Genomic DNA, 57199 nt, shown 5'->3' with positions numbered 1-57199 from the left:
AGGCAAAACCACGCAGGCGGCGTTCACCCAGTCGCAGCGCCGTGGCTTGCCGCGCAGCAGCCGGCGCCGCAGCAGGCTCAGCGGCGTCGTCAGCTCGCGCCGGCTGTCTTGCTCGACACCGGCGGCATCGACCTGCACCGGGTAGGCAATGCCCGCGCCGGCGCCGGCCGCAGCCCGGCACAGCGCGGCCATCGCATCGCCCTCCCCGGGCAGCAACTGCACGTCGGGGTTGAGCACGCAGACGAAGCGCTCCGGCGCGCCGGCCAGCGCGCGGTTGTGGTTGGCGCCGAAGCCCAGGGGCGCGGCATTGCGCACCAGCTGCAGCGCAAACGGCCACCCTCCGGGCGGCGGCGCAAGCAGCAGGTCCGGCTCGGGGATGTTCAGGGTCAGCACCACGCGCGACACGCTGGCGCCGCAGCAGTCGGCCAGCTGGCGCAGCAGGCCCGCAACATGCTGCGCATGCCCGTGGCTGACGATGGAAACCACCAGGCCGTCCATGGCCCGGGGGCTGTCAGTGGGCGTGCTCACCATACGCCCTGCAGGAGAGCGGCCAGGCGGCCATGGTGCCGGCCTGCGCGGCTGCGGTTCATGCGAACACTTCGGCCTGCGCGAAGCCAGGCGCCACCGCATCCTTGGCGGACAGGCTGGGCGCGGCGTCGAGCGGCCAGTCGATGGCCAGCTGCGGATCGTTCCAGATGATGCTGCGCTCGGACGCCGGCGCGTAGTAGTTCGTGGTCTTGTACAGGAACTGCGCGCTGTCGCTGAGCACCACGAAGCCATGCGCGAACCCTGGCGGCACCCACAGCTGGTGGTGGTTCTCGGCGCTCAGGTGCGCACCCACCCACTGCCCGAAGGTCGGCGAGCTCCTGCGGATGTCCACGGCCACATCGAACACCGCGCCCTCCACCACGCGCACCAGCTTGCCCTGCGCATGCGGCGGCAGCTGGTAATGCAGGCCGCGCAGCACGCCGCGGCTGCTGCGGCTGTGGTTGTCCTGCACGAAATCGTAGTGCCCGCCCACGGCTTCATCGAAGCGCTGCTGGCTGAAGCTTTCGAAGAAGAAGCCGCGCTCGTCGCCGAACACCCTGGGCTCGAACAGGATGACTTCGGGAATCGCCAAGGGAGTTGCCTTCATGCGCCCACCTTTTCCTTGAGCAGGCGCAGCAGGTACTGCCCGTAGCCGTTCTTGGCCATGGCCCGGCCCAGGCTTTCGAGCTGCTGCGCGTCGATCCAGCCCTGGCGGTACGCCAGCTCTTCCGGGCAGGCCACCTTCAGGCCCTGGCGGTTTTCCAGCGTGGCGATGAACTGGCCGGCCTCCAGCAGGCTCTCGTGCGTGCCGGTATCGAGCCAGGCATAGCCGCGGCCCATGATCTCCACCTGCAGCCGGCCCTGTTCCAGGTACATGCGGTTGAGGTCGGTGATCTCCAGCTCGCCGCGCGCCGAGGGCGCCAGGCGCTTGGCCATCTCGACCACCTGCCCGTCGTAGAAATACAGCCCCGTGACCGCATAGTTGCTCTTCGGGGCCGCCGGCTTCTCCTCGAGCGACAGCACCTTGCCCGAGGCGTCGAACTCGGCCACGCCGTAGCGTTCGGGGTCGTGCACGTGGTAGGCAAAGACGCTCGCGCCTTCCTGGCGGTCGCGGGCCCGCGTCAGCAGGTGCTGGAAATCGTGGCCGTAGAAGATGTTGTCGCCCAGCACCAGCGCGCTGGGGGCGCCGTCCAGGAACTGCTCGCCGATCAGGAAGGCCTGGGCCAGCCCGTCGGGGCTGGGTTGCACCGCGTACTCCAGGCGCAGCCCCCACTGGCTGCCGTCGCCCAGCAACTGTTCGAAACGCGGCGTGTCCTGCGGCGTGCTGATGATCAGGATCTCGCGGATGCCGGCGAGCATCAGCGTGCTCAGCGGGTAATAGATCATCGGCTTGTCATAGACCGGCAGCAATTGCTTGCTGATGGCCAGTGTCGCCGGATGCAGCCGGGTGCCCGAGCCGCCGGCCAGGATGATGCCTTTGCGTTGTGTCATGGGATTTTCTAGAGAGTTTCTTGGAGCATGCGGACCACCCCCTGCCACCAGTCGGGCAGTTGCAGGCCGAAGCGCGACTGCAGCCGGGTGGTGTCCAGGCGCGAGTTCAGCGGGCGCCGGGCCGGGGTCGGGAAGGCGCTGGTCGGCACGGGCGCGATCTCCGTGGCGCGGATCGGCAGTTCGGGGCGCAGGCCGCGCGCGGTCTCGATCACGAACTGGGCGTAGGCATGCCAGCAGGTCTCGCCGGACGCCACCAGGTGGTACAGGCCCAGGTCCTGCGGCGCCTGGCCCACATGCCGGATGGCATGCGCCGTGACATCGGCAATCAGGTCGGCGCCCGTCGGTGCGCCCCATTGGTCGTCGATCACCGTGAGGCGCTCGCGCTCCTGCGCCAGGCGCAGCATGGTCTTGGCGAAGTTGCCGCCACGCGCCGCGTAGACCCAGCTGGTGCGGAAGATCAGATGCCTGCACCCGCTTTCGGCGATGGCATGTTCGCCCTCAAGCTTGGTGCGGCCATAGACCGACAGCGGCGCCGTGGCTGCATCTTCCGCGCGCGCGGCGCTGCCGCTGCCGTCGAACACGTAGTCGGTGCTGTAGTGCACCAGCAGCGCGCCCAGCGCGGAGGCTTCGCGCGCCAGCAGCGCGGGCGTGGCGGCGTTGAGCAGCCGCGCGCGTTCGGGTTCGGCCTCGGCCTTGTCCACTGCCGTGTGCGCGGCGGCATTGACGATGACATCCGGGCGCAGCGCGCGCACGCTGCGCGCCACGCCTTCGGGGTCGTTGAAATCGGCGGCCTCGCGGCCCAGGGGAACGACCTCGCCCAGCACCGCCAGGCTGCGCTGCAGCTCCCAGCCGACCTGGCCCGTGGGGCCCAGCAGAGCGATCCTCATGCGCTGGCGTATTGGGTCTGCACCCAATCCCGGTAAGCGCCGCTTTGCACCTGGGCCACCCACTCCGGGTTCTCCAGATACCACTGCACGGTCTTGCGAATTCCCGTCTCGAAGCTTTCGGCGGGCTTCCAGCCCAGCTCGCGCTCGAGCTTGCGCGCGTCGATGGCGTAGCGGCGGTCGTGGCCCGGGCGGTCCTTCACATAGGTGATCTGCCGCGCGTAGCTCTGGCCGTCGGCGCGCGGGCGCAGCTCGTCGAGCAGGTTGCAGACCGTGTTGACGATCTCGACATTGGGCTTCTCGTTCCAGCCGCCGACGTTGTAGGTCTCGCCGAGCTGGCCGGCTTCGAGCACGCGGCGGATGGCGCTGCAGTGGTCCTTGACATAGAGCCAGTCGCGCACCTGCATGCCGTCGCCGTAGATCGGCAGCGGCTTGCCGGCCAGCGCGTTGACGATCATCAGCGGAATGAGCTTCTCGGGGAAATGCAGCGGGCCGTAGTTGTTGCTGCAGTTGGTGGTCAGCACCGGCAGCCCGTAGGTGTGGTGCCAGGCGCGCACCAGGTGATCGCTGGCGGCCTTGCTGGCGGAATAGGGGCTGTTGGGTTCGTAGAGATGGTCTTCGGTGAAGGCCGGCGCCTGCGCGTCGAGCGAACCGTAGACCTCGTCGGTGGAGACATGCAGGAAGCGAAAGCCCTGCTTGTCTTCGGCCGGCAATGCATTCCAGTAGCCACGCACGGCCTCGAGCAGGCGGAAGGTGCCGACGACATTGGTCTGGATGAAATCCTCGGGCCCGTGGATCGACCGGTCGACATGGCTTTCGGCCGCGAAATTGAGCACCGCGCGCGGACGGTGCTGCTCCAGCAGCTGCGACAGCAGCGCGCTGTCGCCGATGTCCCCCTGCACGAACACATGGCGCGCATCGCCTTCGAGGCTGGCGAGGTTGTGCAGGTTGCCGGCATAGGTCAGCTTGTCGAGATTGACGACGGGCTCGTCGTGGGCCGCAAGCCAGTCGAGTACGAAATTGGCACCGATAAAGCCTGCGCCGCCTGTGACCAGAATCATGGGAAATGTAATTGATGCCTTGCGGCGGAGCCGGAAATTATCGCATCCACCCTTGCGCTGAAGTTACAAGAGCGGTCACGGACGGTAATGTGTGCAGCGCAATGCATCGCCATTGGGCAACGCCACCGTGGACGATGATCCGGTGGCAGGACTGCGGAAAACACAATCAATTACATTCTGGCGCAACCAGGAGTTACCGGATGTCGGCAAAACGCTGAAATGTATCGGTTTGCGCCGGATTGTCCGCGCCTTCAGGCGCGCCAGCGCTGGCCGGCAATGACCAGCAGGCCATCGAAGATCAGGTTGTCGATCAACTCGAACGGCCGCGTCATGCTGGGCGCCATCTTCCAGCCCGCGCCGCCGGCCATGATGCAGGCCGGCGCCTCGCCGCAGCGTGCATCGAGGTGCTGGTAGATGCGCTCGACGGCGCCGGCAATCGCATAGGTGCCGCCGCTGGTCAGCGCATCGCTGGTGTTGGTCGGGAACAGCGTGACCTCGCCGGTCGGCACGTGCAGCCCGGCGGTGCCGGTTTCCAGCGCGCGCAGCATGATGCCGTGGCCCGGCAGGATCAGGCCGCCGAGAAAATGGCCGCTGGCGTCCAGCGCGTCGACGGTCACCGCGGTGCCGACCATGACCACCACCAGCGGCCGGGGCCGGCCCTGGCGCAGCACCTGGTGACGCGCGCCGATCATCGCCACCCAGCGGTCGGCGCCCAGGCGCGTGGGGTGGTCGTAGCCATTGGTCACACCGGCCTCGCCGGCCGAAGGCACCACCCACTGCGCCGCGACATCCCAGTGCGCCATCTGCTCGATCTGCTGCTGCACGCGGCGCATGACGGCATCGCCCGCGACCACGCAGCCCAGCATGCGATCGGGCGCGGGCAGGCCCGCCCAGCCGGTTTCCGCCAGCTGGTCAATGTGCTCCAGGAATTCGGCGCCATGCGCCAGCAGGGTGGCGCCAGGGTGCGCCGCGTCGTACATCGCCCACTTGAGACGGGTGTTGCCAACGTCGATGGCCAGGAATGTCATCCGCCGAATTATCCGGGTTTCCTCGCTGCCTGCGGGCGATATGTTGCGCTCGCGGGGCATATGCGGACAGGTTGTTATCCGACGCGGAGCTTCAGGAAGCGGGGCTAGAGTGAAGGTTCTTTGCTTTTACAGGAGTCATCCATGGGTCTTTTCAACTTCATCAAGGAAGCCGGCGAGAAACTTTTTGGCGGCAAGGAAGCCCAGGCGGCAGCGCCGGCCGCAGGCGCCGCGCCCACTCCGGGCGCATCGCAGCAGGACCTGAACCTCAAGGCGGCCAGCGCCATCGAAGCCTACATCGCCACCCAGAAGCTGGGCGCCAGCAACCTCAAGGTGACTTTCGACGGCACCCAGGGCAAGGTCACCGTCACGGGCGACGCCCCGAACCAGGCCGCCAAGGAAAAGATCACGCTGTGCTGCGGCAACGTCGCCAACGTGACCTCGGTCGACAACCAGATGAACGTGACCAACCCCGAACCCGAAGCGCAATACCACGACGTGGTGCGCGGCGATACGCTGTCGGCCATTGCCAAGAAATATTATGGCGACGCCAACAAGTACCCCGTGATCTTCGAGGCCAACAAGCCGATGCTGACGCATCCGGACAAGATCTACCCGGGCCAGAAGCTGCGCATTCCTGCACAATAAACTTCGGTATGCATTGAAAAACGGGCCTCGGGGCCCGTTTTCACGTCGTGTCGCTCATTGCCGCCAGGGCAGCCCCGCGCGGCGCCAGCCCCCCAGCTTGCCGCGCTGGCCGTTCTCGTCGGCATCGCCCTCGAAACCTTCCAGGATGTTGTAGGCCTCCAGGCCCAGCGCCGCCGCGCGCTGTGCCGCCGCCACCGAGCGCACGCCGCTGCGGCACAGCAGCACCACCTTCATGCCCTCGGGCACCGCCGCACGCAGCTGCGCGTCGAAATCGGCATTCGCCGCCATGCCCGGCCATTGCTTCCAGGCCACGGGCACCGCGCCCGGCACCCGCCCCACCCATTCGCGCTCGGCATCGGTGCGCACGTCGACCAGCACCGCCTGGCCCTGCTGCACCCATTGCCAGGCCAGCGGCGCGGGCAGATCGCCGGCATAGCCCTGGGCGGGGCGCACGGCGCCGGCCGTCGAAGAATCGGAAATCTTTGGATCAGTCATGGTGCCAAGTCTCGCAGAACCCGGCCCGGGCCGCCAGCCAGGCCCCACGCGCCGTCATTCATCGCCATCGTCCCAGGCCGGGGCCGCCTGATCGCGCAGCCGCTGGCGCAGCGCGCGGTAGTCGGGCAGCACGCTGCCCACCGTGGCCCAGAAGCGCGGGCTGTGGTCCATGTGCCGCAGGTGCGACAGCTCGTGCACCACGACGTAATCGATGATCTCGGGCGCGTAGTGCAGCAGGCGCCAGTTCAGCCGGATGGAGCCGTCGCTGCGCGCGCTGCCCCAGCGCGTGCGCGCGCTCGACAGGCCCAGGCTGCGCCACTGCACGCCGAGCAGCGGCGCGAAATGTTCCAGGCGCGCGGTGAAGTCCCGGCGTGCCTCCTGCAGCCACCAGGCATGCACGCGGCGGCGGATCTGCCCGGGCGGCGCATCGGCGGCCAGCGCCAGCTGCAGCACGCCATCGGGCCGCAGCTGCGCCGCGGTGCGCGCCGGCAGCGGCGCCGCCAGCTGCAGCGCCAGCGAGGCGCCCAGATAGGGCAGCGCGGTCTGCGCCCCCCACTGCAGGCGCGCGCCCTGCTGCTCCAGCCCGCGCTGGCGCTGCTCGGCCAGCTTGCGCAGGATCCAGTCCGCCTTGCCCTGCAGCACCTGCTGCACCGCGGCCAGGCTGGTGCCCAGCGGCGCGCGCACCTGCAGGCCCTCGATGCGCACCGTCATGCCGATGCTGCGCCGGCGGCTGCGTTCGAGCCGGTAACCGACGGGAATGCCCGACAGCAGCAGGTGCTGATTGGCCAGGGGATGCACGAATGCGGGCGGCGCCACCGGCTCCACCGGTGCGCGCGGCGGCTCCAGCAGCAGCGCCAAGGGTACGGATGCGGGTGCCGGCACCGGAGCGGCCGGCGCGCGGCGCCCGCGCTTGACGAGCCGGCCGTCGACCAGCGGCACCTCGGGCGGCGCCAGCCACTCCCAGGCACGCTGCAGCACGCCGGTCATGTGCAGCTCAACGCGCGTAGGCCTCGGGATCGAGGCGCTGCATCTCGCCCTCGATCCAGGCTTCGACTTCGAGCATCAGCTCGTCGTGCTTGCGGCCGGTGGTCGCGATCTGCGGGCCCACGCTCACGTCAACCACCCCCGGGCGCTTGATGAAGGCCTTGCGCGGCCAGCATTTGGCCGAGGTCACGGCCACCGGCACCACCGGCACGCCGGCCATGATCGCCAGGCGCGTCGCACCGGACTTGTAGCTGCCCTTCTCGCCGCGCGGCACGCGCGTGCCCTCGGGGAACATGATGACCCAGGTGCCCTGGGCCAGCAGGCGCTTGCCCTGCTCCACCACCTTGTGGAAGGCGCGCGAGCCATCGGAGCGGTTGATGTGGATCATGTCCAGGCTGCCGATGGACCAGCCGAAGAACGGCACCCGCAGCAGCTCCTTCTTGAACACATAGGCCAGCGGGCGCGGCATGATGGCCGGCATCAGGAAGGTCTCGTAAGTGGACTGGTGCTTGACCAGCAGCACCACGCCCTGCCGCGGATCGGCCGGCAGATGCTCCATGCCCTGCACCCGGTAGCGCACGCCCATGAACCAGCCGGCGCTGTCCACGCTCAGCTTGAGCCAGGCACGCGCGATGCGGTAGCGCGTGCGCGCCGAGGCGCCGAACAGCCGCGCCACGAGGATGGTCAGCGTGTACGGAATGCAGGTCACAGCCATCCAGAGCATGTGAATCACGGAGCGGATCAGTGGCATGGCGAAATCGGTTCCAACAATGAAAGGACGGTGCGCGGCATCAGGCCGGCGGCGGCAGGTCGTCCTGCGGCAGCAGGCTGGCGACGAGTTGCCCGAGGCTCGCATGCGCGCGCACCTGCGGCGGGAATTCGGCGGGCAGCGGCTGGCCGGCCTGCAGCGTGGCCGCGGTCTGCTCGCACACCAGATGCAGATGGGCGCCCAGCTGCGCGCCGGCCTGCAGATGGTCGGCACTGCTGCCGATCACCCAGGTTTCATGCGGCTCGGCCCCATAGCGCTCGCCGATCTGCCGCAGCAGCCCGGGCGCGGGCTGGCGGCAGCCGCAGCCTTCCTCCGGCCCATGCGGGCAGTAGAACACCGCCTCGATGCGCGCGCCGACCGCGCCCAGCGCGCGGTGCATGCTGGCGTGCAGCGCATTGAGCTCGGCCATGCCCAGCTCGCCCAGCGCCAGCCCGGGCTGGTTGGTGGCCAGCACCACATGCCAGCCCGCGCGGTTGAGCCGCGCCACGGCTTCCAGCGCGCCGGGCAGCGCGGCCCAGCCAGCGTCCGCGGGGCCCGCCGTGCCCAGCGTGCCGTCACGGTCGAGAATGGCAAGCTTCATGCGCGGGGGCTCAGCTGGCGAGGCGCGACAGGTCGGCCACGCGGTTCATGGCTTCGTGCAGCGTCGCCAGCAGGCCCAGGCGGTTGGCCTTGAGCGCCGGGTCGTCGGCATTGACCATGACCTGGTCGAAGAAGGCATCGACGGGCGCGCGCAGCACCGCCAGCGTCTGCAGGCTGGCGGTGTAGTCGCCCTCGGCGAACTGCGCATCGGCGCGCGGCACGCTGGTCTGCAGCGCCTGGTACAGGTCCTTTTCCACGGTTTCAAGCAGGCGGCCGGCATCGACCTGCGCCTGCACCGCGCCTTCGGCCTTCTTCAGGATGTTGCCCACGCGCTTGTTGGCCGCGGCCAGCGCCGGCGCCTCGGGCAGCGCGGCAAACGCGCGCACCGCGTCGAGGCGCTTTTGCACTTCCGCCAGGCGCTGCGGGCGCAGCGCCAGCACCGCATCGACCTGCTGGGCGCTGAAGCCCTGCTCGCGCAGATTGCCGGCCAGGCGGTCGTAGATGAAGTCGGCCAGCGCCGGCGTGGCGTCGGCGATCCTGTCGCCGAACGCCGGGGTGGCGCTCACCAGCAGGGTCTCGAGGTCCAGCGGCAGGTCCTTCTCGACCAGCATGCGCACCACGCCCAGCGCATGGCGGCGCAGCGCGAAGGGATCGCGGTCGCCGGTGGGCAGGTTGCCGATGCCGAACATGCCGACCAGTGTCTCCAGCTTGTCGGCCAGCGCCACGACCACGCCGACGTCATTGCGCGGCAGCTCGTCGCCGGCGAAGCGCGGCTTGTAATGGTCTTCGATCGCGTCGGCCACCGCCTGGTCCAGACCATCGTTGAGCGCGTAGTAGCGGCCCATGGTGCCCTGGAGTTCGGGGAATTCGCCGACCATGTCGGTCACCAGATCGGTCTTCGCCAGCTGCGCCGCCAGGTCCGCCTGGCGCGCCAGGGCGCTGTCGCCCAGCTGCTGGGCAATGGACTTGGCAATGGCGCGCACGCGCTCGACGCGCTCGCCCTGGGTGCCGAGCTTGTTGTGGTAGACCACCTTGCCCAGGCCCTCGACGCGCGAGGCCAGGGTCTTCTTGCGGTCCTGGTCGAAGAAGAACTTGGCATCGGCCAGGCGCGGGCGCACGACGCGCTCGTTACCGCCAATGACGGCGCTGGCATCGGCCGGGCTGATGTTGCTCACCACCAGGAACTGGTGCGTCAGCCTGCCGTCGGCGGCCAGCAGCGGGAAGTACTTCTGGTTGGCCTTCATGGTCAGGATCAGGCACTCCTGCGGCACGCCCAGGAATTCCTGTTCGAACTCGCAGATCAGCACATGCGGGCGCTCGACCAAAGCCGTGACTTCGTCGAGCAGCGCCTCGTCTTCGATCGGGCGCACGCCGCCGCCGACCAGCGCGGCCGCGGCCTGCAGCTGGCGCGCGATCTCGGCGCGGCGCTCGGCGAAGCTGGCAATGACCGCGCCCTGCTCGGCCAGTTGCTGCGCATAGCTGTCGGCGCTCTCGACGACCACCGGGTCGACGCTGGCCTCGAAGCGGTGGCCGTGGGTGGCGGCGCCGGCCGTCAGGCCCAGCGCCTTGACGCCGACCAGCACCTGCGTGCCGTGCAGCGCGACCAGCCCGTGGGCCGGGCGCACGAAGTGCACGCTGCTCCAGCCGTCCTGCAGCTGGTAGCGCATGACCTTGGGGATGGGCAGTTTGGCAATGGCTTCGTCCAGCGCCTTCTGCAGGCCGTCCGTGAGCTGCGCGCCGCGCGCCGTGCTCTCGAAATACAGCACCTCGGCCTTGCCGTCATGCACGCGCTGCAGGCCGGACACGGCCGCGGCGTCGGCGCCCAGCGCCGCGAGCTTCTTGAGCAGTGCGGGCGTGGCCTGGCCGTCGGCCGTCAGGCCCACGGTGGCGGGCATGAGCTTTTGCGACACGGCCTTGTCGGCCGCCTGCGGGGCGACCTCGGTGATGTGCGCGGCCAGGCGGCGCGGCGAGGCGTAAGCCGTCAGGCGCGAGCCAGCGCTGGTCAGGCCCTGGGCCGCCAACTGCTCGAACAGCACGCCGGCAAAGGCGTCGCCGAGCTTTTGCAGCACCTTCGGGGGCAGTTCTTCGACAAACAGTTCAACGAGAAGATTCGGATGGTTCATGGTGATGTCTCTGTCGCAACGCCTCAGGCGGCCTTCTTGCCGGCGGATTGCTCGGCCTTGGCCAGCTCGGCCAGCACTTCCTCGGCCCAGGCCCTGGGCGCCATCGGGAAGCCCAGGCGCGCGCGGCTGTCGAGGTAGGCCTTGGCGACGGCACGCGCCAGGTTGCGGATGCGGCCGATATAGGCCGCGCGCTCGGTCACGGAGATCGCGCCGCGCGCATCCAGCAGGTTGAAGCTGTGCGCGGCCTTGAGCACCTGCTCGTAGGCCGGCAGCGGCAGCGACTGGGTCATCAGGTGCTGGGCCTGCTTTTCATGCGCGGCAAAGGCGGTGAACAGGAAGTCGGCGTCGGCATGCTCGAAGTTGTAGGTCGACTGTTCGACCTCGTTCTGGTGGTAGACATCGCCATAGGTCAGCGTGTCGGTCCACTGCAGGTTGTAGACGTTGTCCACGCCCTGCAGGTACATCGCCAGGCGCTCCAGGCCATAGGTGATCTCGCCGGTCGCGGGCTTGCAGTCGATGCCGCCGACCTGCTGGAAATAGGTGAACTGCGTCACTTCCATGCCGTTGAGCCAGACTTCCCAGCCCAGGCCCCAGGCGCCGAGCGTCGGATTCTCCCAATCGTCCTCGACGAAGCGGATGTCGTTCTTCTTCAGATCGAAGCCCAGCGCTTCGAGCGAGCCCAGGTAGAGCTCGAGGATGTTGTCGGGCGCGGGCTTGAGCACCACCTGGTACTGGTAGTAGTGCTGCAGGCGGTTCGGGTTCTCGCCGTAGCGGCCGTCCTTGGGGCGGCGGCTGGGCTGGACATAGGCCGCCTTCCAGGGCTCGGGGCCCAGGGCGCGCAGGAAAGTCGCGGTATGCGAGGTGCCCGCGCCCACTTCCATGTCATAGGGCTGCAACAGGGCGCAGCCCTGGGCGTCCCAGTACGACTGCAGTTTCAGGATGATTTGTTGGAATGTCAGCATGACTTCTAGAGCTTGCGGCAGGCCGTCCTGCGCTTACGTTAGGTGCGCGCGCAATGCGCGTAAACCGTGATTTTATGCCGGCCCCCGCATCAAGCGCCTGGCCTGGCCCCCATGGGCATGCGCGCCAGGCGGCCAAAACCTACGCCGAGGACGCCGGACCGGCCCCTACAATGGACCGAAGGTTTGAAACTCCAGGGCGATCCATGAGTCTGCTGAACATCATCACCAAGCAACTGATCGAAGTCATCGAATGGACCGATGACTCGCGCGACACGCTGTCCTACCGCTGGCCCGACCAGGACAAGGAAATCAAGAACGGCGCGCAGCTGATCGTGCGCGAGTCGCAGCAGGTGCAGTTCGTCTCGGAAGGCCAGTTCGCCGACCTGTTCCAGCCCGGCCGGCACACGCTCACCACGCAGAACGTGCCGATCCTGTCGACGCTGCAGGGCTGGAAGTACGGCTTCCAGTCGCCCTTCAAGTGCGACATCTACTACCTCAACACGCGGCTGTTCACGGGCAACAAGTGGGGCACGGCCAACCCGGTGATGCTGCGCGACAAGGACTTCGGCGTGGTGCGCATCCGCGCCTTCGGCTCCTATGACTTCCGCATCGTCGAGGCGCCGAAATTCCTCAGGGAGGTCGCCGGCACCGACCAGAACTTCCGGCTCGACGAGTTCGCCGACACCATGCGCTCGCGCATCGTCAGCGTGTTCACCGAGGCCCTGGCCAAGGCCCACGTGCCGGTGCTCGACGTGGCCACGCGCTACGGCGACCTGGGCGAGGCGCTGCTGCAGCTGATCAACCCGGCCATGCGCGAGAAGTACGGCCTGGAGATCAGCAGCTTCATTCTCGAGAACGTGTCGGTGCCGCCCGAAGTCGAGCAGGCCATCGACAAGCGCTCGAGCATGGGCGCCATCGGCAACCTCAACGACTATGTGAAATACCAGATGGGCCAGGCCATGGGCGCCGGCGGCGAAGGCGCCGCCGCGGCCACCATGCCCGCGACCATGGCCATGGGCTTCGGCATGGCGCAGGAGATGATGCGCGGCATGCAGTCCCAGCCCGCGGGCACTGGCGCTCCGGGCACGGGCACGGCTTCGGCGCCGGACCCATTCTCGCCAGCCGCCGCCCAGGCTGCCCAGGCCCCTGCGGCTCCGGCTGCCGCGGCTTCGGCCGGCGCGGCATCGGCCGCCGCGCTTCAGGTGCTCACGCCCGAGCAGGTGGCACAGCTGCTGGGCGTGGGCCTGCCCGATGTGATGGCCGAAATCGAGTCCGGCCAGCTCAAGGCGCGCAGGATCGGCAGCAGCTGGCGCATCGCGCAAGGCGCCCTCGACGAATACCTGCGCGGCTGACTTCCTGCAGATCGACCGGCGCCGCCCTGGTGCCCAGATGCCATGGCCGTGAATCCAGAACCCTCCCGCTCCTCCGATGCCGGCTTCACGGCAGCGCCCGACGCGCCCCGCCCCGCGCTGGTCGGCAGGCATCCCTGCCCCGAATGCGGCGCCAACCTCGAATGGAGCCCCAAGGCCCAGTCGCTGCGGTGCCCCTACTGCGGCACGCTGGTGCCCTGGACCGAGGCGCAGCGCGAGGAGCTGGGCAACGCCGTGGTCGAGCAGGACCTCGCGGCCGCGCTGCGGCATCCGCAATCCGGCCGCGGGTGGGGTGCCGAGCGCCAGGAAGTGCAGTGCCAGAACTGCCGCGCGATCTCGGTGTTCATCGACGGGCGCACGGCCCAGCGCTGCGATTTCTGCGGCTCGCCGGCGATCGTCGCGCACGAGGAGCGCAACGACGCGATCACGCCGCAAAGCATCCTGCCGTTCAAGATCAGCGAGCCCCAGGTGCGCGACGCGATCCGCAAGTGGTATGGCTCGCGCTGGTTCGCGCCCGGCAAGCTCAAGAATGCCGCGCTGACCGACACCCTCAAGGGCCTGTACCTGCCCTACTGGACCTTCGACGCCCATGTGCAGGCCGCCTGGGAGGCCGAGGCGGGCTTTTTCTACTACACCACCGAGACCTACCGCGACGCCAACGGCAACCTGCAGACCCGCCAGGTCCAGCATGTGCGCTGGGAGCCCGCCGCGGGGAATCTCGCGCATTTCTTCGATGACGCGCTGGTGCCGGGCACGGTGGGCGTGCATGCCGCGCTGCTGCGCAGGATCGAGCCCTTCCCGACCACCACCGACCTCAAGCCCTACACGCCCGAATTCGTGCGCGGCTGGACCGTCGAGCGCTACCAGGTCGACCTGGGCCAGGCGGCCGGGATCAACCAGCAGGAGATGGACGCCGCGGTGCGCCAGCTGTGCGCGCAGCAGGTGCCCGGCGACACCCAGCGCAACCTGCGCGTGCAGGCCCGCTACCAGGGCCGGACCTTCAAGCACACGCTGATGCCGGTCTGGCTCGTGGGCTACACCTATGGCAGCAAGAGCTACCAGATCGTGGCCAACGGCTATACCGGGCAGATCGCCGGCGAGCAGCCTTACAGCTGGGTGAAGATCGCGCTGGTCGTGCTTTTCGCGCTGCTGATCGGTCTGCTGCTGCTGTCGGCGAACCAATAGCCGGCATTTGCAGAGCTTGCGCGTGATGTGTATGCACCGGCCGCACTACCAACGAGCCATGCATGTGCTTTGCATGTTTGCCCTGTGCCGGTATTGTCGGCCTGCAAAGGCATTCAAGTAAGATTCGCAGCAGCCTCGTAACTTCTGGAAACAGCGTTGTATTCGCTTGATGAATGGCGGGGCTCACCCTTTCCATTTCGAGGTTGCAGGCCTCCTGTTCCAGGCAATAGGTCGGAACCTACTATTCATATGCAGCAAGCCATCGCCGTCATCATCCCCAGTTACAAGGTGCGCGCACATATTCTGGGTGTCATCGATGCCATAGGCCCCGAGGTGAGCCGAATCTATGTGGTGGACGACTGTTGTCCTGAAAGTTCCGGCAGCCATGTCGAAACCCACTGCAGGGATGAGCGCGTCACCGTCATTCGCCACAGCATGAACCAGGGTGTTGGCGGCGCCGTGATGACCGGCTACCGGGCAGCCCTCACGGACGATATGGATATTCTGGTCAAGATCGATGGTGACGGCCAGATGGATCCGGAACTGATCATGGAATTCGCAGCCCCTATTGCAGCCGGAGAAGCAGACTACACCAAAGGCAATAGATTTTTCAATCTTGAAAAAATTCGTTCCATGCCTGCCATGCGCTTGTTCGGCAACGCGGTATTGTCTTTGATGTGCAAATTATCCTCAGGCTACTGGAATCTTTTCGACCCGACCAATGGCTTCACCGCCATTCACGCGAATACTGCGCACCACTTGCCTTTCGACAAGATAAGTCGCCGCTATTTTTTCGAGACGGACATGCTTTTCAGATTGAACAACATGCGTGCCGTGGTCGTCGACATTCCGATGGACGCAAAATATGGGGATGAAAAAAGCAATCTGAAGATCAGCAGGGTAGCAGGGGAATTTTTTATAAAGCACTTGAAGAATTCTTTCAAGCGAATTTTCTATAACTATTACCTGCGCGATATGTCGCTGGCATCCATGGAACTGCCACTGGGCCTTGCCCTGCTGGGTTTCGGCATAAGCTATGGTGGTTACCATTGGCTCAACTCCTTCCATCAGGGGATCTCCACTCCCGCCGGGACGGTAATGCTCGCAGCAATGCCGACATTGATGGGACTGCAGTTGATTCTTTCCTTTATTTCCTACGACATAGCTTCTGTCCCGCGTCGACCCATTTCTCCGTATCTATCCTCTGCACGCCGCGGCAAATGACGACATGCGCCAGTTCATGACTTATATGGCAATTGGCGTTTTCTGCGCGCTGCTCGACATCGGGCTGATGCAGCTGCTCATCCTGTCGGAAACGAACTATATTCTCGCCACAACGGCAGGCTTTGCGGCAAGTCTGTGCGTCAATTTCCTTCTGCACATGAATCTGACTTTCAAGGCCATTTACTCGCACGGGTCGCTCGTGCGCTACCTTTGCGTGGTCTTGGCCAACTACTGTCTCACGCTCCTGACTGTTTCAATTTTCCATGCCTGGCTCGACATGGCTATCCTGGGAAAGATCCTGTCCTTGCCATTGGTTGCCATCAATGGTTATTTTTTCAGCAAGCACTGGATCTACAGGAACCCGGCCAACAATACATGAAGACACTGACGGCATTGCAAACGCTCCGCCTGTCAGCCTCATGCCTATTGGAACTAAGGCTGGCACCGTGACAGCAGGGATTCCTGATGCACCCTGTAAATTGAAAATTGAGGCTGCACTTCGGATTTCTTCATCAACTGTAAAGCTTCCGGGCACATTTGAGAGAGAGCTTGAAAATTTGCAGAAAACGACCCGTAATCCCAATCACCCGCAGTGAATACATAGGCCGATCGAGAAGTCAGAAGATGGCTTCTGAGCGTCTGCACCGAAACATTTTTCTCTTTCGCATCCAAGCGGAACAACGGAGTCCGGTTGAAGAATATTCCATATTGATAGTTACTGAATGCGAAAACATGGCTCTGGCTGCCAACGATTCCGTCGAAAACCTCCGCAGCATCAGAACCGAATTGGGAAATGAAGATCGCTCTATTGCCATCCTTCAACGCATCGGCATTGCGGTGATATGCCAAAAACATGCTCAGGATGACGAGAAGGAACGAAACACAAGCCATCCAGTGACGCTCGATCATCCCGCTACCTTGCTGCGCAGAAGCAGGGTTTTCAACCAAGGGATACTGCGATGTCAACGCATGCATGACCAGCAAGACAGACATCAATATCACATGCATTCCGTGACGCAGTTCATATGAACCGAGCGCGAACCAGATGATCAGATAAGGAAATACAAAAAACAGCCAAGAAAACCGAAGAGGCTTGCTCCTGAAAGCAAGCAAAACTGGAAGGATCAGTATGAATCCTATGCCTGGACTTGCTAGAACGTATGTCTTCACCGACTTGAAGACCGAATCGACGATGCCTCCGTTTTTCGTGACAATGTCCATCACACCTTGGTTGCTGGCAAACGAAGGGGCCAGAAAAACCGGCCAGATGGCAGCCAGGGCCATTGCTGCAATGCAGGGAGCGAGCACCTCCTTCTTCCAGCCCAAGCGCCAGACTCCATAGGCCGCCATGGCCGGCAGTGAAGCAAAACACCATACCAATCCAGGCTGCTTGGTCAGCGCCGCCATCAACGCGCAGGCGCTTGCTAATACCATCAGGCGCAACTCACGGCGCCTTGCATATTGCAGGATCAATGCGAGACTGGTGATCAACAAGGCGCTTGCCAACGGATCTGCATATGCCCAGTACAACAGGTTGGCAATACTGGCGATGGCGCCAATGGATAGCAGCAACGTAAGCCAGTTGACCCAGCTGCGCTGGCTTTTCGCCACGAAATCACCCAGCACGATGATGATCAACAGGCTGGGCAAACCAGCAATCAATTTGGCGAAAAAATGTGAAAAGTGAGTGCCTTGCGCGAGGAAAACGGAAGCGATCTCGTATGAGAAGAATTGTGGGTATGCGGCACCCGTATAGTACAGGTCGGGCTGCTTTCCCAATGCATGCTGCACTCCCCACATGCCCCAGCTGTAAATTTCATCGTGCCTGGAAAATCCTGTGGAAGTGGGTTTAAGTGCTGATATAAAAATCGCAATCAGCAAAAAACCAACGAACAATTTCGCAGGCAGGTTTTTACTCTGCCAAGCATTGCCCATCGAGCGGGCTAGCGCCAGCGAGAGCAGCACCACGACCAGGCACCAGCAAGCGAGGAATACCGCCTGCGGCAGCGGAAAATACTTGTTGAGGAGTGTGGCGACTGCCGCAGATGCAACCGCCATCAAAGTAAGGGCCGCATATTCCGCCACCGATAATTTTCGGGCATCGAACGCAGTGAGCATTTGCATGGAGAAGAAGCAAAAAGACGGAATTGGCATCAAGTGTAACACTCTGTAGACGAACCGGGCGTACATGGTGCATGTCACTGCGATGGCTTCTCTGGCCAAGCGTGCGCATTGGCCCAGACCCCTGCGGAGACTTGCAAGCGGTCCAGGCTTCAGTGACCACGTCACGCCTGCGGGTGCAAGACCTGCTTCGCCAATGGAACGTTCAAGCGCGGCTCCTACATAATCATCGGATTTTCACATGCTTGCAGGGAATTACCCCATCCTTTGCAACTGCGATAATCACCCGAAGCATTCGAGGCCATGAATTCGGCCGCATTATTTCGATTTGACCAATTTGACCTTGCAGAGCAACAACGTATTGAAAATCGAAGATTACAGCACTGCCGCATATTCCTAAGCAATATTTCACCGTGCGAATCTACAGAAAAACCATAGAAATCGGAGAACGAGCTTCCTAATAATCCACGAAGGCTTCTGACGAGCAAGTCCTTCAGCCGCGCCTGTCCTTCCAAGGAATCGAAATGCCCGAGAAAAAGAGTGTTTTATGTGTGGTAGGCACACGTCCGGAAGCCATAAAAATGGCGCCTGTCATTCTGGCTATGAAGAATGAGCCTTGGGCGCAGGTCCGGGTGCTGGCCACAGCCCAGCATCGCAACATGCTTGACCAGGTGCTGAACTTCTTCGGTATCAAGCCCGATATCGATCTGGACATCATGCTTCCCAATCAGGCATTGACCACTTTAACCGGCCGCCTGCTGCTCGAGGTGAATCAGATACTGGAAAAAGAGAATCCCGATGTGACCTTGGTACAGGGAGATACCACCACCGTGATGACGGTGGCACTGGCTTGTTTCTATCATCATATTCCCGTCGGCCATGTGGAAGCGGGGCTGCGCACCTGGAACATGCACAACCCCTTTCCCGAGGAGGCCAACCGGGTGATTGCCGGCAAGCTCGCGCACTGGCATTTCGCGCCCACCGAGGGCTCGCGCCAGAACCTGCTGCGCGAAGGCGTGGCGGACCGGAACCTGCTGGTCACCGGCAATACCGTGATCGATGCCTTGCTGATGGCTGCCGCCAGGGAACTGCGGATCGGCATCGACATCGATGCGCGAAAGCGCCTGGTGCTCGTCACCTCGCACCGGCGCGAGAACTTCGGCGCACCGCTGCGCGAGATCTGCCGCGCGCTGCGCACGCTGGCCACCGCCAACCCCGAGGTGCAGTTCCTCTATCCGGTGCATCCGAATCCGAACGTCAGGGATGTGGCCCACGAGCTGCTGGGCGGCTGCCCCAACATCCGCCTGTGCGATCCGCTGGACTACGCGCCCTTCGTGGCGGCCATGAAGCAGGCCTACCTGATCATCAGCGATTCCGGCGGCGTGCAGGAGGAGGCGCCGGCGCTGGGCAAGCCAGTGCTGGTGCTGCGCGACGAGACCGAACGCCCCGAGGCCGTGGACCAGGGGGTGGTCAAGCTGGTGGGGCCGAACCACGACCGCATCGTCAGCGAAGCGCAGCGCCTGCTCGACGACGAGCAGGCCTACCGCGCGATGGCGCGCGGGATATCGCCCTATGGCGACGGGCGGGCCTCGGGGCGCATCATCAAGGCCCTGCGGGAGCACTTCGCGTGAACCGCCTGATCTATCTTTCTCCGGTGCCCTGGGCCAGTTTCGCCCAGCGCCCGCAGAAATTCGTCGAGTGGTTCCACGCGCGCACCGGCAGCGAGACGATCTGGGTCGACCCCTACCCCACGCGGCTGCCCCGGCTGTCGGATCTGCGGCGCATCCACCTGGCCGCGACACCTGCCGCGCAAGCACCGCCGCGCTGGCTGCGCGTGCTCAAGCCGCTGGCGTTGCCGATCGAGCCTCTGCCCGGCTCAGGCTGGATCAATGTCTTTTGGCACCCGACGCTCATGGCGCTCGAGCGCTTTGCCCGCGGCCACGACACGCTGGTCGTGGCCGGCAAGCCGAGCGTATTCGCGCTGGCCGTGCTCGAGCGGCTCAAGAACGCGCATTCGCTCTATGACGCAATGGACGAGTTCCCGGCGTTCTACACCGGAATCTCGCGCCGGGCCATGGCCCGGCGCGAAAGAAAGCTGGTGCGCCAGGTCGATACGCTTTGGGTCACGAGCACGCGCCTGCAGCAATGCTGGAGCCCTTTGCGGCCCGACCTGCGTTGCGTCGCGAATGCGCTCGACGACAGGCTGATGCCCGCGCCGCGCGTGCGCGACCACGGCCTGCAGGCCAAGGTGTTCGGCTATGCCGGCACGATCGCCAGCTGGTTCGACTGGAACTGGGTGATCGCGCTGGCCCGGGCACGGCCTCTGGACGTGGTCCGCCTGATCGGGCCGGTATTCCATGCCGCGCCGGCGGCGCTGCCCGGGAACATCGAACTGCTGCCGGGGCGCTCGCATCCGGCGGCACTCGGTGCGATGCGCGAATTCGATGTGGGCCTGATTCCCTTCCTCAGCAATGACCTGACGGCCTCGGTCGATCCCATCAAGTTCTATGAATACCGCGCGCTGAATCTGCCGGTGATCTCCACCCGGTTTGGCGAAATGGCGCTGCGCGCGCAGGAACCCGGCACCTTCATCAGCCTGTCGGAGCAGGACACCGCCGCACTGGCCGACGCGGCGCTGGCGCTGGCGAACGATTGCGCCGCCGCGCGGGAATTCGCGGCCCGCAACACCTGGAAGCGCCGCTTCGACGCGGCGCAGCTCCTGCCATGAGCGCCGCTGGCACGGCAGGCGGCTGCGCACCTCCATGCCCGCCCGAAGCGGGCATGGCCCCCTTTTGATCCACGCGAAGGCCTTGCATGCCCTCAGCTTTCCAGACCACCGATCCCCACGCGCCAGCGCCCACGTCCCTGCCGGCGCTGGCCGCAAGCCTGTGGCGCCACCGCGCGCTGATCCTGCAGCTGACCCGGCGCGAGGTGGTGGGCCGCTACAAGGGCTCCGTCATGGGCATGGCCTGGTCGTTCTTCAACCCGGTGTTCATGCTGGCGGTCTACACCTTCGTGTTTTCCGTCGTCTTCCAGGCGCGCTGGGGCCCGGGCAGCAACGAGAGCCGCACGCAGTTCGCCGTGGTGCTGTTCGTCGGGATGATCGTGCACGGCCTGTTTGCCGAGGTGCTCAACCGCTCGCCCGGCTTGATCCTTGCCAACACCAACTATGTCAAGAAGGTGCCGTTCCCGCTGGAGATCCTGCCGGTGGTCAGCATGGGCACGGCGCTGTTCCACGGCTTCGTGAGCCTGGGCGTGCTGCTGCTGGCCTTTTTCCTGTTCAACGGCTACCTGCACTGGAGCGTGCTGCTGGCACCGCTGGTCCTGCTGCCGCTCGTGGTGCTGACGCTGGGCCTGGCATGGCTGCTTGCCTCGATGGGCGTGTTCCTGCGCGACGTGGGCCAGACCATCGCCATCATCACCATGGTGATGATGTTCCTGGCGCCGGTGTTCTACCCGGTCACCGCATTGCCGCCGCAGTACCGCCCCTGGCTCATGGCCAACCCGCTGACCTTCATCATCGAGCAGATGCGCGCCGTGCTGATCTGGGGCAGGCTGCCGGACTGGTCCGGGCTGGCGCTCTACACGCTGGCCGCGACAGCCGTCGCCTGGGCCGGCTATGCCTGGTTCCAGAAGACCAGGAAAGGCTTTTCCGATGTGCTCTGACGATATCGCCATCCGCGTCAGCCAGCTCGCCAAGTGCTACCAGATCTACGGCAACCCGCGCGACCGCCTGAAGCAATTCGTGCTCCCGCGCCTGCAGCGGCTGCTGGGCAGTCCGGCCAGGCAATACTTCCGCGAGTTCTGGGCCCTGCAGGGGCTGTCCTTCGAGGTGCGCAAGGGAGAGACCGTCGGCATCATCGGGCGCAACGGCTCGGGCAAATCCACCCTGCTGCAGATCATCTGCGGCACGGTCGCTCCCACCGGCGGCAAGGTCTCGATCCAGGGCCGGGTAGCGGCGCTGCTGGAGCTGGGCGCGGGCTTCAATGCCGAGTTCACCGGCCGGGAGAACGTGCTGCTGACGGCCGCCGTACTGGGATTTCCCCAGCAGAGCATGCAGGCGCGCATGGCCCAGGTCCTGGCGTTTTCCGAACTCGGGGATTTCCTCGACCAGCCGGTCAAGACCTATTCCAGCGGCATGTACGCCCGGCTGGCTTTCTCGATTGCCATCCATGTCGACCCGGACATCCTGGTGGTCGATGAGGCCCTGTCCGTGGGCGATGCGCGCTTCGTGGCCAAGTGCATGCGGCGCATCAAGGAGATCCAGGAGCGCGGCGCGACCATTTTGTTCGTCAGCCATGACGTGAGCTCGGTGCGCACCCTGTGCCAGCGCGCCATCTGGCTGGACAGCGGCCAACTGGTCGAAGACGGCGAAGTATTTCCGATCTCCGGGAAATACATGGAATTCATGCTCGGGGACGATGCATCTTCGGCCCCGGCGCAAAGGGTGGAGATGGCAGGGCCGGCGCCACCGGATGCAGCGAACGGGAAGGCGGCAGGGTCGCCCGAAAACTCCCATGGCCTGGACAACCGCCCCGTCACGCATTGGGGATCGCACAAGGGCCTGGTTCTCGCTGCCTCGATCTGCAATGTCCAGGGAGTGCGCAAAGACATCATCCCCTGGGGCGAGGCCATGCACATCATCGTCGATGTGCGGATCCCGCCCGATGTTTCGCGCGAACAGCTGTGCATCGCATTTTCCATCAAGGACCTGCAGGGGACTGACCTCATCGTCTCCACCACCTATGAACAGTCGACCGCGCTGCCCGAAAGCGATCGCTTCAGAGTGATTTTCCGCACGATCAATCACCTCGTTTCCGGGAAATACGTTCTGGTGGTGGCAGTGGAGAACAGATTCAACCGCAGCATTTCGCATTATTACGAATATCTCGAAGGCGCCCATTACTTTTCCTCTTTGGCCGACGAACGCCTGTTTGGGATATTTCATCCTGCAATAAAGCAACTGACGCAAAGCACCTAAATGCAAGACAACCCCGACATCAATTCGAACACGTATTGGAACCATCGTTTCTCAACCGACTGGGAAACATGCGATGGTCCGCGGCAGTCGCGTTTCTTTGCCAGGCTGGCCATCGAGAACATGCCGGCATGGCTGTTCCAGCAGATAAGAATCCAGGCCTTGAGCGTCGCGGACTGGGGATGTGCACAAGGCGATGGAACCGATTACCTGGGAAGCCATATCCCCTGCGAGCAATTGGCAGGCGTTGATTTTTCCGAAACAGCCGTCCAGCAAGCCGCAGGCCGCTATCCCGCCATACGCTTTCTATCCGAGAACTGGGTCGACAGCCAGGCGCCACAGGCAGAGCAGTTCGACATGGTTTTCTCCTCCAACACTCTGGAACATTTCCACAATCCATGGAAAACACTGGACTCGCTCATCACCCGGACCAGAAAATGCCTGATCCTGATGTTGCCATATGGGGAAATCAACAGAATCACGGAGCACTTCTATTCATTCCTTGCCGAGAATATTCCCGGCGAACTGAATGAAAGCTTCCGCTTGATCTGGTCCAGAGTGATTGACTGCACAAAACTGCCCGACAGTCTATGGCCTGGAGAGCAAATACTGCTCATCTACGCAGAAAAATCCTGGCTGCAGTCTCTCAAACCCACCTTGGGCAATTTTGAAATAGGGCATTTCGATGTCAACGCCAAAATATCCGATCTCACAGAGCAAGCCGATTCGCAGCGCAAGGAGATATCCAAACTGAAAAACGAGGCAGAAGCCCATCTCGGTGAAATATCCGATCTCATCAATCAGGCGCAAGCTCAAAGCAGCGAAATATCCAAGCTGAAAATCGAGGCCGAAGCCCAACTCAGCAAAACAACCCATCTCGCACATCAGACGGAAGACCAAAGCAGAGAAATATCCAGGCTCACGCATCAAGCGGAAGTCCAACGCATTGAAATCCTCGATCTGACACAAAAGTCGGAAACCCAATGCAATGAAATTCTCGAACTCACACAGCAGCTGGAAAATCAAAGCAATGAGAACTCCCATCTTGCACAGCAAGCCGAACATCAAATCATTGAAATAGCAAATCTCAAAAAAGCACTGCAGAAAAACGAACTGGCATTGTCTTTGCACCACAGGGAAATCCATCACCTCAAACAGGATATCTCCACGAAGGAGGATCTGCTGACAGAATTCGAGGCCTATCGACAGGACAAAGAAAATTACATTGCCCAACTTCTGCTCGAACTTCAAGCAGAAAAACCCAAATCCTCCAGGATGCATGGAAAATTTCCAAAAATAATCGCCAGGGTTCCTTACTATGCACGTGCATCCATGAATATCATAAGAAACAGGGGCTTCATCGGCTATGCCAAGGCAGTGAAAAACAAGCTGACAGGACGTCCGCAGGATCTACATACCAGCTACATACAGCCCTTGCCAGTGGCTTCGGGTCCGGCAAAACCGGCAGTGCGCCCGCTGCTCGAAGAGGATCTGGTCATCATCACCGGCGTGCCTTTCGATGATGTGGGCGGAGGCCAAAGAGCAGCGCAGCTCGCACGCTGTGCGTTGAAGACCGGGCGAAACGTCGTCTATCTTTACATCTATCAAAAATTCGACTTCGAGATGAACCAGCATGTGGAGTCCAACGTTCAATTGCAAGGATTGACCCATCTCCATATTGCCGCCACTTCCCCGGAAACTGTACTGCGCATGATTTCAAGCCGGTCGACTGTCATCTTCGAGTTCCCTCACCCTGCGGCCATACCCTATCTCGATTCATTCAACAAAAGGGGCCTGAGAACTGTTTTCGAATTGATCGATGACTGGGAAACAAGCCTGGGTGGCGGCTGGTTCGACATCGATGTATATCGCCGGTTCGTGGCGGATTCGCAAAGCGTCACGGGCACTGCAAAACTTCTGGTCGAACGGCTGCGGCAAAACAACCGCAGCGATGCCATCTATTCTCCAAACGCAGCCAACGAATATATTTTCGACAAATACAAGACGTACAGGCGCCCCAGCGACCTGCAGAAAGAGTGGCAGCGCATCGGCCTGTACTTTGGTTCTCTGTACGGAGAATGGTTCGCCTGGGACTACCTCAAGGAAGCAGCAATTGCCAACGCCGGTACCGCTTTTGTCCTGATCGGCGACAGACCCGAAGGGAAATCCTTGCCCAGCAACGTCCATATGCTTGGTGCGAAAAGCATAGAGGAATTGCCTGGCTACCTGGCTCATTCGGACTTCTGCCTGCTGCCATTTTCCCCAGGAAAAATTTCGGATGCCGTCTCACCCATAAAGATATTTGAATATCTTTTTTCGGGAAAGACGGTCGTTTCCACCAATCTCCCCGAGGTGAACGGCTACCCCGGAGTGCTGATTGGGAATTCCCCGGGAGAGTTTGCGCAATGGTGCTCCAATCTTGACATGGTTTCTCTGCCCACCCTCGAAAATGACAGGTTCATTTCGCAGAACTCCTGGTTCTCAAGGCTGGACGTCCTGCTTGGCAAACAGCGATCAATGCGCTTCGAAAAATCCGTCAGCGCCGTCATACTCATACACAACAACCAGAAGATCATCGGAAGATGCCTTGAAACCTTGCTGCATCACAGCCAGTCCTACCTCAAGGAGATCATTGTGGTCGACAATTCCAGCTCCGATGGCGGAGCCGAATATGTCGAAATGAATTTCCCCACAGTCAAGCTGATACGCAATCCGGTCAATGGCTGCTCTTCGGGACGCAATCTTGGCGCTGCCAGTGCCACAGGCAAATATCTGGCATTTTTCGACTCCGACCAATGGTTCACTTCCTCAAGCTGCTTCGAGGAGGCTCTGACCCTTCTCGAGCGGGATGCGAACATAGGGGCCATCGGCTGGGGCGCAGGCTGGTTCGACAGGAACCATTCCGATCTTGGCGGAATGATCACCGATTATTGCCCGCACAGAGGCATGAACCAAAGCGCAGTGTCCAGAGGCTACAGAGCAGATATCGGCTATCTGGCAACGTGCGGCTTCTTCATACCCAAGTCTGTGTTCGATGCCACTTCTGGATTCGATGTCTTCTACGATCCAACCTGTTTCGAAGACACCGACCTGTCCTTTCAAATAAAACAGCTGGGCCTGGACGTCTGCTACCGGGATCTGACAGGCATCCGGCACCAGCCCCACCAGACGACTGGGGCCAATTCCGGATCCGATACCTACAACAGGCTATTCAACAGAAACGCCAACTATTTCAAGGAAAAATGGAAAGACCACGGTCATTTCCTGGTGGAATATTTGGAATAGCAAAGACAGCTCCGTGCGCTGCCCTTTTCATCCAGGAGGCACATCGTGGGGCATGCGTGCAGGCCACCCGGCAGGGCGGCCTGCAGCAGTTTCCACCGATGTCAGGCAGAGCGCCGGTAATCCCCGAAGCCCAGTTCGTGATTGCGCGAACTGCCCCAGGCATCGAAGCTCTTGACCTGCCGCAGCAGATCATGGGACAGCGCGTCCTTGTCGCTGGCCAGCTCCACCAGCGGCCAGGCGATCTGCAGCGGATTCGCCCGGATATCGAGGCGCTGGCGCAACGCGCCGTAGTGCTCGGCAAAGATCTCCACGCCCTCGATCACCTCCTGCGCAATCTGCGGCAGGTTGCCGCTCTTGCCGCGTCCCGGGTCCAGCACCGGCTCGATGCCGCCGGCCCCGAGCTGCAGGCCGATCACCGAATGGTGGGGGGCGGAGAAGAACAGCTCCACGGCCGCCCGGTTGGCGTAGATCTCGGCCATCGCCTTCGGCGACGTGTTGGCAGCGCTGATCATGGCGGACATGCGCTGGTTCTGTTCGCGGCGCGCGCGTTCCGGCGTGTCGGCGAGGCAGAAATAATAGCCAAAGACCTCGATATCCATCAGGGAACGGACGGCCAGCTCGAAGGCCTCCTGGGTCGTGCCGCTCCACCCCACATCCACCAGCGCCACCCGGCTGCCCTGGCGGATGCCCAGCTGCCGCAGGTAGGAATGCAGTGCCCGGCGGTTGCGCCGGCAGACCTTGAGGATTTCCCAGCGCCAGGCATACAGGAAGCTTGCCAGCTTCTCGTGCAGGGCAACGCTCACGCGCACCTGCGCGCCCAGGCCCAGGTCCTGCATGACCTGCGCGGCTGGCGGCTGCACGCCGATGCGCTCCAGCAGCTCGCAGGGCGCGAGGCCGTCCGAGCCGGACAGCAGGAAGGGAATGAACTGCCCGAAATTGTCCGCGTTGATGGCCGCCAGGTTGTAGGCGGTGCGCGAGCCCAGGAAATAACAGAAGCTGGGAAGCTCGCCTTCCGCGGTCTTGCGGGCCAGCCGCTCCAGCGCGTAGCCATCGCGCGAGAGGAACAGCACATGGTCGATGCCATCCACGCGGGCGCGTTCCCCGATCCACTGGAGGAAGCCGGCATTGGCCGCTCCGCCATAGATGAATCCCAGCTCGGCATACGAGCCGGCCGGAACCTCGCGCGCACGGGTGCGCAGCAGCCCGTGGCCGATGGACGTTGCCAGCGAGGCATTCTTCCTGACCACCTGCGCGCGCGATTCGCGGTAATGGAAGGCCATCAACCCTTTCTCGCGCGGGCGCGTGACATCGGCCTGCAGGTTGTCGCCAATGTGCAGGATCTTGCCGGCCGGCACGCCCAGCCTTTCGATCAGGACCTCGAACAGCTCTCCGCAGTCGCGTTTCGTCGCGTTGCAATCCGCGGAAATGAACATCGGCAGATGCGCCAGGCCATGGGGCCGCAAGGCTTCGATGAAGAAGTCCGCCGACAGGTACATGTCCGAGGTCACGACCACCGTCTTTCCGGCCTCGATCAGGGCGCGGAACAAGGCGAACATTTCCGGATTCGGCTCGATCAGGGCCGTCTCCAGCGCATATTCCGCCTGCATCAGGTCGGCGCAGGGAACCGGCATTTCGGAAAAACACCCATAGATGTCCGCCAGCGTGATTTCCTTGCGTCCGGCGTCCAGCATGCGGCGGAAGGCCTCGACCTGTGCGGCGCGGCGGCGCGCGCGGAAATCATCGATCCCGAACCTGCGGCCCAGCAGATCGAATGCATCCTCGGGATGGGCCAGGGGACGGATGAACAGGGTGTCGAAGAAATCGAAGGAGACCGCTTCGGCCCGCTCCAGCATCGCGCCCAATTCGGCATGGCCGGGAATGTTCTCCAGGGCCGCGAGGGCCTCGGTCAGGCCGGGCTTGCTTTCCACGCTGTGCGTCATTGGGGTACCTCGAATTGAATCCCGTTCGGATGCAGATTGGGGTTATGGAAGGGATCGCAGAGGAAAAAGCGCGGGTTCTTCTCGTAGAGATGGGCCAGCTCGCGCTTGAGGCGCTCGCGCTTGGCCTGGTCGATATGGTCCACGCCGCGGCTCACGGATTCATGGTGCGTCAGACGCACCGCCTGGCACACCACGTTGTAGAAGCCCGCGCCATGCAGCCGCATGCACAGGTCCACATCGTTGTAGGCAATGGGCAGGGTCTCGTCGAAGCCATCGACCGCCTCGAACCTGTCCCGCGCCACCATCAGGCAGGCACCGGTCACGGCCAGCCAGTTGTATTCCAGCAGATTGCGCATGTAGTAGCCGGGGCTGTCGCCGTCCTGCAGCAGGAAGGCATGCCCCGGGCCGTCCTCCAGATTCAGGATGCCGGCGTGCTGCACCTGGCGGCCTCCCGGGTACAGCAGCTTGGCGCCCACCGCCCCGACATGGGGCAACTGGGCGAAGCTGCCCATGCGCTCGAGCCAGTCCTCCTGCAGGATCTCGGTGTCGTCATTGAGGAACAGCAGCAGCTCGCCCTGGGCATGGCGCACGCCGATATTGTTCAGCTCGGAGAAGTTGAAGGGCGCATCGTGCCGTATGACGCGCACGCCCGGCTGGTCCTGCAACTGCTGCAGATACGCGCATGTGTGCGGCTCCACCGAGCCGTTGTCCAGGATCACCACTTCGAAATGCCGCCAGCGCGTGCGCTCGAAAAGCGATTCGATGCAGCGGCGCAGTATCTTTTCATTGTCCCGGGTGGGAATGATGATCGAGATCAGCGGGTTGCCCTGCAGATGGTAGGCCACGCGGAAATAGCCCGGCACCTGCTCCACCGGCTCCACGTCCCCGCGCAGGCCGCGCCGCTGCAGCGCATCCTCGCGCACGCGGCGCGAGGCCTCCAGCACGTACGGCTTGGCGGCGATGTCCGAGGCGATCGAGGCGGGAATGATGCGCCAGTGGTAGAGCACCTTGGCGATGTGGTTGATGCGGTCGGTGTGCTCCGAGACACGGAGCACGAAATCCCAGTCCTGGCAGCCGTCGTAATCCGAGCGCAGCCCCCCGGTCTTCTCCAGCAGGCTGCGGCGCACGCAGGACACATGGCAGGTGAACATGGTGCTCATCATCGTGTCCGGCGACCAGTCGGGCTTGAAATGCGGCTCGCTGTAGTCGCCGGCCTGGGTGAGCTTGTCTTCGTCGCTGTAGATGAAATCCGGCTGCTCGCGCTCTATGCAGAGCGCCAGCTCGTAGAGGCAGTCCACGGTGATCTCGTCATCGTGGTCCATGAACACGATGAAGTCGCCCTCCGCCGCGTCCAGCGCCGCATTGGTGGCCCCGGCGATGCCCTGGTTGCGCTCCAGACGCAGCAGCTTGATCTGCGGGTGGTCGATGCGCGCCAGCGCCTGGCGTGTTTCCTCGGACGGGCTGGCATCGTCGCTCAGGATCAACTGCCAGTGGGGATACCACTGCTTTTTGACCGAGTCGAGCACGGCCTCCAGCAGTTCGGGCGGCGTGTTGTACACCGGCACGACAATGGAAAACAGCGGCTTGGACTGCATGGCCTCGAGCCGCTGCGCCAGGTCCATAGGGGGCTGCGGCTCGACGTAGGTGTAATGGCTTGGCACCGGATCGAGCGCATAGCGGCCTTGCCGGTCGCGCACGATGGCCGCAGGCGCCAGGGCAAAGCCTGGCCCGGCTGCAGGCCCGGGCTGCGCCGCCAGGTACTTCTGCTGGCGGATGCGCGCGCGCAGGCCCTGCAGCCCTTCGCGGCGCCAGACCCGTACCGCCTTGCGCGCCAGGCTGGGAAGCGACTGGCTTCTGGACAGGCGGCGCACGATCGCCAGCAGGCTGCCGAGCCGCTTGCGCAGGCTGCCCAGAGCGCGCAAGGGACGAGTGATGCGCCAGCTCCTCGACCGATGCAGCGCATGCACCGTTTCCTGCAGGGCCCGGGCCTGTTTTTCCTGTGCCGCGAGGCAATCCCTGAGGCCGGCGATCACCCCCTCCTTCTCGCCGGCTTCACGGGACAGATCCGACAGCTGGCTCTCCTTCTGCGCCAGGGCCTGGGCCAGGCTTTCGATCCGGCTGCCGCGCTGCGCTGCGGTGTGCGCCAGCTGCTCCCACGCCTCGTCGGGCGCGCGGTCCATGGCCGTCCATGGATTGGCGGATTGCGGCTGCGCGAGCGAGCTGCCCGACAGCGCCTGGAGCCCGGGAACCACCTGGTCGCTCCTGCCGGCAACGATGCGATCGCCCAGCACATTGGCCCTGGCCGTCTTCTTGCGCACCACGCACACCGAGTTGAAGAATTCGATGGAATGGATCTGCGCGAGCTGCGCTTCGTCGAACTGCGTCTGGTACTGCTCGGAGAACCCGCGCACCAGTTCCTTGCGTTCCCTGTCGATGCCCCAGTGTTCATGGTTGATCACATCGACCAGCCGCTTGAAGAAGGCCAGAGAGGAATAGGGGTGGTACAGGCCGCCCTCGAAGTCCTGCCAATAGCTGCAATGCAGGTCCTCCGCGACGAATACCCCGCCCTGCTCCAGATGGCGGAAGTAAAAGGCAAAGGATTTGACGATATCGCTCGAGACATGCGAGCCGTCGTCGATGATCAGATCGAAGGCCGGCGAATGGCCCAGGATCTGCGCCGCGGTCACCTCGGCGTTGGCATCGCCGATGACGACCTTGACGCGTGGATCCTCATAGCTCAGCCGGGAGCAGGCCGGGTTGATGTCGCAGCCGATGAAAATCCTCGCATTCCGGAAATACTCGGTCCATATCTCCAACGAGCCGCCATTCTGTATGCCGATCTCCAGCATGCGGATGGGCTGGCTGCGGAAACCGGAAAAGATCCTGTCGTATTCAGCGAGATAGATTTCCCACTTGTCAGAGACCTTGCCCTGATGCTCTTGATAAAGTTGAACCAGAGATTTCACGCAGTCACTTCCAGTTTGATATCTTGAAAAGGCACGCCGACCAGCCCCCAGCGGACTTCGCTCGAGGAGACGTTGAGAATCAATGCATCGTGCAGCCAATGGTGCTGGACATGGCTGTGCAGGTCGCCATCCGCCAGCGACGCCATGACCGTATATTGCCCATTGGGCAGCATCGGCAAACGGAAGATATATTCGCTTTTCAGTGTCGAACCCGCGGACACCGGCAGCGGATGCAGATTGGTGAAAGGCAGGGTGTTCTCGCCGAACAGATCCTGGCCCAGGCGGTCCTTCACCATGAACCCGAGAATGGGCCGGGCCAGGTCCTGGGCCACCTTGGCGGTGATCACCATGCGGATCATCTCGCCGCCCTGGAGCACCTCGTCGCGGCCCGACTGCAGCGAATGCCACTGGATGGAGACGATTTCGCCGGCACCGGTCTTCCAGCCGTTGGCTTCGCTCAGATTCTCCGCCACGAAAACGCGCGCGCCATAATCGACGAAAGGTGGCGAAACATCCTCCTGCGCGGCATTCTCAGGGCGATCCGCCGCCATTTCGGCAGAACGCAGGCTTTCAAGCGACTGCAGGCTTTCGTTCTTCCCGTATATTTCCTGCAGGGTGTATTGATAATATTCCTCGGAAATCTCCTTGGCCGGCCCCATCTTCCGCAGGTTGCCACCGTGCAGCCAAACGACCCGCTCGCAGAGGTTCAGCACCGAACCCATGTCGTGGCTTACGAAGATCAGGGTTCCGCGCTCCTTGAATTTGCGCAGGAAACGCATGCACTTCTGCGTGAACACCGCGTCCCCTACCGCCAGGGCTTCATCGATGACCAGGATTTCCGCGTCCACATGCGCGATGACCGCGAATGCCAGGCGCACGTACATGCCGCTGGAATAGCTCTTGACCGGCTGCTCGATGAACTCGCCGATATCGGCAAACGCGGCGATCCGGTCGAAACGCTGGTCGATCTCCTCCTTGCTCAGGCCCAGCACCGCGCCGTTCATGTAGACGTTCTCGCGCCCGGTGAACTCCGGATTGAAACCCGCGCCCAGCTCCAGCAGGGCGGCAATGCGGCCATGGGTGCTGACACTTCCCGCGGTGGGATTGAGCGTGCCGCAGATCACTTGCAGCAGGGTCGATTTCCCGCTGCCGTTTCTTCCGATGATGCCGACCGTTTCGCCCTTCCTGATCTCGAAGGAGACATCATTCAAGGCCCAGAATTCACGAAAATACCTTTGCTGCCGCTGACCGGACAGCCTCTGCAGACGAGGCAATATGTACTGCTTCAGGCGGTCCCGGGGCTTATCGTAGATTTGATAGCACTTCCTGATATTTTCGACCTTGATGGAAATTTCAGAGGACATCGGCAAACCCGCTACGTGTTTTCTGGAACCAGGCGAAACCCAGGCAGGCAATGGCCAAGGCAAAGATCCAATACCATCCCATCAGGACGAATTCCGGCGACTTGCCCCAGAACAGCACATCGCGTGTCTGCTCGATGACGGGCGTGAGAGGGTTCAGGTACACCAGATGGCGATAATCCTCCGGCAGGGCGGCGGCTGGATAGAAGATGGGGCTCAGAAACATCAGCACCGTCGTGATCACCCCCACCAGTTGCGAGACATCGCGCAGGAAGACGCCCAGGGAGGCAAGCGCCCAGCTCAAGCCCATCACGAAAAGCAGAAACGGCAGCACGATCAGCGGCAGATACAGCGCGGTGGCATGCGGAATTCCAAAAAATGCCACGTAGGCCAGCAGCCAGACGCACAGGCTGATGGCCGCATGGAACAGTGCGGAAAGCAGCGTCACCCAGGGAAGTATTTCCAGTGGGTAAACCACTTTCTTCACATAGTTGCTATTCGCCAGAATCAGGCCAGGGGCGCGGTTGATGCATTCTGAAAATATATTGAAGACGATCAGGCCCGCAAACAGCACCAGGGCGAATTCCGATTTCGATTCGCCGCCGCCGCTCCAGCGCGCCTTGAAGACCTCGCTGAAAACAAAGGTGTAGACCGCCAGCATGAAAACCGGATTGAAGAACGACCAAAGTATTCCCATGACCGAGCCGCGATAGCGCCCGTGCACCTCGCGCTTGGCCGAAGTCTTGATGAGTTCACGGTTGCGCCAGAGACTGGCGAACATCTCGCGCGGACTCGCAGAAAAAACGCGCATCAGAAAAACACCTCGTAATTGCCCTGGTCTTGATTTCGATGACCCATCGAATGAAATACCAGCTGCATGGTCTGAAGAAAATACCCGTCCATCCGAAAGCCATCTTTCCAAAAATCTTTCAAGCACCTCCAGGCCTTGCCCATCTTCGGTGGTGCAGCGCCGCGCCCAGGGCAGCGGCGAACCCTGCAGTCTAGCAGGCCGGATGCACACCGGCGCCTCTCCCGCCAAGCCCGGTCCAAGCCTGCACGCCATGCCGGGCCATGGTCCTGGCGTGCCTGCACAGCGGTGCCAGGCAAGGTCCGGAGGCGGGACGCCGTTCAGCCACTTACCAGTCTTACAATCGCGTGCGCACTTCCGGACGGCGCGCCTGCCCGCTCGCAAGGATCTCGATGCGATGGATCCGCCGGCAGTGCGCCCTGTCTTCCCAGGCTGCCCACCGATCAGAACTTCTTGAAAATCACGGCAATGACCAGGCCGATATTCCCCAGCCAGGTCTGCCGGTATATTCCACTTCGCTTGAAATAAAGAATTCGTCCAAAGAAACCCATTTTCCGTGCCTTGGCGAAATTCTCCAGAATCTCTTTGTTCCGCGGGATCAGCCTGTGCTTCAAACGGCCCAGAGCCGCAATATTGCAATCGTTCCAACGCCTGAATCGCTCGTGCCACAGCATGCGGATACGGTCCAGACGCGCGCCCCAGGTGGAATTCATGCCGATGACATTGGCATCGTGCTGGCGATAAAGCAACGTGGGCTCCGGGTCATAGAAAACCCGGCCGCCGCAGCCTGTGACCACGATATAGGTCCACCAGTCGTGCGCGACCACGGGAAGCTCCTTGCCGGCTTCGAGCAAAAGGGCCCTGGCTGCGCTGTTGAGCACCATGGTGTTGCCGCTGGCGATGTTCTGCATCAGCGCATTGGCGAAGCCCGCAGGCTTGGGAAACAGCGGCGACAGGCCTATTTCACGGCCGCCGGCATCGACCAGGCGGGTGCGGCCGCAGTACAGCGCAGGAACGCCTTCGGGCACGGATTGCAGCCAGTGCACGGCGCGCTCGAGTTTTTCGGCCTGCCAGATATCGTCCTGGTCCGAGTAGGCGAAGCAATCGGCTTCGAGCCCGGGCCGGCATATCAGGGACAGGAAGTTGGCGGCAAAGCCCTTGGCCGGACCGGCATGGAGGGTGAGCTTTTCCGCGCCCCAGCGGGCCTGGTAGGACGCCAGCAGCTCCAGCGTTCCATCCTTCGAGCCGTCATCGGAAACCTGCAGCTCCCAATGCGCATAGGTCTGTGCGGCATATGAATCGAGCTGTTCGCCCAGGAAGCGCCGGCCGTTGTAGGTGCACAGCAGGATCGCCACCTTCGGCCGGCGCGCCGGCCGGGACATGGATTGCCCTGCGTACGAACCCCTTTGCGCATCGGGCAGGGTCGCTGGATTCATCCGGATGGCATGTTTCACTGTGAGTCCTTGCGCATTGCCCAAGCCGCGGGATCCAGGCGTGAAAGCCCTGCAGGTGCAAATGCGCGTGCCGAGCCAGTCGAGGCAAGCCGGTTACCGGCTTGCCCGCTCGGCCAAAAAAGAGGTGAAAGCAGTGGGCGGCCCCCATGCGCCGCCCACCGCTGGCCGCTCAGGCCCCTTCCCAGCGCCTGAGCACCAGGCTGGCGTTGGTGCCGCCAAAGCCGAAGCTGTTCGACAGCACCTGGCGCAGCGGCGCGTCGCGGGTCTCGGTGACCAGCGGCATGCCCTCGACCGCGGGGTCGGGGGTTTCCACGTTGGCCGAACCGGCAATGAAGCCCTTGTTGAGCATCAGCAGGCAGTAGATCGCTTCCTGCACGCCGGTCGCGCCCAGCGAATGGCCGGTCAGCGACTTGGTGGACGAGAACGGCGGAATGTTCTCGCCGAACACCTCGCGGATCGCGCGCAGCTCGGGCACGTCGCCCACCGGGGTCGAGGTGCCGTGGGTATTGATGTAGTCGATCGGGCCTTCGAGGCCCTCGATGGCCTGGCGCATGCAGGCGATCGCGCCGTCGCCCGACGGAGCCACCATGTCTTCGCCGTCCGAGGTGGCGCCGAAGCCCACGACTTCGCCGAGGATGGTCGCGCCGCGCGCCAGCGCATGCTCGAGGCTTTCCAGCACCACGGCGCCGCCGCCGCCGGCAATGACGAAGCCATCGCGGTTGGCGTCATAGGCGCGCGAGGCCTTCTCGGGCGTGGCGTTGTACTTGCTCGACATCGCGCCCATGCCGTCGAACAGCAGCGACATGCCCCAGGACAGCTCCTCGCCACCGCCGGCAAACATGACGTCCTGCATGCCCCAGGCGATCTGCTGGGCCGCGGAGCCGATGCAATGCGCGGAGGTCGAGCAGGCCGAGGTGATCGAGTAGTTGATGCCCTTGATGCCGAAATTCGTCGACAGGCAGGCCGAGACCGTCGAGCTCATGCAGCGCGTGACCTGGTAGGGGCCGACGCGGCGGATGCCCTTCTCGCGCAGCGTGTCCGCGGCTTCGATCTGGTTGGCCGGCGAGCCGCCGCCCGAGCCCATGATCAGGCCGGTGCGCGGATGGGAAACCTGCTCGGGCGTGAGCCCCGCCTCGGCAATGGCCTGGGCCAGCGCGATCTGCGCATAGGCCGCGGCATCGCCCATGAAGCGCAGTTCCTTGCGGTCGATCAGCGCTTCCAGATCGATCTGCGGAACACCGGCCACCTGGCTGCGCATGCCCAGCTCTGTGAACTCGGGCATGGCGCGGATTCCCGAGCGGCTCTCGCGCAGCGAGGCCTCGACCGTTGCATTGTCATTACCGATGCACGAGACGATGCCCGTGCCCGTGATCACCACCCGACGCTTCATTCTGCGGATCCTTCGGCCTTGTCCTCGCGCATGAACAGTCCCACGCGCAGGTCCGTCGCCGTATAGATGAGTTTGCCATCGGCCAGCAGGCGGGCGTCGCCGATGGCCATGTTGAGTTTGCGCTTGATCAGGCGCTTGATGTCGATTTCATAGGTCACCAACTTGACGTCAGGACCCACTTCGCCGGTGAACTTGACCTCGCCCGCGCCCAGTGCGCGGCCGCGGCCGGGCAGCTGCAGCCAGGTCAGGTAGAAGCCGATCAGTTGCCACATGGCGTCGAGCCCCAGGCAGCCGGGCATGACCGGATCGCCCTGGAAATGGCATTTGAAGAACCACAGGTCCGGGTTCACGTCGAGCTCGGCCACGATCTTGCCCAGACCATGCTCACCGCCCTCGCCGTCGATGTGCGTGATGCGATCGAACATCAGCATCGGAGGCAGAGGCAGGCGCCCGGAATCAGGAGTGAACAGCTTGCCCTCGCCGGAGGCGATCAGTTGCTGGTAGGAAAAGGAATCGGCCATTATCAAACTTGCTCCACAGCGGTGAGGTCACCGCTTCGTTGTCGTGTGCTGCGCAGCATTCCGCATGCGCCACAGGCGCGCATTATCCTTTCCACGGCATTGCCGGGAAAGTGCAAAGACCCTGCACATCGGTCCATCAAAAATCCACAGTCTACTTGTGCGCCGCGCATGTCCGCCGCCTCCAGACAGCCCCGACCAGCGCCAGCCCGGCCAGCAGCCACAGCGGCAGCTGCCCGGTCCAGCGCACCCAGCGCGCAAAGGGCGTGAGCCCTTCCCGTCCCTCGACGCTGCCGGTCAACACGCCGCGCACGTGCGGCGCGAGCGCGTGGGTCACGTCGCCATGGTGGTCGATGATCACCGTGGCGCCGGTATTCGTGGCGCGCAGCATCGGCCGCTCGAACTCGAGCGCGCGCATGCGGCTGATCGCCAGATGCTGGTCGATGGCGACGCTGTCGCCAAACCAGCCGATGTTGCTCACGTTGACGAAGACCGTGGGTGCCGTGGACAGGTCACGGAAACGCTGTCCAAGTTCCTCGCCAAACAGATCTTCATAACAGATGTTCGGCGCGAGCCGCTGGCCGGCCCAGGCCAGCGCGGGCTGCGCCAGGCCGCCGCGGTTGAAATCGCCCAGCGGGATGTTCATCATCTGCGTGAACCACTTGAACAGCGGCGGGATGAACTCGCCAAAGGGCACCAGGTGGTGCTTGTCATAGCGGTACACCGGCGCCTCGCCCGGCACCAGGCCGACCACCGAATTGGTGAAGCCTTCCACCGGGTTGCCCAGCGGGATGCCGATCAGCGCGGCCTGCGGGCCCTGGCTGAAATGCTGCTGCAACACCTCCAGGTAGTTGCGCGGCAGCTGTTGGGGCAGCAGCGGGATGGCGGTTTCCGGCGCGACCACGAGCCGGGCATCGCTGCCGCGCAACGCCGCCGCATACCATTCGAGCGCCAGCGGTATGCCGCTGCCGGGCTCGAATTTCTCATCCTGTGGAATATTGCCCTGCAGCAGCGCCACGCTGAGCGCGGGCGGCTTCGCGGCAGGCGCATCCGCCAGGCAGGCGCGCAGCGCGCAGTCGCGCTGCCAGAACAGCCCGGCCAGAAGCGCCGCGCCGGCCAGCGCCAGCGCCCAGGGGTGCGCGTGGCGCAGATGCGCCGGACGCAGGCCGGCCAGCGCATGGGCCAGCACGGCCGCGACGGCCCCGGTGCCGTAGACACCGAGCCAGCGCGGCAGCACGGACAGCGGCCCGTCGACATGGGCATAGCCGCCCGCGCCCCAGGGGAAACCGGTCCACAGGCTGCCGCGGGCGAGCTCGGCCAGGGTCCAGCAGGCCGCAAACAGCAATGCCGACGCCAGTGCGCCCGCGGGCCGCCAGCGCACGAAGGCCCAGGCCGCCAGCGCGTAATAGCTGCCCAGGAAGGCGGCCAGCCCCAGCACGGCAAGCACCGCCAGCGGCGCGGCCAGCCCGCCATAGGTGTGCATGGAGATGAACAGCCACCAGAAGGTCGCGGCCAGCCAGCTGGTCGCGAACAGGCCGGCAAATGCAGCGGCCCGCAGCGGCTGCAGGGTGCCGCGCAATCCGTGCGCCAGCCACGCCAGCGACAGGATCTGCAGCCACCACAGGGGCTGGCCATCCAGGGGCTGTCCGCCCGCGGGCCAGGCCATGGACAGCGCCTGGGCCACGCCGGCGGCCGCCGCGCCCAGCCAGAAGGCCACACGGCCGTGAAGGGTCAAAGGCATGCGCGGTTTCAGTTCCCCACCAGGCTGTCGGGCGCGTGCTCGCGCACCACGCGGAACCAGCGCACCGCCCCGCCCTTGGTGTGCAGCACGGTGAAGCCCAGGCCCATCATCCGCAGGTATTCGCCGCGCTTGGGCACATGGCCCATCTCGTGCGCGATCAGGCCGCCGATGGTCTCGAAGTCCTCGCCGGGATCGCTCGACTGCAGGATCACGTCGAAGGCCTCGGCCACGCGCTCGACCGGGGTGCCGCCCGAGACGCGGTAGCTGTTGTCGGCCAGCGCGAAGATGTCGCCTTCGTCTTCGGGAATGTCGAATTCGTCCTCGATCTCGCCGACGATCTCCTCGAGCACGTCCTCGATCGTGACCAGCCCTGCGACGCGGCCGAACTCGTCGATGACGATGGCCAGGTGGTTGCGATTGCCTCGGAACTCGCGCAGCAGGTCGTGCAGGCCCTTGGTTTCGGGCACGAACACCGCCGGGCGCAGCAATGCGCGCAGATTGAGCTCGGGAGCGCGCTGGAGCTTGAGCAGGTCCTTGGCCAGCAGGATGCCGATGATGTTCTCGCGCTCGCCCTGGTAGACGGGGAAGCGCGAGTGCGCCGTCGAGATGACCTGGTGCAGGAGGACATCGTAGGGATCGTCGATGTTGACGAGATCCATGCGCGTCGAGGCTACCATCACGTCGCCAGCCGTCATGTCCGCCATCCGGATCACGCGCTCGAGCATCACGCGGGCGTCTGCGCCAATGACCTGGTTGTCTTCGGCTTCCGCCAGGGTTTCGATCAGTTCATCGGCCGACTCGGGGGCCGGATGGATGAACTCGGCGACTTTTTGCAGGAAACTGCGCTTGTCTTCCTTCTCGGAAGAACGAGCAGAATGCGGGTCTGACACTGTCTTGGAATGCAGGACGTGCGGTAGTGGAACAAGCTGTAAGGATAGCGGATTGCCTGCCTTTGGGGTGTGGCGTTTGCAAGAATCCTCGCCGCGCCACGGCCTCTGCGTCGGAGAACGCCTGACGCGCCCCGGCCCATCGAAGTTCTGCGGTGCGGCCGGGCGTTTCAAGCGCCGGCCTTGTGGCGCCCTTCGCGCACTCCCTTGCGCACTTCCTGCAGCCCGGCCAGGAAACTCCAGAACTGCCTTGCCTGCTTCTTGAGTTGGTAGTCGACTTCGGCAAACTGGCGGTTGACCATCCGGCCCATGTGCGTGTCGAAGCCCGCGGGCGGCAGCTGCAGGTAGGCCTCCGATTCCGAGCCGTCGCGCGTGACCTCGGCGCCGGCCTTGCGCGCGATCTTCAGCATGGCGGTGTTCTCGGACAGCGCATGGATGAACATCATGCGCACGCCGCGCGTGCGCGCATGCACGATCGCGTGGTCGAAAAGGCGCCGGCCCAGGCCCTTGCCGCGCGCCTGCTTGAGCACCGAAACGCCGAATTCGGCGCAGCTGCGGTGCTCGGGCGGCGGCGCATACGCCAGGTGCGCCATGGCAATCAGCTCCAGGCGCCGGTTGTAGATGCCGAATACCTGGTCGCGGTCGAAATCCAGCTGCTGCACGTAGCGCTGCACCTGTTCGTCGCTGGCCGCATAGCCGAAGCGCAGGTAGCGGTCGGCCTTGTCGAGCTTGAGCAGGTGGCGGGAGACGCTCTGGCGGTGGCGCGCACCCAGGGTGCGGATAGGAACCATGGCAGGACGGCACGAGGCAATGAAGAGAATCGACGGGCTGGCCACCGGACGCAAGATGTGCTTGCCCGCGTGCCAGGACGACTTCAGCCAGTCAATAGGAACCTTCATGCCTCGAATATAGGGGATTACCCTATATTTACCAAGAGCCTTGTTGCAGTGCAGCATGAAAACGATGCGGGGGGACAACAGGTTGCGTGCGCTTGGCTTGAGAACAGGCCGTTCATGGTTCGACGGAGCCGCCCAGGCAGGCTCACCACGAACGGAAAGAACCGTTGGTCCTGAGCCTGTCGAAGGATCAACGTCCTGTCCTCCAAACGTGAAATTTTCACACTGAACCCAAAGGACGCATAAATCGCTGCGTCAAGGGTGAAGCTCCCGTCCTCAGACCGGGACTGCCGTCGTCGCCTTCACCCGATCCAATACAAAGCTGGTCTTGCAATCCTGCACGCTGGGATGCTTGAGCAGCGTGTCCATGATGAAGCGGCTGTAGTGCGCCATGTCGCTGACCACCACGCACAGCAGGTAGTCCATCTCGCCGGTCAGCGAGGAGCATTCGACGACCTCGGGCCAGGTCTGCACGCTGGCGCGGAACACGTCCATGGGATTGCGCTTGCTGGTCTCGGTGTACTTCTCGAGCCGCACATTGAGGTAGGCCGTGAGGCCCAGGCCCACGGTCTCGGGACGCACCAGGGCGACATAGCGGTCGATGACGCCGGCTTCCTCCAGGCGCTTGACGCGGCGCAGCACGGCGCTAGGCGACAGGCCGACCTGCTCGCCGATGACGTCATAGGTTTCACGGCCGTTTTCCTGCAGCCGCCGGAGGATGGCCCGGTCCAGCTTGTCGATGGTTTGCGTTGCGCTCATGGGCAGGGATTCTACGGAACCCGCCGAAACACCCCAGGGTTTGCCCGAATCCCCCCGGAATACTGCATGAAATGTGTCTTTGCTGCATTTTTCATGCAGCCACAGCGCGCGGCCCTGGCCGACAATGCAGGAATTCGCTGCTGCCAAGTTCTAAAGTGGTTCCATATCCACCGGAGACAACAATGAACGCCCCGCTGCCGCTGCACACCGCCGCCCCCTCTTCCACCGACGCCTGGGACAACCCCATGGGCACCGATGGCTTCGAATTCATCGAATACGCCGCGCCCGACCCGGTGGCCATGGGCAAGGTGTTCGAGAGCATGGGCTTCAAGGCCGTGGCGCGGCACCGCCGCAAGAACGTGACGCTGTACCGCCAGGGCGAGATCAACTTCATCATCAACGCCGAGCCGGACAGCTTCGCGCAGCGCTTCGCGCGGCTGCACGGCCCGAGCGTCTGCGCGATCGCGTTCCGCGTCCATGATGCCAAGGCCGCCTACGAGCGCGCGCTGGACCTGGGCGCCTGGGGCCACGATGGCACGCCGACGCCGGGCGAGCTCAACATCCCGGCCATCAAGGGTGTGGGCGACAGCCGCATCTACCTGGTCGACCGCTGGCGCGGCAAGAACGGCGCCCAGCCCGGCGACATCGGCAACATCGGCTTCTTCGATGTCGACTTCGTGCCGCTGCCCGGCGTCACCACCGGGGACATGCTGAACCCGCGCGGCCACGGCCTGACCTATATAGACCACCTGACGCACAACGTGCACCGCGGCCGCATGGCCGAATGGGCCGACTTCTACGAACGGCTGTTCAACTTCCGCGAGATCAAGTATTTCGACATCGAAGGCCAGGTCACGGGCGTCAAGAGCAAGGCCATGACCAGCCCCTGCGGCAAGATCCGCATCCCGATCAACGAGGAAGGCAAGGAAAAGGCCGGGCAGATCCAGGAGTACCTCGACTCCTACCATGGCGAGGGCATCCAGCACATCGCGATGGGCTCGGACGACCTCTACGCCACGGTCGACGCACTGCGCGCCGGCGGCGTGCGCCTGCTCGACACCATCGACACCTACTACGAACTCATCGACCAGCGCATTCCGGGCCATGGCGAGCCCGTGGACCAGTTGCACCAGCGCAGGATCCTGATCGACGGCAAGAAGGACGCGGTGCTGCTGCAGATCTTCAGCGAGAACCAGCTCGGCCCGATCTTCTTCGAGTTCATCCAGCGCAAGGGCGACGACGGCTTCGGCAACGGCAACTTCAAGGCGCTGTTCGAGAGCATCGAGCTCGACCAGATGCGCCGCGGCGTGCTCTGAAGCCCATGCCCGCGGCGGGAGACAAGCCATGGGACAAGCTCCAGTGGTCTACGGACAATCCGAGCGCCCGCCGCGCGGCGACTACAGCCGCGCAGCCAGCGACTACACCTGTGCGCAGGACTACGCGTCCTATACCGAAACCGACCACGACACCTACCGGCGATTGCACGCGCGCCAGTCGGCGCTGCTGCCGGGCCGGGCCTGCGCGGAGTTCATCGCCGCGCTGCCCTCGCTCGGGCCCCACAAGCGCATCCCGCGCTTCGAGGACATCAACGCGCGGCTGATGCCGGCCACCGGCTGGCAGATCGTCGGCGTGCCCGGGCTGATTCCCGAGCTGGCCTTCTTCGAGCTGCTGGCCGAGCGCCGCTTTCCGGTCACCGACTGGATCCGCACGCCGGCCGAGTTCGACTACATCGTCGAGCCCGACATCTTCCACGACCTCTTCGGCCATGTGCCGCTGCTGTTCAACCCGGTGCTGGCCGACTACGTGCAGCGCTACGGCCAGGGGGGCATCAAGGCGCACCGCCTGGGCGCCTGCGAGATGCTGGCGCGGCTCTACTGGTACACCATCGAGTTCGGGCTGATCCGCGAGGCCGGCGGGCTGCGCGCCTATGGCGCGGGCATCCTGAGCTCGGGTGGGGAGCTGGTGCACGCGGTGGAAAGCCCCGAGCCGCGGCGCCTGCCGCTGAGCGTGGAACGCGCCATGCGCTCGCGCTACAGGATCGACAGCTACCAGCAGACCTATTTCGTCATTGACAGCCTGCAGCAGCTGTTCGACATGACGGACGGCGACTTCGCCCCGCTCTATGCGCAGTTGCGCGCCCTGCCCGAGTTTGCGGCCGATGGCAGCGAGGCGCCCCCCGTCAGGCCTGCTCCACCAGGGCCACGCACTCCTGCATGAGCTTTGGCGCAAATGCCATCTGCACATGCGCCAGATCGACCACCAGCCGGTTGTCGGCGCCGGGGTAGCAGGCGGCGCGCGCCGGAAACACCAGGTTGTCGCAGTTCGAATACCAGCAGGTCATGCGCTCGGCCAGCGCCCCGGGCTCGTGGCGCGCCAGCTCCAGCAGCCAGTCGCTGCCCTGGCGCATCTGCCGGCCGTTGGTGGTGCGGCTGATCTCGGCCAGCGCGGTGCCCTGGTGCGGGGTGCCGATCGTGATCACATGCGCCACAAGTGACTTCAGGCGTTCGGCCGCCTCCGCTTCATCCAGCCCTTCGCACACCACCGCACCGCGGCTGCGCAGCCAGGCGCGGATCACCAGCCCGCCCATGCTGTGGCCGATCACCACCGGCGGGCGCCCGGTGGCCTCGGCCATGCGCCGCACGGCCGCATCGAGCCCGGGCGCGCAGTCGTCGATGGAGCCCCAGACGGGCTCCAGCGTGACCGCCAGGCAGGGAATGCCGCGCGCCGCCAGCAGCCGCTGCCAGGGTTGCCAGAAAGCGCGGTTGCACAGATAGCCATGCACCAGCACCACCCCGATTCGCGCCGCCCGGGCACCTTGCTCAGGCACCGTGTCGGCCACCAGGCCATGGCGAAAAGGCTGGCGCCAGCCAAAGATGCCGCAGGCCAGCGCCACCTCGGCGCGCCAGGCGCGCAGCAGCGCGCGCAGGCCCACCGGGGGGATGGACGGGTCCGCATCGCGCGGCGCAGCACGCATGTACAGGAACTGCAGCGTCACGCTCCACACGGGCAGCAGCAGCAGCGCGGCCACGCCGGCCAGGGCCAGCGCCGGCGAGCGCGGCCATTGCCACCAGAGCCATGCCAGCGCAAGAATCAATCCGCCAAGAATGCAAGCCTGTTGCCATCGTGCGTTCATGTCCCGTGTTTACCATGCCACGCAGGTCCTGAGCATGCGCGCGCGGCGCTGTCCTGCACGGGACTTTCCTGGGACAAGCCCGGAGCCCGGACCATGCCGCCGCGCGACACAATGGACAGATTGCACGCGGCCTGCAGCGCCAGGCCCTCCTTCAGACATTCAAGGCTTGATTCGCATGGATCCTCACTGGCTGCAGAACTATCCCGCGGGTGTTCCCCCGACGGTCGACCCTGGCGCCTACACGTCGGTGGCCCATCTGATCGAGGAATCGCTGAAGAAGAACGCCGACCAGCCCTTCTCGGTCTGCATGGACCGCTGGATGCACTACCGCGAGCTCGACCAGCTGTCCGGGCGGCTGGGTGCCTGGCTGCAGGGCCTGGGGCTGGAAGCCGGCGCGCGCGTGGCCATCATGCTGCCCAACGTGCCGCAATTCGCCGTGGCCATGGCCGCCGTCCTGCGCGCGGGCTATACCTGCGTCAACGTGAACCCGCTCTATACCGCGCGCGAGCTCGAGCACCAGCTCAAGGACTCGGGCGCCAGCGCGATCGTCGTTCTCGAGAATTTCGCCCACACGCTGGCCAGCGTGCTCGAGCGCACGCCGATCCAGCAGGTCTGCATCACCTCGCTGGGCGATCTGCTGGGCCCGGTCTACGGACGCTGGATCCGCTTTGCCGCGCGCCATCTGGCCAGGATGGTGCCGGCCTATGCGCTGCCGCTGGGCGGCGGCCGCCAGGTCACGGCCTTCAACACGGCGCTGGCGCTGGGCGCGCAGCGCACGCTGCGCCCGAGCCCGGCCACGCTCGACTCGATCGCGTTCCTGCAGTACACCGGCGGCACGACCGGCCTGTCCAAGGGCGCGATCCTGACGCACCGCAACATCATTGCCGCGACGCTGCAGGCCGAGGCCTGGTTCGAGCCCGCGCTCGAACGCCTGCCCGACCACCGCCAGCTGCACAGCATCGCCGCGCTGCCGCTCTACCATATCTTCGCGCTCACGCTGTGCCTGCTGGCGATCCGCCAGGGTTCGAGCCTGAGCCTGATTCCCAACCCGCGCGACATCGGCAAATTCGTCGCCGTGCTGAAGAAGCGCCCCTTCCACCTGCTGCCGGGCGTGAACACGCTGTTCAACGCGCTGCTGCAGAACCCGCAGTTCCGCACGCTGGACTTTTCCCACCTGTGCCTGACGCAGGCCGGCGGCATGGCCGCGTCCGAGGGCACGGCGCGCGAATGGAAGAAGGTGACGGGCAGCACCATGATCGAGGGCTGGGGCATGAGCGAGACCTGCGCCACCGGCACCAACAACCCCGTCACCAACCCGCAGTTCACGGGCCATATCGGCCTGCCGCTGCCGGGCATCCTGGTGGCGATCAAGGACGAGCTGGGCCAGGACCTGCCGCTGGGCGTGCCCGGCGAGCTGTGCATCCAGGGCCCCAACGTCATGACCGGCTATTACAACCAGCCGCAGGAAACCGCCCGGGCCTTCACCGACGACGGCTACCTGCGCACCGGCGACGTGGCGCAGATGGATGCGCTCGGCTGCGTGCGCATCATCGACCGCAAGAAGGACATGATCCTGGTCAGCGGCTTCAACGTCTACCCGAACGAGCTCGAGAACGTGGTCTCGCTGTGCCCGCATGTCGTGGAATGCGCGGCCGTGGGCGTGCCCGACGAGAAGCAGGGCGAGGCCATCAAGCTGTTCGTGGTGCGCAGCAGCGAGGCGCTCGACGAGGACGCGCTGCTGCGCTACTGCAGCGAGCACCTCACGGGCTACAAGCGGCCCAAGTACATCGAGTTCCGCGAGGCGCTGCCCAAGACCAATGTCGGCAAGATCCTGCGGCGCGCGTTGCGCACGCCGCAGTGAGCGGCGCCCCCGCCGGCGCGCTGTGGCCGGAGATGACCGTGCTCGAGCGCGGCTGGCTGTCGGCCAACGGCATCCTGTTTGCCGGGCCCGACGCGGCGCTGGTCGACACCGGCTACTGCACCCATGCCGATCAGACGCTGGCGCTGGTGCGCGCCACGCTGGGGCCGCAGCCGCTGGCGCGCATCCTCAACACCCATCTGCACAGCGACCACTGCGGCGGCAACGCGGCGCTGCAGGCCGCCTGGCCGCGGGTGCACACCGCCGTGGCGCCGGGCCAGGCCGACCTGGTGCGCCGCTGGGACGCGCAGGCCCTGGGCTACGTGGCGACGGGCCAGCGATGCCCGCGCTTTCGCCTCGATGGCGTGCTGGCGCCCGGCACGCAGGTGCAGTTGGGCGGCAGGCCCTGGCAGATCCATGCGGCGCCCGGCCATGATCCGCATGCGGTGCTGCTGTTCGAGCCCGAGGCGCGGCTGCTGATCTCGGCCGATGCGCTCTGGGAAAAGGGCTTTGGCGTGGTGTTTCCGGAGCTCGACGGCGAGGACGCGTTTTCCGAGGTCGGCGCGACGCTGGAGCTGATCGAACGGCTGGCGCCCGCCACCGTGATTCCCGGGCACGGGCCGGTTTTCCGCGATGTCGCCGGCGCGCTGGCGGCGGCACGCGCGCGCCTGCAAGCCTTCATGCAGTCGCCCGAGCGCCACGCGCGGCATGCGGCCAAGGTGCTGCTCAAGTTCAAGCTGCTCGAATGGCAGCGCATCGACGAGGCCGGGCTGCTGGTCTGGGTCGCGGCCACGCCCTATATGGACCGGCTGCGGGCGCGGCACCAACCGCAGGCCACGGCGGCGGACTGGGTGGCGGGCCTGGTGCAGGAACTGGTGGCGGTGGGCGCGGCCCGGCGCGAGGCCGGACTGCTGCACAACGGCTAGGGCCTAGGGCCTAGGGCAGGTCCTTCATCGGCTCCGGCTCGTTGGCCGGGCGCGGGCCCACCGTGCCCAGCCGCGCCTTGAGCGATTGCGGCTGGCCGGTGATCAGCGCCGCGTAGGCGGTGGTGTTGGCCAGCACCTTCTTCACGTAGTCGCGGGTCTCGGTGAAGGGCACGTTCTCGGCCCAGATCGCGGCTTCGAGCACCGGGCCGTTGCGCCAGGCGCGCGGACGGCCCGGGCCGGCGTTGTAGCCGGCCGCGGCCAGGGCCATGGAGCCGTCGAAGTCGTCCAGCGCCAGCTTGAGGTAGGCCGTGCCGATGGCGATGTTGACCTCGCGGTCGTTGATCATGCCGGGCGTGAAGTCGGTCATGCCGATCTTGCGCGCGGTCCAGCGCGCCGTGGCCGGCATGACCTGCATCAGGCCCGAGGCGCCGACGCCGGAGCGCGCATCCATGATGAAGCGGCTTTCCTGGCGGATCAGCCCATAGACATAGGCCGGGTCCAGGCCGATCATGCGCGAGCGTGCGATCACCGTGTCATGGAAGGGCATCGGATAGCGCTGGCTCCAGTTGAGCTCGGTGCGCGTGCGCTCGCTGGTGTTGATGCAGCGGTCCCAGACCTCGCGCTCGCAGGCCAGCTCGGCCGCGGCCAGCAGCGAGCGCTCGTCCATGCCGCCGGGCGTGTGCAGGTTGGTGGCGTAGTTCCACTCGCGCACGCCTTCGCTGCGCAGCCCCAGCTGGATGGCCTGCAGGCCGCGCTGCAGCCCCGGGTTGGCGCGCGCCGCGGCCTTTTCCTGCGCCGTGACGGCGGCGGGCGTGGGCGGCACGGTCACGCGCCGGCCCAGCTCCTCGAGCGCGAGCTGCTCGTAGAAACCGCCGGGCCCGGCAATGCTCTCGTACAGCTGGCGCGCCTGGGCGCGCTCGGCGTCGCCGCCATGCGGCGCCACCAGCGAGCGCGCCTTCCAGTAGACCCAGGCGCTGTCGGTCTGGCCCTCGGGCGACATGGCGTCGATGGCGCGCGTGACCTGGCGCCACTGGCCGGCGCGCAGCGCGGCGCGCACCTTCCAGCCCAGCAGTTCGTCATTGAGGTCCGTATCCTTGCGCACGTTGGCGAAATAGGTCTGCGCCTCGGGCTGCAGCTTGAATGCCGCCTGCTTGCCGATCGCCGCCCAGGCCCAGTTGCGCTCCTCGGCCGTGAGGATCGCGCTCCAGCGGCCCTCGAGCTGCGAAGCGGCCTGCGCCGGGTCGCTGGCCGCCAGGCGGATCAGCGCCAGCAGGCCCATCTCCTGGCGCACCTGGCCGCGCGCCATGCGCGGGCCGGTCAGGAACCGGATGGGCGAGGCAAACAGCTCGTTGACCAGCGGCAGCGATTCTGGCGCCACCAGCTGCACCGCATCGCGCACCGCGCGCTGGCGGTTGGCATCGGCGCCCAGCCGCGCCTTGCGCCAGATGTCGCCGGGCGTGAGCTGCTTGGCGGCATAGTAGCTGGCAGCGGCGTTGGTGCAGCCGTCGTCCCCGTCGCGCTGCGCATACCAGAGGTCGCGCACCTCCTGCGCCTGCGCCTCGCTCGCGCGCCCTTCGATCTGCGCGATCGTCAGCGCATAGCAGCGCACCGCGCGGTCGTCCTGCATGCGAAAGCCCGGCAGGACCTGGGCGAACTGCACCCAGTCGCGGCGCTGGCCCAGCAGCAGCAGCCAGTCGTTGCGCAGCCGGTCCTCCTGGTAGCTGCCGGCCCAGCGCCTGAGGAAGGCCTGCACCTCCTCGGGTTGCGCAGTGTCCAGCCGCGCGCGCAGTTCCCAGTAGGCGCCCCAGGGCTCGAGCGCATGGCCGCGCACGGCCGGCAGCAGCTGCGCGAGCTGGTTGCGGTCGCCCTTGCGGTAGGCTTGCTGCATTGCGAGAAGCGCATCGTCGCCACGGATCTGCGCCGCCACTGGCGGTGCGGCTGTGGTCCAGAACGTTGCGGCGAGAAGCGGTGTCAGAATCTTGAGCCAGTGCATGGAGGATTATGTGATGGACAAAGCAGCCTTGCGGCGCACATTGATCGAACAGCGGTTGAACCTAACGGATCGTCTGCACCGCGCGGACCTGTTGCAGCAGGTGATGCGATTTTGGCTCATTGACCGGCCGGATACCGTGATTGGCGCCTATTGGCCCATAAAAGGCGAGTTTGATCCTCTTCCCGCGCTGCATCGCTGGAAGGAGGACGGTGAGCTGCAGCGCGACGGCCAGCGCCGGCGCATCGGCCTGCCGGTGATCGACAAGGAAAGCAAGACGCTGAGCTTTCACCTCTGGTATCCGGGCTGCCCGATGGAGGAGGATGCCTACGGCATTCCCAAGCCCAAGGACACCGAGGTGATCGTGCCCACGCTGCTGTTCGTGCCCTGCGTGGGCTACGCCGCGGGCGGCTACCGGCTGGGCTATGGCGGCGGCTTCTACGACCGCACGCTGGCCACGCTCGAGCCGCGGCCGTTCACCGTGGGGCTGGGGTTCACCTGCGGGTATGTCGACGATTTCACGCCGGATGCGCATGACCTGCCGCTGGATGCGATCCTCAACGACAACGGGGTGGTTTGGCCGATGGCGCAGCGGCCGAGGCGGTGAATGCTGGGGACGGAAGAGCTCTCGGCAGGTTAATGGTTCAGGGTTCAGGGAGCTTCTTGAGGACAGGCCGTTCATGGTTCGACAGGCTCACCACGAACGGTTTTTCCGTTCGCCCTGAGCCTGTCGAAGGGTGAACGTCCGCTTAACAAATCAAGGCAACCGGCCCGCACCGCGCCAGCGTTCCCACCCCTTCGCCCGCAACTCGCACGCCGGGCATTCGCCGCACCCATACCCCCAGTCATGCAGCACCTCGCGCGTGCCCTGGTAGCAGGTGTGGGTGTCCTTGACGATGATCTCGACCAGCGCCGGGCCGCCCAGGTCGTGGGCCAGCTGCCAGGTCTGAGCCTTGTCGATCCACATCAGCGGCGTGGCGATGCGCAGGCGCCGCTCCAGGCCCAGGTTCAGCGCGACCTGCAGGGCCTTCATGGTGTCGTCGCGGCAGTCGGGGTAGCCGGAGAAGTCGGTCTCGCAGACGCCGGTGACGATCACCTGCAGCCCGCGGCGGTAGGCCAGCGCGCCGGCCAGGGTCAGGAACAGCAGGTTGCGTCCGGGCACGAAGCTGTTGGGCAGGCCGTCGGCCTGCATGGCAAAGGCCACGTCGTCGGTCAGGGACGAGCCGCCGATCTGGCGCAGCACGTCGAGCGACAGCAGATGGTCCTCGCCCAGCCGCGGCGCCCACTGCGGGAAGCGCTCGCGCAGCGCGGCCAGCACGTTCTGGCGCGCGTCGAGCTCGACATGGTGGCGTTGGCCATAGTCGAAACCCAGGGTCTCGACGCGCTCGTAACGGGACAGGGCGTCGGCCAGGCAGGTGGTGGAGTCCTGCCCACCGGAGAAAAGCACAAGGGCGGATGTATGCATGGCCGGCATTAAAGCACTATCGGTCGGGGCGCGCAGCCCCAAGACCTGCAGCCAGGGACACGGTCCGCAGAGCGCGGCCTGTGCCCGACACAACAAGAAACAGTTGCTTACGCTTTAAGCGCAGATACCAAGGACTTCGTGGGTTTTTGCCGCAATTTGTGTGCCATCCGCATGACAAGCGGCGCAACTGTCGCTAGCATGGTCGCAAACTGGCCGCCCCGTCTATAGACCTGACAGGAGTCTGCATGCTTGCACTCTATATCGGCAACAAGAATTACTCCTCCTGGTCCATGCGCCCCTGGGTGCTGATGCGCCAGATGGGCATTCCCTTCGAGGAGGTCAAGGTGCGCTTCGACAGCTTCGGCGCGCAGTCGGTCTTCAAGCAGCGGCTGCATGACGTGTCGCCCGCGGGCAAGGTGCCGGTGCTGGTCGATGGCGACCTGACCATCTGGGACAGCCTGGCGATTGCCGAATACCTGGCGGAGCAATATCCCGAAAAGCATTTGTGGCCGCTGCTGGCACCGGACCGCGCCCATGCGCGCGCCATCTGCGCCGAGATGCACTGCGGCTTCATGGAGCTGCGCACCCACTGCCCGCTGAACGTCGAAGCCCATCTGCCCGCGGCCGGCGCCCAGGTCTGGAACGAGCAGCCGGGCGTGCGCGACGAGGTGCAGCGCATCATCGACATGTGGAGCGCCTTGCTGGCGACCCATGGAGGCACCCTGCTGTTCGGCCAGTTCACCATTGCCGATGCCTATTTCGCCCCGGTCTGCCTGCGCCTGGCAACCTACGCCCTGCCCGTGCCGCCGCAGATCGCCGCCTATGTCAAGCGCATCCAGGCGCTGCCTTCGGTGCAGGAGTGGGTGCAGGATGCACTGGCGGAGCAGGATTTCATCGATTTCGAGGAGCCTTATCGCGAACGCCGCTGAACGCGCCTGGCCGGCCGCGCCGAATCCGGCGACACTCGGCCCATGACTTCTCTGCAAATCCTGACTGTGGGCGGCGCGGTGCGCGATCAGCTGCTGGGCCGGCCGGTCAATGACCGCGACTGGGTGGTGGTGGGCGCGACGCCCGAACAGATGCAGGCCCTGGGCTACCAGCCCGTGGGCCGAGACTTCCCGGTCTTCCTGCACCCCGAAACCCATGAGGAATATGCGCTGGCGCGCACCGAGCGCAAGAGCGGGCGCGGCTACCGCGGCTTCGTCGTGCAGGCCTCGCCCGACGTGACGCTGGAGGAGGACCTGGCGCGGCGCGACCTGACGATCAACGCCATGGCCGCGCCAGCCGAATGGCCGGGCAGTGGCACGCTCAGCGACCCCTATGGCGGGCAGCGCGACCTGGAGGCACGCGTGCTGCGCCATGTCACCGAGGCCTTCCGCGAGGATCCGGTGCGCATCCTGCGTGTCGCGCGCTTTGCGGCGCGCTTTGCCGACTTCAGCGTCGCGCCCGAAACCCTGGCGCTGATGCGCGAGATGGTCGCGGCGGGCGAGGCCAATGACCTGGTGGCCGAACGCGTCTGGCAGGAGCTCGCGCGCGGGTTGATGGAGGCCGCGCCCGAACGCATGTTCGAGGTGCTGCGCGACTGCGGCGCGCTGGAGGTGCTGCTGCCGGAACTGGCGCGCCTGTGGGGCGTGCCCCAGCGCGCCGAATACCACCCCGAGGTCGACACCGGCGTGCACGTGATGATGGTGCTGCAGCAGGCCGCGCGCATGAACGCGCCGCTGGGTGTGCGCTATGCCTGCCTGGTGCACGACCTGGGCAAGGGCACGACGGCGGCCGAGGTGCTGCCGCGCCATATCGGCCACGAGCAGCGCAGCGCGCGGCTGGCCTGGAAAATCGGTGAGCGGCTGCGCGTGCCCGGCGACTGCCGCGATCTGGCCGACGTGGTGGCGCGCGAGCACGGCAATATCCACCGCAGCCAGGATCTGAACGCCGCGGCGCTGATGCGGCTGTTCGAGCGCTGCGATGCCATTCGCCAACCCAGGCGCTTTGCATTGGCGCTCATGGCCTGCGAATGCGATGCGCGCGGGCGGCTGGGCCTCGAAGAGCGCGAATACCCGCAGCGCGCGCGGCTGCAGGCGGCGCTGGACCAGGCGCTGTCCGTATCCACCGCGGAAGTCGCCGCCCAGGCCATGGCCCAGGGCCGTACTGGCCCGGCCATTGGTGCGGCCGTGGCCCATGCGCGCACCCAGGCGATAGCGCACTGGCTGGCCTCCGACCCCGGGTAATACCGCGGGCATATCCAGCCTTTTTGCACCGAACATGGACTCTTCTTCGATCTTCAGGAGACAAGTCCATGCAATACGCAGCCCCCGGCGCCGCCGACGCCCCGCATCGCTTCCGCGCACGGTACGACCATTTCATTGGCGGCCACTGGGCTCCTCCCGCAGGCGGCGAGTATTTCGAGGTGATCACGCCCATCACCGGCAGGCCCTACACCCACGTGGCGCGCGGTACGGCAGCCGATATCGGAAAGGCCTTGGACGCAGCGCATGCGGCAGCGGCTGCCTGGGGCAAGACCCCGGCGTCCGAGCGCAGCCGGATCCTGCTGCAGATCGCCGATCGCATCGACGCCCATCGCGAGCTGCTGGCCTATGTCGAGACCGTGGACAACGGCAAGGCCATCCGTGAAACGCTCAACGCCGACATTCCGCTGTCGGCCGACCACTTCCGCTATTTCGCGGGCGCGATCCGCACCCACGAAGGCGGCATCAGCGAGATCGATGGCGATACCGTGGCCTACCACTACCACGAACCGCTGGGCGTGGTCGGGCAGATCATTCCCTGGAACTTCCCGATCCTGATGGCCGCCTGGAAGCTGGCACCGGCACTGGCGACAGGCAATTGCGTGGTGCTCAAACCCGCGGAATCGACGCCCATCGGCATCCTGGTGCTGGCCGGGCTGATCGCCGACCTGCTGCCGCCGGGCGTGCTGAACATCGTCAACGGCTATGGCCGCGAGGCCGGCATGGCGCTGGCCACCAGCAGGCGCATTGCAAAGATCGCGTTCACCGGCTCGACCGCCACCGGCCGGGCCATTGCCCAGGCCGCGGCCAGCAGCCTGATCCCGGCCACGCTCGAGCTCGGCGGCAAATCGCCCAACATCTTCTTCGCCGATGTCATGGACCAGGACGATGCCTTTCTCGACAAGGCCATCGAGGGCCTGGTGCTGTTTGCCTTCAACCAGGGCGAGGTCTGCACCTGCCCCTCGCGTGCGCTGATCGAGGAATCGATCTACGAGCGCTTCATGGAGAAAGTGCTGCGCCGCGTGGCCGCCATCCGGCACGGCAACCCCCTGGACACAGATTCCATGATGGGCGCGCAGGCCAGCCAGGCGCAGATGGAGAAAATCCTGGCCTATCTGGAGCTGGGCCAGGAGGAAGGCGCCGAGCTGCTCTGCGGCGGCAAGCGCGCCCAGCTGGGCGGCGAGCTCGAAGGCGGTTTCTACGTGCAGCCCACGCTGTTCAAGGGCCACAACCGCATGCGCATCTTCCAGGAGGAGATCTTCGGCCCGGTGCTGGCCGTGGCCACCTTCAAGGACGAGGCCGAGGCGCTGGCGCTGGCCAACGACACGCTCTACGGGCTGGGGGCGGGCGTCTGGAGCCGCAACGGCAACCGCGCCTACCGCATGGGCCGCGCCATCCAGGCCGGGCGCGTCTGGATCAACTGCTACCACCACTATCCGGCGCACGCGGCCTTTGGCGGCTACAAGGAATCGGGCATGGGGCGCGAGAACCACAAGATGATGCTCGACCACTACCAGCAGACGAAGAATCTGCTGGTGAGCTATGGGGAGAACCGGATGGGGTTCTTCTGAGGGCAGGTCAAATGACGGATTGCACCCAGCGCTGGATATCGCCCGCTCCCATGGCCCCCGAGATCCGGCCGATTTCCTGCCCGCCGCGGAACACCACCATCGTCGGGATGCTGCGAATGCCGTAGGGCGCGGCGGCCTGCGGGTGGGCCTCGGTGTCGAGCTTGGCCAGCTGCACCTCGGGCGCCAGCGCGGCCGCCGCCTGCTCGAAGGCCGGCGCCATGCTGCGGCAGGGGCCGCACCAGGGCGCCCAGAAATCGACCACCACCGGCACCTGGCTGCGCCCCACGTGCTTTGCAAAGCTCGCGGCATCGAGCGCCACCGGCTTGCCCGTGACCAGCGGCTGGTGGCAGCTGCCGCAGTCGGGCGCATTGCCCAGCTGCGCGCGCGCGACGCGGTTGGTGGTGTGGCAATGGGGGCAGACGTAGTGCAGGGGGTCGGTCATGGGGAAGCCTTTACGGGAGATGTTGGAGGTATCTCGGGCTCGGGAGCAGGATTTCAACCTAGAGGGCAGGACGTTCATGGTTCGACGGGGCCGCCCAGGCAGGCTCACCACGAACGTCGGAGGGAAACCGTTCGTCCTGAGCTTGTCGAAGGATGGACGGCCTGTCCTCAAAACTTGCCAATAAGTCCATAAGCCCCACCCCCCTAAACAAACTTCGCAATCAACGCCGCAATCACGCTCAACAGCACCGTACTCGCAAACGGCAGGAAGATCTGCCGCCCGAAGACCTTGAAGCGCAGGTCGCCCGGCAGCCGTCCCAGGCCGATGCGCTCGAGCAGGTTCGACAGCCCGTTGATCAGCAGCAGCGCGAGGAAGATGACGATCAGCCAGCGGATCATGGTTTCACAGCCGGTGCGTGCGGTCGCCCTGCACGAAGCCCAGCGCCGGCCAGGGCTCGACGCCGCGGCTGAGGCCTATCACCTTGAACAGCTCGCCCATCTCGTGCTCCATCATCAGCTTGGCGGCCATGGCGCGCGCACCCTGGGGCATCTGCTCGAGCTGCTGCAGCAGGCCGCAGTTGACCAGGAAATGCGCCTGGGTGGTGTAGCCCAGCAGCTCCATGCCCGCCTCCTGCGCGGCCACGGCGATGCCGGTGAAGTTGACGTGGGCGGTGATGTCCTTCAGGCCCAGCTCCACCAGCGGATCGTCATCCATGCGGTGCGCGCGGTGGCACACCAGCGTGCCCATGTGGCGCTGCGGGTGGTAGTACTCGTCCTCGCCGAAACCGTAGTCGATGAGGAAGGCCGCGCCGCGCACCAGGCGCTCGCCCAGCGTGCGCACGAAGGCTTCGCCCTGGGCGTGGATCTCGGTCAGGTAGTCCTGGGGGCCGGCGATCTCCAGGGGCGGGCGCAGCGCGGTGGCGCGGTCCTCCCAGACGAAGCCATCCTCCTTCCAGGCCACGCCGCGCTCGAACCACTCGCCCTTCCTGCGCATCAGCAGCTGCACCGGCATCGCATCCAGCACCTCGTTGCCGACAACGACGCCCTGCATGGCTTGCGGCAGCGTATCGACCCAGTGCAATTTTTCGGCAAAGGGCGCCAGGCGCTCCTTCTGGCGCGCGCGCAGGCTGCCCGAGAGATCGACGATGGTGTAGCGCTCGACCTTGTCGCCCAGCGCGCCCAGCAGCTGCCCGGCCAGCGCCCCGGTGCCCGCGCCGAACTCCCAGACCTCGCGCGTGCCGGTGCGCTCCAGGGCCTCGGCCACCTGCGCCGCCAGCAGCCGGCCGAAGGCGGGCGAGATTTCCGGCGCGGTGACGAAATCGCTGCCCGATTCGGGCATGCTGCCGAACTTGGGCCGGTCATTGGCGTAATAGCCCAGGCCGGGGCTGTAGAGCGCCAGCGCCATGAACGCGTCAAATCCCAGCCAGCCTCCGGCGGCCTCGATGCGCGCGCGGATCTGCGCGGTCAACTCGCCCGCTAAACTTTCACTACTGTCCATTGGTCTTCTTTCGGCAACAAGCCGCCATTTTCGGCGCTAATTGCCGACCGCCCTTTTTCTGCGAGGAATCTCCGTGCGCATTTCCACTGATTGCCCCGAGGGCCGGCGCTGGGTGCTGGTCACCGGCGGCGGCCTGCGCCTGGGCCGCGAATTCTGCCTGGCCTTTGCGCGCGCCGGCTGGAACGTGGCCTGCCACTACCGGCAAAGCCGTAAGGCCGCCGAGGCCACCTGCGCCGAGGTGCGCGCGCTGGGCGTGCAGGCGCTCGCCTTCCAGGCCGACCTGAGCGATCGCGGCGCGGCCCCTGCGCTGCTGGCGCGCGTGCATGCGGCCTGCGGCGCCCTGCCCCGGGCGCTGGTCAACAACGCCTCGCTGTTCGAGCCCGACAGCGCGGCCGACTTCGGCGCCGACCTGGCGCGCGTGGACCGCCAGCTGCACACCAACACCCTGACGCCACTGCTGCTGGCCAGCGACTGGGCGCAGCGCTGGCAGGCGCACGATCAGGCACAGCCGCCCGCGCCCGGCAGCGCGCGGCCGGTCGCCATCCATGTGCTGGACCAGAAGGTCTTCAACCTCAACCCCGATTATTTCTCCTACACCCTGTCCAAGCTGGCGCTCGAGCGCGCCGTGGCGCTGCAGGCCCAGGCACTGGCGCCGCTCGTGCGCGTGGTCGGCCTGGCGCCGGGCCTGATGTACCCGAGCGGGCCGCAGAGCGAGGACAATTACCAGCGCGCCGCGCGCGTGAACCTGCTGCGCGCGCCGCTGGCGGCGCAGCATGTCGCCGAGACCGGCGTCTTCTTCGCGGAAAACCCGGCAATCACAGGAATAACGCTATGCGTGGACAATGGGCAGCATTTGGTGCCGCTGGCGCGCGACGTGATGTTCATGGTCGACTGAGCCGCGCCGCCGCCCCACCCTTGACTTCCAACATGACCGAATTCCCGCTTCAGTCCGGCCGCCCTGCCGTGCACGAGCTGCTGCTGCAATGCCGGCGGCTGTTCCTGCAGGGGCTGGAGCAGCAGGTGTCGATAGGCATCCACGATTTCGAGCGCGCCGCGCCCCAGCGCATGCGCTTCGATATCGACCTCTATGTGCCGCTGCACGCGACCACGCCCAGCGCCGACGCGTTGCACGAGGTCGTGGACTACGACTTCGTGCGCGAGTCCGTGCAGCGCGAGGTCGCGCGTGGACATATCGCGCTGCAGGAGACGCTGTGCGATGCGCTGCTGCAGGCACTGCTGGCCCACCCGCAGGTCGTGGCCGCGCGCGTCGCCACCAGCAAGCCCGATGTCTACCCCGACTGCGCGGCCGTCGGCGTGGAAGTCTTCACCATCAAGCCCGACGCGGCCGAACTTCTTTCCTTTCCATCATGACCTCAGCTGCAGTGGGCAGCCAGACCCTGAACCTGACCGGTTTGCGGTTTGACGCCAACCTGGGCATCCTTGCCCACGAGAAAACCGCCCCCCAACCGATCCAGGTCGATGCCGAGCTGAACCTCGGACCCCAGGCCCTGCGCCCCAAGGACGACGACATCGGCCATGTGCTCGACTACCGCAAGGTGCGCCAGATCATCATCGACGAATGCACCGCCGAGCATGTCAATCTGCTCGAGAGCCTGATCGGCAAGCTGGCGCAGCGCCT

At 64.9% G+C, this 57199-nt stretch carries 51 protein-coding genes (2 of these 51 only partly in view); 21 read left to right on the top strand and 30 right to left on the bottom strand.

From position 1 onward, the window contains the following. The 6 genes from M9799_RS10390 to M9799_RS10365 form a co-directional block, all read right to left on the bottom strand. Positions 1 to 528, bottom strand: the 5' portion of a protein-coding gene (locus M9799_RS10390) for a glycosyltransferase family protein (protein WP_318530279.1). It extends 264 nt beyond the left edge of the window; the window shows 528 of its 792 coding nt (coding positions 1-528); its start codon is at positions 526 to 528; its stop codon lies off the left edge, out of view. Between the two features lie 58 nt (positions 529 to 586). After that, complete coding sequence (rfbC, locus tag M9799_RS10385) at positions 587 to 1135, bottom strand: dTDP-4-dehydrorhamnose 3,5-epimerase (protein ID WP_231041606.1); 549 nt, start codon at positions 1133 to 1135, stop codon at positions 587 to 589. Next, positions 1132 to 2019: a glucose-1-phosphate thymidylyltransferase RfbA gene (gene rfbA, locus M9799_RS10380; protein ID WP_231041605.1), complete on the bottom strand. Its 888-nt coding sequence runs from the start codon at positions 2017 to 2019 to the stop codon at positions 1132 to 1134. The genes rfbC and rfbA overlap by 4 nt, the downstream gene beginning before the upstream one ends. Before the next feature lie 8 nt (positions 2020 to 2027). After that, positions 2028 to 2906 carry a dTDP-4-dehydrorhamnose reductase gene (gene rfbD, locus M9799_RS10375; RefSeq protein WP_231041604.1) on the bottom strand — a complete coding sequence of 293 codons (879 nt, stop codon included), beginning with the start codon at positions 2904 to 2906 and terminating at the stop codon, positions 2028 to 2030. Then, positions 2903 to 3964, bottom strand: coding sequence for a dTDP-glucose 4,6-dehydratase (gene rfbB, locus M9799_RS10370; protein WP_231041603.1), 1062 nt, complete (start codon positions 3962 to 3964; stop codon positions 2903 to 2905). The genes rfbD and rfbB overlap by 4 nt, the downstream gene beginning before the upstream one ends. 251 nt (positions 3965 to 4215) lie before the next feature. Continuing rightward, entirely contained in the window at positions 4216 to 4992 is a 777-nt protein-coding gene (locus M9799_RS10365) for a type III pantothenate kinase (RefSeq protein ID WP_231041602.1), read from the bottom strand. A gap of 141 nt (positions 4993 to 5133) precedes the next feature. Here M9799_RS10365 and lysM point away from each other — a divergent pair, with 141 nt between their 5' ends. After that, on the top strand, positions 5134 to 5637 hold the full coding sequence (gene lysM, locus M9799_RS10360) for a peptidoglycan-binding protein LysM (protein WP_231041601.1): 504 nt from the start codon (positions 5134 to 5136) through the stop codon (positions 5635 to 5637). A 54-nt stretch (positions 5638 to 5691) separates the two neighbouring features. Here the strand turns inward: lysM and M9799_RS10355 are convergent, their stop codons facing one another. Genes M9799_RS10355 through glyQ form a run of 6 tightly spaced genes read right to left on the bottom strand, consistent with a single transcriptional unit; the run spans position 5692 to position 11549 of the window. Continuing rightward, positions 5692 to 6132, bottom strand: coding sequence for a rhodanese-like domain-containing protein (locus M9799_RS10355; protein ID WP_231041600.1), 441 nt, complete (start codon positions 6130 to 6132; stop codon positions 5692 to 5694). Between the two features lie 54 nt (positions 6133 to 6186). After that, positions 6187 to 7119, bottom strand: a complete 933-nt coding sequence (locus M9799_RS10350) for a M48 family metallopeptidase (RefSeq protein ID WP_231041599.1) — start codon at positions 7117 to 7119, stop codon at positions 6187 to 6189. Positions 7120 to 7126: 7 nt separating this feature from the next. Then, the gene (locus M9799_RS10345; protein ID WP_231041598.1) at positions 7127 to 7867 is read right to left on the bottom strand and encodes a lysophospholipid acyltransferase family protein; all 741 of its coding nucleotides are present in this window, start codon (positions 7865 to 7867) and stop codon (positions 7127 to 7129) included. Between the two features lie 40 nt (positions 7868 to 7907). Further along, entirely contained in the window at positions 7908 to 8465 is a 558-nt protein-coding gene (locus M9799_RS10340) for a D-glycero-alpha-D-manno-heptose-1,7-bisphosphate 7-phosphatase (RefSeq protein ID WP_231041597.1), read from the bottom strand. A gap of 10 nt (positions 8466 to 8475) precedes the next feature. Continuing rightward, positions 8476 to 10587, bottom strand: coding sequence for a glycine--tRNA ligase subunit beta (glyS, locus tag M9799_RS10335; protein ID WP_231041596.1), 2112 nt, complete (start codon positions 10585 to 10587; stop codon positions 8476 to 8478). 23 nt (positions 10588 to 10610) lie between these two features. After that, on the bottom strand, positions 10611 to 11549 hold the full coding sequence (gene glyQ, locus M9799_RS10330; RefSeq protein ID WP_231041595.1) for a glycine--tRNA ligase subunit alpha: 939 nt from the start codon (positions 11547 to 11549) through the stop codon (positions 10611 to 10613). Between the two features lie 203 nt (positions 11550 to 11752). Here glyQ and M9799_RS10325 point away from each other — a divergent pair, with 203 nt between their 5' ends. The 4 genes from M9799_RS10325 (at position 11753) to M9799_RS10310 (ending at position 15707) form a co-directional block, all read left to right on the top strand. Next, positions 11753 to 12901, top strand: coding sequence for an SPFH and helix-turn-helix domain-containing protein (locus M9799_RS10325; protein WP_231041594.1), 1149 nt, complete (start codon positions 11753 to 11755; stop codon positions 12899 to 12901). A gap of 117 nt (positions 12902 to 13018) precedes the next feature. Beyond that, positions 13019 to 14104 (top strand): TFIIB-type zinc ribbon-containing protein, encoded by a 1086-nt coding sequence (locus M9799_RS10320; protein WP_255662410.1) that lies wholly within the window; start codon positions 13019 to 13021, stop codon positions 14102 to 14104. A 249-nt stretch (positions 14105 to 14353) separates the two neighbouring features. Next, positions 14354 to 15328, top strand: coding sequence for a glycosyltransferase family 2 protein (locus M9799_RS10315; RefSeq protein WP_231041592.1), 975 nt, complete (start codon positions 14354 to 14356; stop codon positions 15326 to 15328). A 4-nt stretch (positions 15329 to 15332) separates the two neighbouring features. Then, a complete protein-coding gene (locus M9799_RS10310; RefSeq protein ID WP_231041591.1) occupies positions 15333 to 15707 on the top strand; it encodes a GtrA family protein in 375 nt (124 codons plus the stop codon). Between the two features lie 53 nt (positions 15708 to 15760). On the opposite strand, the gene M9799_RS10305 is transcribed toward M9799_RS10310, so the two are convergent. Next, positions 15761 to 17452, bottom strand: a complete 1692-nt coding sequence (locus M9799_RS10305) for a hypothetical protein (RefSeq protein ID WP_231041590.1) — start codon at positions 17450 to 17452, stop codon at positions 15761 to 15763. A gap of 521 nt (positions 17453 to 17973) precedes the next feature. Between M9799_RS10305 and wecB the strand changes: the two genes are divergently transcribed. The 5 genes from wecB to M9799_RS10280 all read left to right on the top strand — a co-directional run bounded on the left by wecB (position 17974) and on the right by M9799_RS10280 (position 25712). Further along, positions 17974 to 19080, top strand: a complete 1107-nt coding sequence (gene wecB, locus M9799_RS10300; protein ID WP_231041589.1) for a non-hydrolyzing UDP-N-acetylglucosamine 2-epimerase — start codon at positions 17974 to 17976, stop codon at positions 19078 to 19080. Next, a complete protein-coding gene (locus M9799_RS10295; protein WP_231041588.1) occupies positions 19077 to 20177 on the top strand; it encodes a glycosyltransferase family protein in 1101 nt (366 codons plus the stop codon). Before wecB ends, M9799_RS10295 begins: the two co-directional genes overlap by 4 nt. An 86-nt stretch (positions 20178 to 20263) precedes the next feature. After that, complete coding sequence (locus M9799_RS10290) at positions 20264 to 21115, top strand: ABC transporter permease (RefSeq protein ID WP_231041587.1); 852 nt, start codon at positions 20264 to 20266, stop codon at positions 21113 to 21115. After that, on the top strand, positions 21105 to 22430 hold the full coding sequence (locus M9799_RS10285) for an ABC transporter ATP-binding protein (protein WP_231041586.1): 1326 nt from the start codon (positions 21105 to 21107) through the stop codon (positions 22428 to 22430). Before M9799_RS10290 ends, M9799_RS10285 begins: the two co-directional genes overlap by 11 nt. Next, positions 22431 to 25712, top strand: coding sequence for a glycosyltransferase (locus tag M9799_RS10280; RefSeq protein ID WP_231041585.1), 3282 nt, complete (start codon positions 22431 to 22433; stop codon positions 25710 to 25712). 101 nt (positions 25713 to 25813) lie between these two features. Here the strand turns inward: M9799_RS10280 and M9799_RS10275 are convergent, their stop codons facing one another. The 11 genes from M9799_RS10275 to M9799_RS10225 form a co-directional block, all read right to left on the bottom strand. Continuing rightward, positions 25814 to 27652 carry an HAD family hydrolase gene (locus M9799_RS10275; protein ID WP_231041584.1) on the bottom strand — a complete coding sequence of 613 codons (1839 nt, stop codon included), beginning with the start codon at positions 27650 to 27652 and terminating at the stop codon, positions 25814 to 25816. Continuing rightward, positions 27649 to 30618, bottom strand: coding sequence for a glycosyltransferase (locus tag M9799_RS10270; RefSeq protein WP_231041583.1), 2970 nt, complete (start codon positions 30616 to 30618; stop codon positions 27649 to 27651). The genes M9799_RS10275 and M9799_RS10270 overlap by 4 nt, the downstream gene beginning before the upstream one ends. Next, entirely contained in the window at positions 30615 to 31982 is a 1368-nt protein-coding gene (locus M9799_RS10265; protein WP_231041582.1) for an ABC transporter ATP-binding protein, read from the bottom strand. Before M9799_RS10265 ends, M9799_RS10270 begins: the two co-directional genes overlap by 4 nt. Continuing rightward, complete coding sequence (locus tag M9799_RS10260; RefSeq protein WP_231042155.1) at positions 31972 to 32790, bottom strand: ABC transporter permease; 819 nt, start codon at positions 32788 to 32790, stop codon at positions 31972 to 31974. Before M9799_RS10260 ends, M9799_RS10265 begins: the two co-directional genes overlap by 11 nt. A gap of 440 nt (positions 32791 to 33230) precedes the next feature. Then, on the bottom strand, positions 33231 to 34169 hold the full coding sequence (locus M9799_RS10255; RefSeq protein WP_231041581.1) for a glycosyltransferase family 2 protein: 939 nt from the start codon (positions 34167 to 34169) through the stop codon (positions 33231 to 33233). 241 nt (positions 34170 to 34410) lie between these two features. Then, on the bottom strand, positions 34411 to 35631 hold the full coding sequence (fabB, locus tag M9799_RS10250) for a beta-ketoacyl-ACP synthase I (protein WP_231041580.1): 1221 nt from the start codon (positions 35629 to 35631) through the stop codon (positions 34411 to 34413). Continuing rightward, positions 35628 to 36152: a bifunctional 3-hydroxydecanoyl-ACP dehydratase/trans-2-decenoyl-ACP isomerase gene (gene fabA / locus M9799_RS10245; protein WP_231041579.1), complete on the bottom strand. Its 525-nt coding sequence runs from the start codon at positions 36150 to 36152 to the stop codon at positions 35628 to 35630. Before fabA ends, fabB begins: the two co-directional genes overlap by 4 nt. 151 nt (positions 36153 to 36303) lie before the next feature. Continuing rightward, the gene (gene lnt, locus M9799_RS10240; protein ID WP_231041578.1) at positions 36304 to 37890 is read right to left on the bottom strand and encodes an apolipoprotein N-acyltransferase; all 1587 of its coding nucleotides are present in this window, start codon (positions 37888 to 37890) and stop codon (positions 36304 to 36306) included. A gap of 8 nt (positions 37891 to 37898) precedes the next feature. Further along, positions 37899 to 38780 (bottom strand): HlyC/CorC family transporter, encoded by an 882-nt coding sequence (locus tag M9799_RS10235; protein WP_231041577.1) that lies wholly within the window; start codon positions 38778 to 38780, stop codon positions 37899 to 37901. A 167-nt stretch (positions 38781 to 38947) separates the two neighbouring features. Next, positions 38948 to 39676: a GNAT family N-acetyltransferase gene (locus tag M9799_RS10230; RefSeq protein ID WP_231041576.1), complete on the bottom strand. Its 729-nt coding sequence runs from the start codon at positions 39674 to 39676 to the stop codon at positions 38948 to 38950. 273 nt (positions 39677 to 39949) lie between these two features. Continuing rightward, positions 39950 to 40432 (bottom strand): Lrp/AsnC family transcriptional regulator, encoded by a 483-nt coding sequence (locus M9799_RS10225; protein ID WP_231041575.1) that lies wholly within the window; start codon positions 40430 to 40432, stop codon positions 39950 to 39952. 182 nt (positions 40433 to 40614) lie between these two features. Between M9799_RS10225 and hppD the strand changes: the two genes are divergently transcribed. Next, a complete protein-coding gene (gene hppD / locus M9799_RS10220) occupies positions 40615 to 41748 on the top strand; it encodes a 4-hydroxyphenylpyruvate dioxygenase (protein ID WP_231041574.1) in 1134 nt (377 codons plus the stop codon). Between the two features lie 28 nt (positions 41749 to 41776). Beyond that, positions 41777 to 42649: a phenylalanine 4-monooxygenase gene (gene phhA, locus M9799_RS10215; protein ID WP_231041573.1), complete on the top strand. Its 873-nt coding sequence runs from the start codon at positions 41777 to 41779 to the stop codon at positions 42647 to 42649. Here the strand turns inward: phhA and M9799_RS10210 are convergent. Continuing rightward, a complete protein-coding gene (locus M9799_RS10210) occupies positions 42612 to 43565 on the bottom strand; it encodes an esterase/lipase family protein (protein ID WP_231041572.1) in 954 nt (317 codons plus the stop codon). The genes phhA and M9799_RS10210 overlap by 38 nt on opposite strands. Positions 43566 to 43740: 175 nt before the next feature. Here M9799_RS10210 and M9799_RS10205 point away from each other — a divergent pair, with 175 nt between their 5' ends. Together M9799_RS10205 and M9799_RS10200 are read left to right on the top strand one after the other, a co-directional pair. Continuing rightward, entirely contained in the window at positions 43741 to 45426 is a 1686-nt protein-coding gene (locus M9799_RS10205) for an AMP-binding protein (RefSeq protein WP_231041571.1), read from the top strand. 32 nt (positions 45427 to 45458) lie between these two features. Then, positions 45459 to 46349, top strand: a complete 891-nt coding sequence (locus tag M9799_RS10200; RefSeq protein WP_231042154.1) for an MBL fold metallo-hydrolase — start codon at positions 45459 to 45461, stop codon at positions 46347 to 46349. Positions 46350 to 46359: 10 nt separating this feature from the next. Here the strand turns inward: M9799_RS10200 and M9799_RS10195 are convergent, their stop codons facing one another. Then, entirely contained in the window at positions 46360 to 48342 is a 1983-nt protein-coding gene (locus tag M9799_RS10195) for a lytic transglycosylase domain-containing protein (RefSeq protein ID WP_231041570.1), read from the bottom strand. Between the two features lie 13 nt (positions 48343 to 48355). On the opposite strand from M9799_RS10195, the gene M9799_RS10190 reads away from it, so the two are divergent. Continuing rightward, on the top strand, positions 48356 to 48946 hold the full coding sequence (locus tag M9799_RS10190; RefSeq protein WP_231041569.1) for a 5-formyltetrahydrofolate cyclo-ligase: 591 nt from the start codon (positions 48356 to 48358) through the stop codon (positions 48944 to 48946). 150 nt (positions 48947 to 49096) lie between these two features. Here M9799_RS10190 and queC read toward each other — a convergent pair whose 3' ends face one another. Next, positions 49097 to 49804, bottom strand: a complete 708-nt coding sequence (queC, locus tag M9799_RS10185) for a 7-cyano-7-deazaguanine synthase QueC (protein WP_377007912.1) — start codon at positions 49802 to 49804, stop codon at positions 49097 to 49099. Between the two features lie 245 nt (positions 49805 to 50049). Here queC and M9799_RS10180 point away from each other — a divergent pair, with 245 nt between their 5' ends. The 3 genes from M9799_RS10180 to exaC all read left to right on the top strand — a co-directional run bounded on the left by M9799_RS10180 (position 50050) and on the right by exaC (position 53621). Further along, positions 50050 to 50733, top strand: a complete 684-nt coding sequence (locus M9799_RS10180; RefSeq protein WP_231041567.1) for a glutathione S-transferase family protein — start codon at positions 50050 to 50052, stop codon at positions 50731 to 50733. Positions 50734 to 50784: 51 nt separating this feature from the next. Next, positions 50785 to 52032 (top strand): multifunctional CCA addition/repair protein, encoded by a 1248-nt coding sequence (locus tag M9799_RS10175; RefSeq protein WP_377008680.1) that lies wholly within the window; start codon positions 50785 to 50787, stop codon positions 52030 to 52032. A 68-nt stretch (positions 52033 to 52100) separates the two neighbouring features. Next, on the top strand, positions 52101 to 53621 hold the full coding sequence (exaC, locus tag M9799_RS10170) for an acetaldehyde dehydrogenase ExaC (protein ID WP_231041565.1): 1521 nt from the start codon (positions 52101 to 52103) through the stop codon (positions 53619 to 53621). A 7-nt stretch (positions 53622 to 53628) separates the two neighbouring features. Here exaC and trxC read toward each other — a convergent pair whose 3' ends face one another. The 3 genes from trxC to M9799_RS10155 all read right to left on the bottom strand — a co-directional run bounded on the left by trxC (position 53629) and on the right by M9799_RS10155 (position 55560). Then, a complete protein-coding gene (trxC, locus tag M9799_RS10165) occupies positions 53629 to 54063 on the bottom strand; it encodes a thioredoxin TrxC (protein WP_231041564.1) in 435 nt (144 codons plus the stop codon). A 203-nt stretch (positions 54064 to 54266) separates the two neighbouring features. Next, a complete protein-coding gene (locus M9799_RS10160; RefSeq protein WP_231041563.1) occupies positions 54267 to 54461 on the bottom strand; it encodes a DUF2905 domain-containing protein in 195 nt (64 codons plus the stop codon). A 4-nt stretch (positions 54462 to 54465) separates the two neighbouring features. Continuing rightward, positions 54466 to 55560, bottom strand: a complete 1095-nt coding sequence (locus tag M9799_RS10155; protein ID WP_231041562.1) for a class I SAM-dependent methyltransferase — start codon at positions 55558 to 55560, stop codon at positions 54466 to 54468. A gap of 73 nt (positions 55561 to 55633) precedes the next feature. Here M9799_RS10155 and M9799_RS10150 point away from each other — a divergent pair, with 73 nt between their 5' ends. The 3 genes in view from M9799_RS10150 to M9799_RS10140 are tightly spaced (at most 32 nt apart) and all read left to right on the top strand, a layout consistent with a single transcriptional unit that may run on beyond the window. Beyond that, positions 55634 to 56455 carry an SDR family NAD(P)-dependent oxidoreductase gene (locus M9799_RS10150; protein WP_231041561.1) on the top strand — a complete coding sequence of 274 codons (822 nt, stop codon included), beginning with the start codon at positions 55634 to 55636 and terminating at the stop codon, positions 56453 to 56455. Between the two features lie 32 nt (positions 56456 to 56487). Further along, positions 56488 to 56931 carry a dihydroneopterin aldolase gene (locus M9799_RS10145; protein WP_231041560.1) on the top strand — a complete coding sequence of 148 codons (444 nt, stop codon included), beginning with the start codon at positions 56488 to 56490 and terminating at the stop codon, positions 56929 to 56931. Continuing rightward, positions 56928 to 57199, top strand: the 5' portion of a protein-coding gene (locus tag M9799_RS10140; RefSeq protein WP_175502659.1) for a dihydroneopterin aldolase. Its footprint extends 103 nt past the window's final position; the window shows 272 of its 375 coding nt (coding positions 1-272); it begins with the start codon at positions 56928 to 56930; its stop codon lies off the right edge, out of view. Before M9799_RS10145 ends, M9799_RS10140 begins: the two co-directional genes overlap by 4 nt.

This window comes from Comamonas endophytica (assembly GCF_023634805.2).
GTDB classification, from domain to species: domain Bacteria; phylum Pseudomonadota; class Gammaproteobacteria; order Burkholderiales; family Burkholderiaceae_C; genus Comamonas; species Comamonas endophytica.
The sequence above is the reverse complement of the archived record's forward strand: the minus strand, read 5'-3'. Positions and strand labels throughout refer to the sequence as shown.

Bases quoted from the DNA above. Each gene is read 5' to 3' on its own strand.
- rfbC (WP_231041606.1), bottom strand. From the start codon at position 1,135: ATGAAGGCAACTCCCTTGGCGATTCCCGAAGTCATCCTGTTCGAGCCC.
- rfbA (WP_231041605.1), bottom strand. From the start codon at position 2,019: ATGACACAACGCAAAGGCATCATCCTGGCCGGCGGCTCGGGCACCCGG.
- rfbD (WP_231041604.1), bottom strand. From the start codon at position 2,906: ATGAGGATCGCTCTGCTGGGCCCCACGGGCCAGGTCGGCTGGGAGCTG.
- rfbB (WP_231041603.1), bottom strand. From the start codon at position 3,964: ATGATTCTGGTCACAGGCGGCGCAGGCTTTATCGGTGCCAATTTCGTA.
- M9799_RS10365 (WP_231041602.1), bottom strand. From the start codon at position 4,992: ATGACATTCCTGGCCATCGACGTTGGCAACACCCGTCTCAAGTGGGCG.
- lysM (WP_231041601.1), top strand. From the start codon at position 5,134: ATGGGTCTTTTCAACTTCATCAAGGAAGCCGGCGAGAAACTTTTTGGC.
- M9799_RS10355 (WP_231041600.1), bottom strand. From the start codon at position 6,132: ATGACTGATCCAAAGATTTCCGATTCTTCGACGGCCGGCGCCGTGCGC.
- M9799_RS10350 (WP_231041599.1), bottom strand. From the start codon at position 7,119: ATGACCGGCGTGCTGCAGCGTGCCTGGGAGTGGCTGGCGCCGCCCGAG.
- M9799_RS10345 (WP_231041598.1), bottom strand. From the start codon at position 7,867: ATGCCACTGATCCGCTCCGTGATTCACATGCTCTGGATGGCTGTGACC.
- M9799_RS10340 (WP_231041597.1), bottom strand. From the start codon at position 8,465: ATGAAGCTTGCCATTCTCGACCGTGACGGCACGCTGGGCACGGCGGGC.
- glyS (WP_231041596.1), bottom strand. From the start codon at position 10,587: ATGAACCATCCGAATCTTCTCGTTGAACTGTTTGTCGAAGAACTGCCC.
- glyQ (WP_231041595.1), bottom strand. From the start codon at position 11,549: ATGCTGACATTCCAACAAATCATCCTGAAACTGCAGTCGTACTGGGAC.
- M9799_RS10325 (WP_231041594.1), top strand. From the start codon at position 11,753: ATGAGTCTGCTGAACATCATCACCAAGCAACTGATCGAAGTCATCGAA.
- M9799_RS10315 (WP_231041592.1), top strand. From the start codon at position 14,354: ATGCAGCAAGCCATCGCCGTCATCATCCCCAGTTACAAGGTGCGCGCA.
- M9799_RS10310 (WP_231041591.1), top strand. From the start codon at position 15,333: ATGCGCCAGTTCATGACTTATATGGCAATTGGCGTTTTCTGCGCGCTG.
- M9799_RS10305 (WP_231041590.1), bottom strand. From the start codon at position 17,452: ATGCAAATGCTCACTGCGTTCGATGCCCGAAAATTATCGGTGGCGGAA.
- wecB (WP_231041589.1), top strand. From the start codon at position 17,974: ATGCCCGAGAAAAAGAGTGTTTTATGTGTGGTAGGCACACGTCCGGAA.
- M9799_RS10290 (WP_231041587.1), top strand. From the start codon at position 20,264: ATGCCCTCAGCTTTCCAGACCACCGATCCCCACGCGCCAGCGCCCACG.
- M9799_RS10285 (WP_231041586.1), top strand. From the start codon at position 21,105: ATGTGCTCTGACGATATCGCCATCCGCGTCAGCCAGCTCGCCAAGTGC.
- M9799_RS10280 (WP_231041585.1), top strand. From the start codon at position 22,431: ATGCAAGACAACCCCGACATCAATTCGAACACGTATTGGAACCATCGT.
- M9799_RS10275 (WP_231041584.1), bottom strand. From the start codon at position 27,652: ATGACGCACAGCGTGGAAAGCAAGCCCGGCCTGACCGAGGCCCTCGCG.
- M9799_RS10265 (WP_231041582.1), bottom strand. From the start codon at position 31,982: ATGTCCTCTGAAATTTCCATCAAGGTCGAAAATATCAGGAAGTGCTAT.
- M9799_RS10260 (WP_231042155.1), bottom strand. From the start codon at position 32,790: ATGCGCGTTTTTTCTGCGAGTCCGCGCGAGATGTTCGCCAGTCTCTGG.
- M9799_RS10255 (WP_231041581.1), bottom strand. From the start codon at position 34,169: ATGTCCCGGCCGGCGCGCCGGCCGAAGGTGGCGATCCTGCTGTGCACC.
- fabB (WP_231041580.1), bottom strand. From the start codon at position 35,631: ATGAAGCGTCGGGTGGTGATCACGGGCACGGGCATCGTCTCGTGCATC.
- fabA (WP_231041579.1), bottom strand. From the start codon at position 36,152: ATGGCCGATTCCTTTTCCTACCAGCAACTGATCGCCTCCGGCGAGGGC.
- lnt (WP_231041578.1), bottom strand. From the start codon at position 37,890: ATGCCTTTGACCCTTCACGGCCGTGTGGCCTTCTGGCTGGGCGCGGCG.
- M9799_RS10230 (WP_231041576.1), bottom strand. From the start codon at position 39,676: ATGAAGGTTCCTATTGACTGGCTGAAGTCGTCCTGGCACGCGGGCAAG.
- M9799_RS10225 (WP_231041575.1), bottom strand. From the start codon at position 40,432: ATGAGCGCAACGCAAACCATCGACAAGCTGGACCGGGCCATCCTCCGG.
- hppD (WP_231041574.1), top strand. From the start codon at position 40,615: ATGAACGCCCCGCTGCCGCTGCACACCGCCGCCCCCTCTTCCACCGAC.
- phhA (WP_231041573.1), top strand. From the start codon at position 41,777: ATGGGACAAGCTCCAGTGGTCTACGGACAATCCGAGCGCCCGCCGCGC.
- M9799_RS10210 (WP_231041572.1), bottom strand. From the start codon at position 43,565: ATGAACGCACGATGGCAACAGGCTTGCATTCTTGGCGGATTGATTCTT.
- M9799_RS10205 (WP_231041571.1), top strand. From the start codon at position 43,741: ATGGATCCTCACTGGCTGCAGAACTATCCCGCGGGTGTTCCCCCGACG.
- M9799_RS10200 (WP_231042154.1), top strand. From the start codon at position 45,459: ATGACCGTGCTCGAGCGCGGCTGGCTGTCGGCCAACGGCATCCTGTTT.
- M9799_RS10195 (WP_231041570.1), bottom strand. From the start codon at position 48,342: ATGCACTGGCTCAAGATTCTGACACCGCTTCTCGCCGCAACGTTCTGG.
- M9799_RS10190 (WP_231041569.1), top strand. From the start codon at position 48,356: ATGGACAAAGCAGCCTTGCGGCGCACATTGATCGAACAGCGGTTGAAC.
- queC (WP_377007912.1), bottom strand. From the start codon at position 49,804: ATGCATACATCCGCCCTTGTGCTTTTCTCCGGTGGGCAGGACTCCACC.
- M9799_RS10180 (WP_231041567.1), top strand. From the start codon at position 50,050: ATGCTTGCACTCTATATCGGCAACAAGAATTACTCCTCCTGGTCCATG.
- exaC (WP_231041565.1), top strand. From the start codon at position 52,101: ATGCAATACGCAGCCCCCGGCGCCGCCGACGCCCCGCATCGCTTCCGC.
- trxC (WP_231041564.1), bottom strand. From the start codon at position 54,063: ATGACCGACCCCCTGCACTACGTCTGCCCCCATTGCCACACCACCAAC.
- M9799_RS10160 (WP_231041563.1), bottom strand. From the start codon at position 54,461: ATGATCCGCTGGCTGATCGTCATCTTCCTCGCGCTGCTGCTGATCAAC.
- M9799_RS10155 (WP_231041562.1), bottom strand. From the start codon at position 55,560: ATGGACAGTAGTGAAAGTTTAGCGGGCGAGTTGACCGCGCAGATCCGC.
- M9799_RS10145 (WP_231041560.1), top strand. From the start codon at position 56,488: ATGACCGAATTCCCGCTTCAGTCCGGCCGCCCTGCCGTGCACGAGCTG.